Consider the following 57,191-nt stretch of genomic DNA (forward strand, 5'->3'; position numbering starts at 1 on the left):
AAACCATGCCCCCAGCCGCCGACGCCAGAACCCCTCGCATCACCCAGGTCCGCGCCGTCCCGGTCGCGGGCCGGGACAGCATGCTGCTGAATCTCAGCGGTGCCCACGGCCCCTATTTCACCCGCAACATCGTCCTGATCGAGGACGAGGCAGGCCACCAGGGCGTGGGCGAGGTACCGGGCGGCGAGGCCATCCGCAGCGAGATCCAGCGGCTGGGACAGTCGCTCATCGGCCAGCCCATCGGCCGGATGAACGAACTGTTGTCGCACTGCCGCCAGTCATCCCAAGGTGATGACGACCGGCGGGGCACGCAGACCTTCGACCTGCGCACGGGCGTTCATGTCCTCACGGCGCTGGAATCCGCATTGCTGGACCTGCTGGGCCAGCATCTGGGCGTCCCCGTTGCGGCGTTGCTGGCCGATGGCCAGCAACGCGATGCCGTCGAGGCCCTGGGCTATCTGTTCTACATCGGCGACGCCGGCAAGACCACGCTGGGCTACCGGCGGGAAGACGACGCCGACGAGGCCTGGTTCAGGCTGCGCAACCGCGAAGCCCTGACGCCGGAGGCCGTCGTGCGCCTGGCCCAGGCGGCGCGGGATCGGTACGGATTCCGGCACTTCAAGCTCAAAGGAGGCGTCCTGGCGGGCGATGCCGAAATCGAGGCCGTCACGGCGCTGGCGGCGCATTTTCCCGATGCGCACATCACGCTGGACCCGAACGGCGCCTGGTCCCTGCAAGAGGCCATCCGCCTGTGCCGCAACCAGCATCACGTCCTGGCCTATGCCGAAGACCCCTGCGGTGCGGAATCGGGCTACTCAGGTCGTGAAATCATGGCCGAATTCCGCCGTGCCACGGGGCTGCGGACCGCCACCAACATGATCGCCACCGATTGGCGCGAAATGCGGCATGCGATCCAGTTGCAGTCGGTCGACATCCCGTTGGCGGACCCGCATTTCTGGACGATGCGCGGTTCGGTCCGCGTCGCCCAGATGTGCCATGAATGGGGGCTGACCTGGGGATCGCACTCGAACAACCACTTCGATGTCTCGCTAGCCATGTTCACCCATGTCGCCGCCGCCGCGCCCGGCGAGATCACCGCCATCGACACGCACTGGATCTGGCAGGACGGCCAGCATCTGACGACCGATCCGCTGCGGATCATCGACGGCAGGATCTCCGTGCCGCAGACGCCCGGCCTGGGCGTGCGCATCGACCCAGAGCGGCTGGCGCGGGCGCATGCCCTGTACCAGGAAAAAGGCCTGGGCAGTCGGGACGATGCCATCGGCATGCAGTTCCTGGTCCCGGGCTGGAAATTCGACAACAAACGCCCCTGCCTGGTGCGCTGAAACGCGGCGGCCAGCGGGCCGGACGCCGCCCGTCGGGCGCTGTCCGCGATCGACGACCGGCGCGCCGCCCCTCGCTCAGTTCGCGTCCTCGAACGGCCCTCGGGCCGTGAAAACGCCGCCCTGATACACCCGCACCGGATCATCTGCGGCCGGCGCAGGCTGGGCCTCGATCCGTGCGCGGAAAGGCTCGGACGAATCCGCCGGCACGAACCCCAGGTGCGCCGCATAGCGGTTGTCCCACCAGACCTCCTTGTTGTCCGACATGCCGAACACCACGGTGTGTCCCACATCGGGCGTGAACAAACCGCACCGGATCAATTCGGTCAGATCGCCGAAACTCAGCCAGGTATGCAGCGCGCGCCGGTCGAGAGGTTCGGCCACTGACGTCCCGATCCGGATGCTGACGGTCTCGATGCCATACCGGTCGTAATAGAAACTGGCCATCTGTTCGCCATAGACCTTGGACAGGCCGTAATAGCCATCCGGGCGCGTGGGCGAGCGCGCATCCAGGCGATCGCTCTGGCGATAGAAGCCGACGGCATGATTGGAACTGGCGAACACGATCCGCCGCACCTGATGGCGGCGCGCCGCCTCATACAGATGGAAGACCCCCTTGATGTTGGCCTCCAGGATTTCGTCGAACGGCCGCTCCACCGAGACCCCTCCCATGTGCACGACGGCACCGCACCCCTGGACCAGCGCATCGACCGCCTGCTTGTCGGACAGATCGCAGACTTGCAGTTCTTCGTGCGGCTGCGCGTCCCCCAGAGGGTGCACATCCGACAGACGCAACACCTCCGCCATCGGCTTGAGCGTGCGCCTGAGCACCTGCCCCAGGCCGCCCGCCGCACCGGTCAACAGCAACCGTCCGATTCGTGTCTCTTCCATGGCGCGCTCCGTGAAATTCCAGTGATACGTCATCATATGACAAGTCGACTCATGATGCATGCCGGTTTGAACTCCTGACCTCCTCAGTCGTCCGGTGCCGATCCGGCCCCTGGGCAAGTTCCTGCGCAGGCGCGTACCGGGCCTGCCCGTCTTGTCCCCCGCCTCGATCGGCCAGCAAGATCGGCTGGTTTATATGTTCTCTAAATTACATATATAATCATGTCCTGTTCTATAAAACAGAACCATGGATATCAACCAGCTCAACTTCAAGCATCTGTTCTACTTCTGGCGCGTGGCCAGGCAGGGATCACTCACGCAGGCCGCCGAACAGATCCAGACCGCCCAGTCCGCGCTCTCCACGCAGATCCGCCAGTTGGAGACCTGCCTGGGCACGCCCCTGTTCGACCGCCAGGGCCGCCACCTGGAACTGACCGCGACCGGCCAGCAGATCTTTTCCTATGCCGAACGCATCTTCGGCCTGGGAGAGCAGATGCTCGGCTGGCTCGAAGGCCGCGATGAGGGCTCGACCCTCGTGCGTGTCGGCAGCGTCTCGACCATGTCGCGCAACTTCCAGGTGAACTGGCTGCGTCCCCTGCTGCGCGATCCCTCGGTCGTGCTGTCGGTGGACTCCGGCCCGCTGGAAACCCTGATCGAACGCCTGCTGCGCCACCAGCTGGACGTCGTGCTCGCCAACGAACCGGCGCCCGCCGATCCCTCGCGCCCGATGTCCTCGAGATTCCTCGGCAGCCAGATGATTTCCCTGGTCGGCCGGGCCGACCGCTGGTCGGGCACCGTCCTGCGGATCCCCGAAGACCTGGACGGCGTCGAGATCGCCATGCCGAGCGCGCGCCATGGCGTGCGCCTGCAATTCGACGCGCTGTGCTTTTCGGCTGGCGTACAGCCCAGGCTGCGCGCCGAGATCGACGACATGACGATGCTGCGACTGATCGCGCGCGACAGCGGCTGGATCACGGTACTGCCGGAAATCGTCGTGCAGGACGAACTGCAATCGGGCGAACTCGTGCACGTCGGCCAGTCCGACCAGTTGACCGAGCATTTCTACGCCATCACGGCCGGGCGCAGCCATCCGGCAGGACCGCTCGGCCCGTTGCTGTCACGCGAGGCCGCCGTGGACTTCTTCACCGACACCTCATCCGACCTCATCCAACCATAAGGATTTCATCGTGTTCCCTCAACGACTGACCGACGGTTACCGTTCCTTCCTGCAGGGACGCCTGGCCGCCGAGCGCACACGCTACCTCGAACTGGCCGAAAAGGGCCAGAATCCGGACATCATGGTGATCAGCTGCGGCGATTCGCGCGTGGCGCCCGAAACCATTTTCGATGCGGGCCCGGGGGAAATGTTCGTCGTGCGCAACATCGCCGGCATTGTCCCGCCCTGCGATTCAGACCCGGACACCGCCTACCACGGCACCAGCGCCTGCGTGGAATTCGGCGTCAATGCCCTGGAAGTCGGTCATATCGTGATCATGGGGCATGCGAGCTGCGGCGGCGTGGCAGCCTATGCCAATCAGGCCGCCCCCCTGTCCAAGCGCGATTTCATCGGCAAATGGATGTCCCAGATCAAACCCGTGGCCGATGCGGTCGGCCCCCGCACGGGCGACTACGCGGACTGGATCCGCCAGATGGAATGGGGCGTGGTGGAATACAGCATGCGGAACCTGATGACCTTTCCCTCCGTGCGCGAGCGCGTCGCGGCCGGCAAGCTCACCATTCACGGCGCGTATTTCGGTGTGGCGACGGGCGTGCTGTTCGTGCGCAACCCGGACACGGGCCGATTCGAGTCCTATACCGAGTCCTGATCCGGATTCCGGCGCCAGTCCAGCGCCCAGCGTCCGCTGCGCACATTCTGCAGCCACAGCAGGCAGGTCTGGGTCTTGGCGTCGGTCACCGCACCCTCGCGGCAGGCCTCGAACAGATCGGCATCCGAGATGGTGCGGACATCCAGAAACTCATCCGCATCCAGGTGCCGCTCGCCGGCGCTCAGGCCCCGGGCAAAGAACACATGGATGATCTCGGTGGAATAGGCAATCGCCAGATGCATGTCTCCGGCATGCGCCCATTCCCGCGCCGTATAGCCGGTTTCCTCCCGCAATTCACGCCGGGCGCAGCGCCCGGGGTCCTCGCCCGGATCAAGCTTGCCGGCCGGGAATTCCGTCATGACGCGACCCACCGGATAGCGGAACTGGCGTTCGACCAGCACGTGACGATCATCCAGCAGCGGAATCACCACCACCGCGCCCGGATGCACGATGTATTCGCGTGTCGACATCCCGCCATCCGGCATGCGCACGGTATCGCGGCGCGCCTTCAGAAAATCGCCCTCGCAGAGGGTCTCGCTCTGGATCAGGGTCTCGATCAGATGGATGTCGTTCGGTTCGGCCATGGCGCGGTTCCGGGTTACGGGACGGGCGGTCTCAGCCGGCCACGCCGACAATCACGCTGGATGCCTTGAAGATCGCCTGGACGGAACCGCCCACGGCCAGCCCCAGTTCCCGTGCGCTCTCGTTGGTGATGATCGCGGCCAGGGCCAGGCCATCGGCATCGAGCACGACCTCGGTATTGACCGCGCCGGTCTGCAACTGCGTGATCCGGCCCTGCAGACGGTTGCGCGCCGAAAGGCGGGCGGTGCCCGATTCGGCGACCAGGATGACGGACGACGACTTGACCAGGGCAAAGGCCTCGCTGCCGACCTTCAGATCGAGCGCCTTGGCACTGCCTGATGTGATGATGGCATGAATCGACTGGCCGCCCGCAAGGGCGATGCCGACCTCGTCGTTGACGGCGCCGGCCCGAAGCTCCGAAACCGTCCCGGTGAAGGTATTGCGTGCACTTGTTTTCATGTCGTTTTCCTCAAGAAAATACGGTTACCCAGCCTGGGCGCGCGGGCGCGACGCTGCCAACGCCCGCGTCTCCCATGTTCTGAGCCGGTCCATGTCGGCGGGCAACTCGGCGCTCATGCCGCCCGTGAACCGGCGCCAGTCCTCCAGAAACTCTTCGGCCACGATCGTCAGGACCGGGATTTCCTCGACCATCGACGCCAGGAACTCCTGCGCGAATCCACCGCCCTCGGACTCCTGGCGGCCATAACGATTGATCACCACCAGGTCGGGCCGCGCCTGGATCGCGGCGCGCAGCGTGCCGGCCGCGGCGGCCAGGCAGGACACATCCAGACAGCACGCCTGAGATCCCTCGCCCAGGTCCTGGAAAATCTCGAAGATCTCGCCTGTCTCGACATCCCGCAGACAGCGACCGCCCCTGAGGCGGCCGTCCGGGCGGCGGGCCATGAGCAGGCCCCGCACCGTATGCCCCCGCCCACGCAGGTCAGCCACGTAATCCCTCATCACGGCATCGGCGGCATCCTCATGCGCATGCACGATGGCGGCAATCGGCGGCGGACGGTCCATGGGCGATCTCCGGAAAACGGATCGGAAGCAAGGCGGATACAGGGCAGGCCGTGCGCAGTCCCGGTCGGCCGCGCACGAATCCATCGAAGGTCAGAGGATAGTACAGATGCGCGTCCGACGCTATGTACCCAAGTCAATAACGGCGCGCATGCGGCCCTGGGCCTGCGGAGCCGGCGCGTCCTACAATAGGCCCCCGCTTTTTTGTTTTCCCGGAATTCCCGATGTTCACATTCATCCCCCGAAACTACGCCGGCAAGGCGGAACATTACGCCGACCTGGCCGCCCAGGCGGGCGGCCTGATTGCGGGGGAACCCGATCTGATCGCCAATGCGGCCAATTTCGCGGCCCTGGTGTTCGACGGCCTGCCGGACCTGAACTGGGCCGGTTTCTATCTGTACGACGGCAAGGAGCTGGTCGTCGGCCCCTTCCAGGGCAAACCCGCCTGCATCCGCATCGCCCTGGGCGCGGGCGTATGCGGCACGGCGGCGCAGGCCCGCCAGACCCAGGTCGTGCGCGACGTCGGTCAGTTCCCCGGACACATCCCCTGCGATGCCGCCTCGCAATCAGAAATCGTCGTGCCACTGGTGCGCGCGGACGGCTCACTGCTGGGCGTCTGGGACGTCGACAGTCCCGTCACCGATCGCTTCAACGAGGACGACCGGCACGGCATGGAGGCGCTGTGCCGGGTCTTCATGGATCACCTGGACGGGCAGGTCATCAGGGCCCGGCGCTACCAATCCAGCGGCAGCGAAAACCGCGCACCCAGATCGTAGGCTCCCGAGGTCAGGTTCCGGTTCGTTTCCAGGCGGACCCTCAGATAAGGGCCATAGCGAAAGCCATGGGCCAGCCCGATCCGCTCATCCAGGCCATTGGACGCATCCACCCGCCGCTCGAACGAGCCACTGAACGCCCCCCAGCGACCTGCCGCCAGGTCCAGTTGCCACTGGTTGCTGAGGCAATCGCAGCCTCCGCCGCCGCCGTAGATCGCCAGGTCGGCATAGCCCATTCCTTGCCGCGCATTCACCCAGGACAGTCCCCAACCCGGATACAGGTCCAGGGCATAGCCGATCTGGCGACGCCAGCCCACGACCAGCGGCTGGCGCGACCCGGACACGCCGAATCGCCAAGCGCCCGCCTCACTCAGGTCATAGCCACCGCCCAGCCCCAACACCGTCAAGTCCCGGGCGCGCTGCACCCGCGAGGCCAGGGTCAGATTGCGGTCCAGCGCGTAGCGCGTCGTCGCGTCGACCGCAACGGGGCCATAGGCCAAATCGCCGGCGGCGGTCGCGCGGCCTGCCGACGCATCCAGCGCGCCGACCGCCACGGCGTAATCCCACCCCCCGACCGGCAAGCGCGCCTGGGCGGCGGCGCGAGACAGGCCTACTCCCGCCAGGCGCACGGAGCGCCCCCAGCTCGACGGGCCCGTGCCTGTCTTGCCCAGCGTCACGCGATAACCAGCGGAACTGCGATAACGCCAGTTCTGCGCGCCCAACGACCAGACATCCAGACCGACCGAAGGCAACGGGCCGAAGACATCCGGGGCGACACCCGACGCCGCCGCGCCATCCAGTCCGTCCGGCCCGCGCACATCGAGGCATCGCGCCGCCTCTTCGCTGGCAAGCAGCTCAAACGCGCCAGGCACGAAACAGTCCACGAGGATGGTTTCGTCTCCCGACGCATCCAGGAACAGCAGGTCATAACGGATGCCGGAGGCGACCTCGGGGGCCGGGCGGGAGGCATCGGCGTCCGTCTGCTCAGGCCCCCCGGGCGGCACATCGGCGGGTTCGTCACGCGGCACCTCGGGGACGGCATAGCGCTGGGGGGCAAGGTCGATGAGGGCCGGCTCCGGGTCAGCCTCCTGCCAGGCCTGGGCCGACGCCTGGCCGGTGCCGCACAGCAGAACCGCCGCAACCAGCGGCCGGAAAAACCTGTTCATGAAAGGACGCGCAAGGTTTCCGGGCCTGGCCGGCCCGGACGAGAAAGCCGAAGGTCGCCGAGCCGGAGAGATTCCGCCGTCCGACCTCCGAAGCGGCCAAGGGTATCACGATGGGGCGCCCTCTGAAACCCTCGAAATGTTTCAGCGAAAAAAGTTGAAACCGGGCTTGCCCACACCATATATTGTGCTTATCATTCGAAATCGCACTATATGTAGAAACACCGCACTCCACCGAGGATCCCCGGCCGTGATCAAGCACATCGTCAAGCGTGATGGACGCATCGAACCCTATATTCCCAGCAAACTCAACGGTTGGGGACGATGGGCCGCCGCCAATCTGGGCCAGAAAGTCGACTGGAGCAGCATCGTCCTGCAAGCCGTCAGCACCATGCCCGAAAAGGTCTCCACCGCCGACCTGCAGGAAAAACTGATCCAGAATTGCCTCGACAAGGACACCTGGTCCTACTACCTGATGGCGGGCCGGCTGTACGCATCCCACCTGCACAAGATCATCCATGGCCCCAGCATCCCCGGCGTCAAGGCGCTGCACGACCGCATGGTGGCCGACGGGGTGATGGTGCGCATGAACTACACCGACGCCGAATACGCCGAAATCGAGTCCTTCATCGACCACGAGCAGGACTACGACACACCGCATTTCTCGCTGCACTACATCCGCAAGAAATACAGCCTGCAGAACCGCGTCACCCGACAGGAATACGAGACACAGCAGTTCGTCTACATGCGCATGGCCATGGCCCTGTCCGAAAACGAACCCGCCGAGCGCCGGATCGACCTGGTGCGTCGCTTCTACACCGAATTCTCCGCCAAGCGGATCTCCGCCCCCACGCCCAATTACGTGAATCTGGGCACCAAACTGCGCGGCTTCGCCTCGTGCTGCCTGTACGTGGTGGACGACAACGAATCCTCCCTGGCCATCGGCGACCACATCGCCTACCGCATGACGGCGGCCTCGGCCGGGATCGGCAGCCACCTGATCACCCGCAGCAAGGGCGACCCGGTGCGCGGCGGCCTGATCCAGCACCAGGGCAAACTGCCCTATCTGGCCTCTCTGGGCAAGGCGGTACATGCCAACATGCAGGCCGGGCGCGGCGGCGCCTGCACCACCTACTACTCCGGCTTCGATCCCGAAGCCGAGGTCATCGCCTATCTGCGCAACCCGCGCAGCACCGAGGATCGCAAGAACCGCGACCTGCATTACGCGCTGGTCACCAACAAGCTCTTCGCCGAAAAAGTCGCCCGCAACGAGGAGGCCTTCTCGTTCAACGTGCGGACCGCCCCCGAGCTCACCCGGCTGTTCTTCGGCCCCGACTCGGCGGCCTTCAAGCGTGAATACGAGCGCCTGGAAAAAGACCCGTCCTTCAAAAAAGAACACTTCAGGCCGCGCGACCTGATCCTGACCTCGCTGAACGAGGCGCTCGAGACCGGCGTGGCCTATCTCGCCAACATCGACGAGATGAACCGCCATACGCCGTTCAAGGAACCCATCCATTCCAGCAACCTGTGCCTGGAGATCAGCGAGCCCAACCGTCCCTATCAGGACATGCAGGACCTCTATTCCGACACCGAGGTCGGCCAGATCATCGTCGAGCTGGATAACGGGACGACGCGCACCTTCAATTTCAACGCCGCGCTGACCGTCGCGGTCGCCGACTCCACGCTGCCGCGCATCATCTTCGCCGGCGAGCTCAAGGCGGGCGACGACATCCTGTCCGACGCACCGGATCAGGGCGGCCGGGTCGTGCGCGTCCTCGAAACCCACGAGGAGCCCGAGATCGCGCTGTGCTCCCTGGGGGCCATCGCCTACGACGCCATCGCCGAGGACGACGACGAGACCTACCAGGAGGCCATGTACCTGACGTTGAAGATGATCGATTACTGCATCCTCAACTCGCACTACGTGCTGCCCCACGTGGCCGTGACCGCCAAGGCCCGCATGAATGCCGGTGTGGGCCTGATGGGAGTGGCCACCCACATGGCCCGCAAAGGCCTGCGCTACGACACCGACGAGGGCCGCGAGGAGCTGCATCGCATCGCCGAGCGCCACATGTATCACGCCATCCGCGCCTCCCTGCGCATCAGCAAGGAACGCGGCGTCGCGCCCTGGATGCACAAGACCCGCTGGCCCGACGGCTGGCTGCCGATCGACACCTACAATCGCAACGTCGACGAACTGGGTGATTTCCATAACCGTTACGACTGGGAAGCCCTGCGCACCGAAATCATGCAGAACGGCGGCATCGGCCATTCCTGCCTCGTCGCGTACATGCCGGGCGAGTCCTCCTCCAAGGCGCTGGGCAAACCCAATTCGCTCTACCCCGTGCGCGACATCACGCTGAACAAGACCGACGGCTCGGTGACGATCCGCTGGGCCGCGCCCGACAGCGACAATCCGGCCTACTTCTACCAGTCGGCCTGGGACATCACCGAAGTCGACATGATCAAGGCCTATGCGGTCTTCCAGAAATTCACCGACCAGGGGATCTCCGCCGACCTGTGGCGCCGGATCAAGGACGACGACAAGGTCTCCAGCCGGGAACTGCTCACCCACTACTTCACCATGGTGAAGTACGGCATGAAGACCCGCTACTACTACAACTCGAACGTGGCCTCGGACAAGACGCTGGACAACGCCGGCAGCATCCACGACAACGTCGTGGAAGAAAAAATCGTCTGCGAAAGCTGCACGATGTAGGCCCCGATTACCTGAATCCCCCTCGCCCCCGGCCCCTGTGCCGGGGTCTCCGACCGCCTCCCTGGCACGATCTGAAAAATGACCCAACAAACCCTGCCCTCCAAGATCTTCAACACCGAGAAAACCGACTATTCCTTCCCGGAAATCATCCTGGGTCAGGATCTGGGCCTGTTCGACACGATCAACAAGTTCTACCCCGAAATCTGGAAGCTCTACAAGACGCTCAAGAACCAGGATTGGGACGAGAACGAATTCGACTATTCCACCTGCAACGTGCAGTTCAAGACCTGCGACCGTCACACCTACGACATGATGGTCAAGACCCTGGCCTGGCAATGGGAGGCCGACAGCGTCGCATCGCGCTCCATTGCCGCCGTGCTGGCCCCCGTCTGCACCAGCAGCGAGGCCTGGTCGGGCTGGGTGGAAATCACCAAGAACGAGATCGTCCACGCCGCGACCTATTCCGAGATCGTCCGCAACAGCTTCGACAACCCGGATGACATCCTCAACGAGATCCTCTCGGTCAAAGAGGCCATCAGCCGCCTGCGCGTCGTCAGCGGCGTCTTCAACCAGGCGTTCGAAGTCAGCTACGACTATGCCCGTGGCCAACGCGAGAACGATCAGGAGACCTACAACGCCATCTACCTGTTCATCGTCGCGATCCTGTGCATGGAACGCATCCAGTTCCTGGCCTCGTTCGCCGTGACCTTCGGCATTTGCGACGGCACGGGCCTGTTCCAGCCCATCGGCAAGGCGGTCCAGAAGATCGCCCAGGACGAGTTCGAGGTCCATGTCCAATACGGCAAGGAAATCCTGCGCGCGATGTTCAAGACCGAGCGCGGCCGCACCGCCTTTGAACAATGCCGCGAGAAAATCGTCCAGATCCTCGACGAGGTCACCGCCAGCGAGATCGAATGGACCGACTACGCCTTTTCCGAAGGCCGCGAACTGACCGGCGTGACCTGCCAGATGATGAAGGACTGGGTCCATTTCAGCGCCACCGACGTGGCCCGGTTCTTCAGCGTCGAGAACCAGGTGGCCTTTCCGATCATCACCGAGAACCCGCTGAAATACATGGAAAGCTGGCTGAACATGAGCAAGGTCCAGGCCTCCAACCAGGAAGAAGACACCGCGCAGTACAAGGTCGGCGTGATGCGACGCGACGACGAGAACGAAGTCTTCGACGTGGATTTCTGAGTCCGTCTTTCCTGCCGTTCCCCGATCAAACACCTTCCCGCAAAAAAGGATCCGACATGGCCATCACTGTCTATTCGAAGCCCAACTGCCCGCAATGCGACCTCACCAAGCGCGACATGGATATCCTGGGCATCAAGTACCAAACCGTGGATCTGACCCAGAGCCAGGATCAGCTCGAACGCCTGATCAGTCTCGGTCACCGCAGCGCTCCCGTGGTCGAGACGGCCCGGGAGACCTGGTCGGGCTACGACCAGGAAAAAATCAAGGGACTGGTGTCCTACGCCTGAGCGCAGTTCAGGGGCGCTCGCCCCGCGCCCGCCGCGCCTCGATGCGATCGAGGGCGGCCGGCAAATCGGCCACCGTGCGAATCACTTCGTGCGCACCAACGCCGCGCAGCTTGTCCTCGGCCGGACGGCAGCAGGCCTGCTGCTCATCCGGCGTCAGCGCAACCCACGCCTCCCAGCTCAGGCCCACCTCGTTGCCCGACGCCGACAGGCCCACGGTCCACATGCCGGCGGACAGGCCCTCGGTGATCCCGGGCGTCGTGTCATCGACCTTGACGCAGGCGGCCACATCGCAGCTGGCCAGTTCGATCATGTTGGCCAGGGCCATCCAGGGACCGGGCCGACCGCCGGCCTTCAGATCATCGGAAGCAATCACGCAATCCGGCGCATAACCGGCCTCTGCGGCCATCGGCACCACCGCATCCATCACCACGCGCGGATAGCCTGAGCAGGAGCCGATGCGGATACCGCGCGCGCGCAGATTTTCCACGGCTTGCAGCGCGCCCGGGATCAGCGCCGAATACCTGCCCACGCGTTCCACCTGCAGCGGCATGAAATTCTGGTACACCGCATCCACGTCCTCACGGCTCATGTCGCGCCCATGGCGCTCGCACCAGCGCGCGGCGATCTCCGGCGTCCGGCCCAGCGCCTGGATGTGATCCCATTTGGCCAGCCCCATGGGGCCGCGCGCCTCGTCGAGCGTGATTGCCACGCCCGCCTCGGCAAAGACATCGACCATGACCTGCGTCGGCGCGAAGGAGCCGAAATCGACAATGGTGCCGGCCCAGTCGAAGATGACCGTATCGATGGCGCTGCCGGACTGGCGGGAAGGGAATGAAATGGTGTTCATGGGACGTCTCTCGCGCGAGTTGATGAGTCGGTTCCAACACGGTTGAGACACGGGTCTCAACACAAAAGGGCAGGATCGATCAAACCTGAAGGGCCGGTTCCTCCCGCCAGACATGCTCGGCCAGCGCCGCCCGGACCGCGCCGACCGCCTGCCCGATTTCGGCCTGATCGATGGCGCCGATGCAGCCGACCCGGAACGTTTCGATCTCCGTCAGCTTGCCGGGGTACAGGATGAAACCCCGGGCGCGCACCCTTTCATAGAACAGCCTGAAGTCATAATCCGGATGGTCCGGCGCATACCAGGTCACGATGATGGGCGCCTGCCGATCCGCAGGCAGGAAACGGCGCAGCCCCAGTCCCTCGAGGCCGGCGCACAACAGGCGGCAGTTGGCCTCGTAGCGGGCCAATCGGGCGGACTGGCCGCCCTCGGCAAAATACTGGTCCAGGGCAGCGCCGAATGCAGCGACCACATGCGTCGGCGGCGTGAAACGCCACTGGCCGGTCGCCCGCAGATACTGATGCTGATCGAACAGATCCAGCGCCAGGGAATGGCCATTGCCTTCGGCCTCGTCCAGCACCTCGGTCCGGGCGATGACGAACCCCACGCCCGGCACGCCTTCCAGGCACTTGTTGCTCGAGGCAATCAGCGCATCGTAGGGCACTTTGCGCGCATCCAGCGGCAGCGCGCCGAAAGCGCTCATCGCGTCCACGATCAGACGCCGGCCCGCGCGGGCCACCACGGCAGCAATATCGGCGACCGGATTGAGAATGCCGGTGCTGGTTTCGCACTGGATCACACCGACATGCGTGATGGCCGGATCGGCTTGCAGCAGGGCGTCCACGGCGGAGGGGTCCGGCGCGACGTCATCGGGCGTTTCCAGCACCGCCACGCGGCGGCCGATCGCGCCCGCGATCCGGGCCATGCGCTTGCCGTAGGCGCCATTGATCAGCACCAGCAGCTTGCCCCCGCGCGGCACCAGCGTGCCGATTGCAGCCTCGACCGCGAATGTGCCCGAGCCTTGCAGAGGCACGCAGACATGGCGTTCATCGGCGCCCGCGATCCGCAACAGCTGCTGGCAGATCCGGGCGGTCAGCGCCTTGAACTCACCATCCCATGAACCCCAGTCGTTCAACATGGCGGTCTTGGTGGCCAGACTGGTGGTCAGCGGGCCGGGCGTCAGCAAAATGGGTTCTCTCATGAAAGAAAAGGCTCCGTCGAAATCAAGGTCAGGTCTGCCGCCAGCGCTGGGTGCGCTGCGCCAGCCATCGCGACAACAGGGTGAACAGCAGACAGACGCACGCCGAAGTCGTCACGATCAGCGTCGCCATCGCGGCGGCCGCCGCCGTGTCGCCGGCATCGTCCATGTTGAGCACGGTCACCGAGGCCAGCACCGTGTCCGGGGTATAGAGAAAGATCACGGCGGACACCGTGGTCATGGCGGCCACGAACAGGAACCGGGCGATCTCCAGAATGGCCGGCAGGCACACCGGCGCCGTCACGCGCCGCAGCGTGGTCCAGAACGGGACCTTCAGCGAGGCTGCCACGGCCTCGAATTCCCGGTCCATTTGCCGCAACGCCGTCGTCGCCGTCAGATGCGCCGTGGTGTAGAAATGCATGACCGTACACAGCACCAGGAGGGTCATCGTCCCGTACAGCGGCAACCAGTGGTTGCCGTTGAAAAAAAACACATACCCCAGACCCAGTACCAGGCCGGGGACCGCCATGGGCAGCATCGCCAGCAACCGGATCAGCGTCCGGGCCATCCCGGAGCCAGCCAGTTTTTCCTGCAGCCAGGCGCCGATGAACACCAGCGCCGTGCCGGCCAGCATGGTGAGCGCGGCCAAGCGCAGGCTGTTCCACCAGGCCAGCCAGCCACCTCCGTCCATATTGTCGAAATCGAAATGGGCCAGCGTGGGCGCCAACCGGTAAGGCCACAGCTGAATGAAGGCAGCAGCCACCGCCATGCCCAGAATCAGCGTCAGGCAGGCGCCGACGAGCCCGCAGAACAACAGGCCGGCGCCACATGCCCAGCGCGAGCCCGAGGGTTGCAGCGGCCGGGCCCGGGCGGTCAACAGCGCCTGCTGCTGCCGCTGCAAGCGGTGATCGACCACAAAGCTGAATACCGCCGGCAGCAACAGCAGCAACCCGATCACCGCGCCCCGGGGGAAATTCTGCTGCCCCACCACCTGCTTGTAGGCCTCGACGGCCAGCACCGGAAACTGGCCGCCGATCACTTTGGGCACCCCGAAATCGGTGATCGTCAGTGTGAACACGACCAGAGAGGACGACACCAGGCCGTGCCGCACCGCAGGCAGCGTCACCGTGAACCACCGCCGCAGCCGTCCCGCGCCCAGCGCGTTGGCAGCTTCATAGAGACGCCCATCGGCCAGGGACAGCGCGGTGACCAGGATCATCAGCGCATGCGGAAAGGTGTAGAACACCTCGCCCATCACGATTCCGGGCAGGCCGTAAATCCCGCCCTCGGGAAACCAGTGCTTGAACACCCCCTGGTTGCCGAACAGATAGATCAGGGAAATACCCGGCAACAGCGAGGGCGCCAACAGGGGAATCAACGCGAAGAGCCGGAACAGCGGCTTGCCGGGCATCCGGGTGCGGGTCAACGAGGCGGCAAAGCCGAAGGCCAGCGGCACCGTGAGGGCGGTCGTGACCGCCGCCACCGCGACACTGTTGCCCACCAGCGTCAGAAAACCGGGTGCCGAGGCAATCGCGGCAAAATGCCCCAGACTGGAACCGCCCCTGTCAGGCGCCGCCAGCGCCTGCCCCAGGATGGCGGCCAGCGGCAACCCCAGAAAGACCAGCAGCAGCGCCACAACGCCCCAGGCCAGCCCTCCTGCCAGCCGCTGGGCGGCATCCCGTGGCAGCGGCTGGCAATAGGCAATCACGAAACTCATGCCGCTGCCGCCGTGAACATGCGCATGCGGTCCGCCGGCAATGTGACGGGCACCAGCCGCCCGGGTTCCAGCCGCAACCGCGCCAGTTCATCCTGCGAAATGTCCGCCAGCAACGGCAGATCGCCCCACAGCGGCACGGTCAGGCTGACGCGGCAGAACCCGCCCAGATGTTCGATCTTGCCCGGCCGCGCCAGCGCGGTGTTCGGACCGCCGCACCAGGTCGGGTGCAAGCGGACATCCTCGGGACGCAGAAAAACCCGCCCTGTGACGCCGGGCGCCGGCAGCGCCTGCGCCATGGACAGCGTGGCGCGATCCACGGCGATCTCGCCACGGCGGCGCACCATCGCCTCGAACCAGTTGGCCCGGCCAATGAAATCGGCGACGAAGGCCGTGCGCGGCTGACCGTAGATCTCGCCGGGCGTGCCGACCTGTTCGATCCGGCCCCGGCTCATCACCACCACCCGGTCCGCCATGGCGAGCGCCTCTTCCTGGTCGTGGGTCACCATGACCGTCGTCACACCCAGGCGCGCCTGGAGGTCTTTGATTTCGCGGCGCAGGTGCTCGCGCACCCGGGCGTCCAGGGCCGACAACGGCTCATCGAGCAGCAGCAGACCCGGGTTGGTTGCCAGCGCCCGGGCCAGCGCCACCCGCTGCTGCTGTCCGCCGGACAACTGGGCCGGGAATTTGCGCTCGATGCCGTCCAGGCCGACCAGCGCCAGCAGATCAGCGGCCCGTCGCATTTTCTGCTCGCGGCGGCCCCTCAGTCCATAAGCAATATTGTCAGCCACGGACAGATTCGGGAACAACGCATAGTTCTGGAATACGATGCCATAGTCGCGCCGCATGGCCGGCAACCGCGTCACATCGCGCCCCCGCATCAGGACCCGGCCGCCGCTGGCGGCCTCTAGCCCCGCGACCAGCCGCAGCAACGTCGTCTTGCCGCAGCCCGAAGGGCCGAGCAGGCAGACGAATTCCCCCTGCGCAACCGTCAGATCGACCTGCGACAGCGCCGTGAAATCGCCATACCGCTTGTGCAGGCCGCTCACGGTCAGGGCCGGCTCCCGCGCGGCATCAGGCCGCGACGTTTCCATGACAGTGCTCACGGCGGTTACCTGGATTCGGACTTGCCGTCGTAGCGCTTCGTCCACTCGGACAAAATGGCCTCGCGATTGTTCGCCGACCAGCGCAGATCCTGCTTGACCAGTCGCGACTCATAATCGGCCGGGATGTGCGGATTCGGCTTGGCCACGCCCGGGTAGGCAACGACCGCGAAATTCTCTGCATACAGCTCGTTGGCGCTGCGGGAGGCTGCCCAGTCGGCCAGCCTGCGGGCCGCGTCCAGGTGCCTGGTGCCCTTCATGATGGCGGTGGCCTCCACGTCCCAGCCCAGGCCCTCGCTGGGGAACACCAGATCGATCGGCGCGCCGGCGGCCTTGCTCTTGGCCGCGCGATACTCAAACGAAATCCCGATCGGAAACTCGCCGGTGGCCGCCTGCTTGCAAGGTTTCGACCCGGAGTGGGTGTACTGGGCGATGTTGCGATGCAAAGCGTCCATGTAGGCCCACCCGCCCTGCTCGCCGAACAGCGTCAGCCAGGCCGTGACGTCGAAATAGCCCGTGCCGCTGGAGGCCGGGTTGGGCATCACGATCCGCCCCCGGTATTCGGGCCGGGTCAGGTCCTGCCAGGTCGCGGGTTTCTTCAGGCCCAGCTTTTCGGCCTCGATGGTGTTGAAGCAGATCGTCGCCCCCCAGACATCCATGCCGACCCAGGCCGGGGGATTCGCGTCATCAACATAGGTCTTGTCCAGTTTGTCCACGCCTTGCGGCGCATAGGGCTGGAGCATGCCTTCCTTGTCCAGCGCCAGCAGGGACGAAGCCGCCACGCCCATCACCACATCGGCCTGAGGCGCGGCCTTTTCCGCCAGCAGCTTGGCCGTGATGATGCCGGTGGAGTCCCGCACCCACTTGATCTTGATCCCTGGGACCTGCGCCTCGAACTGCCGCTGGTAAGCCTTGAGCTGATCGGCCTCCAGCGCGGTATACACGGTGAGGGTGGTGTCGGCGGCCCAGGCCTGTGTCGCGCACAGGACGGCGATGCCGGCGAAGATTCGGGACAGGGTCGGTGTCTGCATGGAAATCCTTCTCTCTCGTGAAGCTCATTGACGAACGAGAAGAATTCTAGGGATCGAATGTGACCGTCGTATGACTCAGACCGTGGCCCCCATCTGCCATGGCGCGAACTCGTTCTGGCCATAGCCATGCAATTCGCTCTTGCTGCGAGTGCCGGAAGCGGTTTCCAGGATCAGGCGATAGATTTTCTCTCCCAACCCGTCAATCGTTTCCTGTCCGGTGATGATCGTTCCGCAGTTCAGATCGATATCCTCACTTTGCCGCTCCCAACAGGCATTGTTGGTGCTGAGCTTGAGCGAAGGCGCCGGCATGCATCCATACGCTGATCCGCGGCCGGTCGTAAAACAGATGAGATTGGCCCCCGAAGCCACCTGCCCCGTCGCCGAAACCGGATCGAATCCTGGAGAATCCATGAACACGAGGCCTCGGGCACGGACCGGCTCGGCATAGCACAAGACATCGTTCAGATTGGTCGTGCCGGCCTTGGCAACCGCACCCAGGGATTTTTCCAGGATGGTCGTCAAGCCGCCAGCCTTATTGCCGGCCGACGGATTGTTGTTCATCTCGGCATGATTGCGCATGCAGTAGTCCTTCCACCATTCGATCCGGGCGACCAGTTTTGCGCCAACCTCGGGGCTGATCGCGCGCTGCGTCAGCAGATGCTCGGCGCCGTAGATTTCAGGCGTTTCGGACAGCATGGCCGTCCCCCCGGCCGCCACCAGGCGATCCACCGCCGCGCCCAGGGCAGGATTGGCCGTCACGCCCGAATAACCATCCGAGCCACCGCATTGAAGACCGATCACCAGGTGCGAAGCTGAAACCGGTTCTCGCTGTACCGCATTGGCAGCCGGCAGCATGTCCTGGATTCTGGCAATGCCCTGCGCAACCGCCTTGCCTGTGCCGCCGGCATCCTGAATTGAATAGGTATGCAGTTGCGGGCCCTCGCGCAGGTCTCCAGCCTCCATGACGCCGGAAATCTGGTTCGTCTCACAGCCCAGGCCAATCAGCAAAATGGAATAGAAGTTCACATGACGCGCATAGCCGGCCAGCGTCCTGCGCAGCGTATCGATGGCTTCGCCCTGAGGCGCCATGCCGCATCCAGTGGTGTGCGTCAGCGCCACGACACCGTCGACCCGAGGGTAGTCCCGCAAAGCGGCAGGATGGATATCCCGGCGAAAATGATCCGCCACGGCGCGCGCCACCGTCGCGGAACAGTTCACCGTCGTCAGGATACCGATGTAATTGCGGGTCGCCACGCGTCCGTCCGCCCGCCTCAAACCCATGAACCGATCCCGCGCGGGATCGACAGGCGAGTCCTTGGTTCGTTGGCTGAATTCATATTCACGACGCAGGTCAGCCATATGCAGGTTATGGACATGCACATGCTGACCGGCCTCTATATCACAGCTGGCCATGCCGATCACCTGGCCATACCGGTAAACGGGACTGCCCGCGAGAATGGCCCGGGCGGCCAGCTTGTGTCCCGCTGGCACGAGTCCCCGGACCTCGACCTCCTGGACCTTGTCGCCACTCATGAGCTGCTCGGAGGCAATCAGGACGTTGTCCATCTCGTTCAGGCGGATGACATTCTTCTGCATAGAGGCCTCACAGGAACACAGCGCCGGGCACAGCCGGCACAGTCGGAATGACCGGCATCAACCGATGACAGCCATCAGGCGCGCATGCGCCCGCATCAGATGTCGATACATGGCGGCTTGTGCCTGCAGCGGGTCGCGTGTTGCAACCGCATCGTAGATTTCCTGGTGCTCCCGCACGGCATCCAGCCAGACGGACTCCGTATCGAACAGACGGTGCATGGAATCGCCAATCGGGGTGTAGCGTTGATCGAACAGTTCTTCGAGCGTCTGGATCAGCAGCCGGTTGCGGGTCGTGGAAGAAAGGGTGACGTGAAACAGCCGGTCGGCGTTGGCCAGTGGTTTGTCCCCGGTGCGATCCCGCATGCTGACCGCTTGCCGCATGGCATCGACACTGTCGCCCAGTACCTTGAGCTGCTCGCGCGTGATGAACCGGGCGGCATGCGCGGCCACCCCGCCTTCCAGAAAATACCGGGTCTGGTTCACGTCTTTGGGGCTGTGTCCCATCAGGGCAATGCCATGTTCGGCATCCGCATCAGGCGTCCCGGCGTCGGCCCCCTCATCGACGGCATCCCGCTTCAGGTAGATTCCCGACCCGACCCGGATCTCGATCTCACCCTGCAACTCCAGCACGATCAGCGCCTCGCGCAGGCTGGGCCGGGAGATCCTGAGCTGCTGCGCAAGCTCCCGCTCGGAAGGCAGCCGCGCGCCCTTGGGCAGATCCAATCGGTGAATTTCACGACGCAGCGCATCGGCCACCTGCATATAGCCCCGTGTGCGATCCACGACATGAATCGAAACATCCACCGTCTTTTCCATGAAACCTCTCCAATGCCTCGGCAAGATCCACCGACATGTCATTTTATCTGGTCTGACCGGTATGACACAAATAAGGGAAATCCACAACTGGTTTTACCGGTCAGTCCTTTTAGACTATCACCCGTCATCGAAATCTTTTCACGGCTGGATGCCGGTCAGCGAGACCCGGAGCATGACTTATCAATTCGATTTCGGCGCAGTGTTGCAATACTGGCCGATGTTCCTCCAAGGGGTGGAAACCACACTCCTGATGTCGTTCTGGTCCACCCTGGCCGGCTTCATCATGGGGGTGGGCTGCGCCATCACCCGCAGTTCCGGCGGCCCGCTACTGAGGCGCATCGTGGGCACCTATGTCGAAATCATCCGCAACACCCCGCTCATCATTCAAAGCTATTTCCTGATCTTCGGCCTGTCCAGCGTCGGGATCACCTTGTCGATCCTGACGGGCGCCATTCTGGCCCTGGTCATCAACATCACGGCCTATACCTGCGAGATCGTGCGCGCCGGAATCGAATCCGTCCCCCGCAGCCAGCGTGAGGCCGGCGAGTGCCTGGGTCTGTCTCCCCTCCAGGTTTACTGGCACATCATCCTCGTGCCCGCCCTGGAGCGCGTCTACCCCGCCCTGACCAGTCAGTTCGTGCTGCTCATGCTGGTCACCAGCCTGCTGTCCGCCGTGGGCACGGAAGATCTGTTCGGCATTTCAGGCAACATCCAGGCACTGACCTTTCGTAATTTTGAGGTTTTCCTTGTGCTGTGGGTGGTGTATCTGGCCATGTCGGCCCTGGTCCGCGGCGCCTTCGCGCTGGCTGGCAAGTTCCTGTTCATCCGCAAGCGCAAGCTTGGCACTTCGCTCTAGGTCCTCCCATGAATCACGAACAAATCCTGTATCTGCTGGCCGGCGCCGGGGGAACCGTGCTGCTCTCCGTCCTGACCTTTGTCTGCTCGGCGCTGCTTGGTCTGGGCGTCGCCCTGATGCGCATCTCTGACAACCGGACCATCAAGGGTGCCGCCTTCGGTTATATCAACATGATCCAGGGCACCCCGCTGCTGGTGATCATGGGCATCTGCTTTTACGGCCCCTCCATCCTGGGAGCCACCGAAACACCACCACTGTTTGCCGCCGTCCTGGCACTGACCATCCACGCCGCCGCGTTTCTCGGCGAAATCTGGCGAGGCTGCATCCAATCCGTGCCCCGCAATCAATGGGAGGCTGCGGAATGTCTTGGCCTGAACCGGGTTCAGCGCATGTTCAAGGTCGTTCTTCCTCAAGCGCTGCGCATCGCCACGCCCCCGACTGTGGGTTTCATGGTGCAGATCGTCAAAAACACCTCATTCGCCTCTCTGGTCATCGGATTTGCCGAGCTCTCCTATAACGCCAAGATCCTCAACAACTCGACCTTCAAGCCCTTCCTCTACTTTGGCGCAGCGGCGGTTCTGTATTTCTTTATCTGCTATCCCCTGTCCTGGTTCAGTCTCCGGCTCGAACGCAAGCTGACCATCGCGCAAGACTGAGACGAGCCCTGGATCATCGAAGGAGTTCTCCATGACCGAAATCGTCCGTCTGAGCAATGTCCACAAAAGATTCGGCAACAACCATGTCCTGAAAGGCATCGACCTCAGCATCCAGAAGGGCGAGATCGTGGCCATCATCGGCCAGAGCGGCTCTGGCAAAAGCACCGCCCTGCGCTGCATGGACCACCTGGAAATCATCGATCTGGGAGAAATCACCGTCTGCGGGCACGCCTTCGGCACGGGCATCTCCAGCACCAACCTCAAGCAACTGCGCCAGGACGTGGGGATCGTGTTCCAGAGCTACAACCTGTTCCCGCACCTGACCGTCGAGCAGAACATCACACTGGCGCCGCGTTCCGTGCGCAAACTTCCGATCGAACAGGCCCGCAAGATCGCCGCGGACGTCCTTGCCCAGGTCGGGCTGAGCGACAAGACGCATTTCTATCCCGAGCAGCTTTCGGGCGGGCAGCAGCAGCGCGTCGCGATCGCCCGGTCTCTGGCCATGGACCCACAGCTGATGCTGTTCGATGAAGTGACATCGGCACTGGATCCGCAGTTGACCGGTGAAGTTCTCCGGGTGATCGAAAAACTGGCCGCAGGCGGCATGACCATGGTTCTGGTCACCCACGAAATGGCTTTCGCGATGAAAGTCGCCCATCGGGTGATCTTCATGCACGAAGGCCGGATTCACGAACAGGGGAGCGCCGAAATCCTGCGCCACCCCAAAACCTCCGAACTGCAGCAGTTCGTCAGCAACGGACTCTGACCAGCCCGGCGCCCGCAAGGCGCCGACCCTAACCACAGGAGACATCATCATGACCTCTGCATTTCATCTGCGGCGCGGCGTGGCCGCTCTGGCCCTCGGCGCCGCCACATTGCTGGCCGCTGCAACGCCTGCGCAGGCCAACACACTGGAACAGATCCAGAAGAACAAGACCCTGCGTGTGGCCATCGACCTCAACGCGCCCCCTTATGGCATGAAAGACGCCAATCTGAAGGAAGTCGGCTCAGACGTCGAAACCGCGAACCTGCTGGCCAAAGAACTCGGTGTCCAGCTGAAAATCGTCCCCACCACGCAAGCCAACCGCATTCCGTTCCTGCTGACGAACAAGGCCGACGTGGTGATTTCCAGCCTGACGATCACGCCACAACGTCAAGAAGTGATCGATTTCACCATCCCCTATGCCGCCATTCAGTCGATCATCGCCGCCCCCGAAAGCGAATCGATCTCCTCGATCAAAGATCTGGCCGGAAAAACGGTCATGACCGCGCGCGGCACGACCAATGATGCCAACGTCACCAAACTGGCTCCCGCCGGCACGGATATCGTGCGATTCGAAAACGACGCCACCGCCATGACCGCCGTCACCAGTGGCCGGGGCAACATCTATTCAGGCGCGCCGGCGATCATCAAATCGCTGAACAAGCAACTTGCAGAAAGCGGCAAGCCGCCCCTGGTCACCAAGGTCGTCATGGCCACTTCCATGCTGGGTCTGGGCGTCGCCAAGAAAAACCCCGAACTGCTCGAAAAGCTCAACGAACTGATCCGCAAGACGCTCAAGAGCGGCGAACTCAATACCATCTACAAAAAATACCACGGTGCCGATCTGCCGTCTGACGTCATGGCCGAAGGCAAATAGGCGGATTGGACATGACCCTCATTCAATCCATTGAAGCACTGGATATCCGCTTTCCGACATCCGAGCATCTGGACGGCTCGGATGCCATGAACCCGGACCCGGACTATTCCGCCGCCTACGCTATCCTGCACACGGATGTTGATGGACTGGAAGGCCATGGCCTGACCTTCACGATCGGACGCGGCACGGAAATCTGCTGCGCCGCGATCGATGCCCTGAAATCAAGGCTGATTGGCCTGGATCTGGCATGGATCACTGAGGACATGGGGCGGTTCTGGCGCCATATGACCTCGGACAGTCAGTTGCGCTGGATCGGACCCGACAAGGGGGCCATCCATATGGCCACAGCGGCGCTGGTCAATGCCGTCTGGGACCTCTGGGCCAAAGCAGAAGGCAAGCCTGTCTGGCGACTCGTCGCCGACATGTCACCGGAACAGCTCGTCCGGGTGATCGATTTCCGCTACATCACCGATTGCATCACACCGGACGAGGCGCTCCAGCTGCTGCAACAGAGGGCCGTCGGCAAGGCCGAGCGGCTGCAATCGCTCGAACGCGAAGGCTATCCCTGCTATACAACCTCCGCGGGATGGCTGGGCTATGACGACGAAAAACTGCGGCGTCTTGCAACCGAGGCCGTGCAGGCGGGCTTCTCGCACATCAAGCTCAAGGTAGGGCGCGATCTGCAAGACGACATCCGCCGGGTGCGGATCGCACGCGAGGTCCTGGGCGACGACCGTCACCTGATGATCGACGCCAATCAGGTCTGGGAAGTCGATCAGGCCATCCCATGGCTGGAACAACTGGCCTTCGCCAGACCCTGGTTCATCGAGGAGCCGACCAGTCCCGATGATGTCGCAGGCCATCGGCGTATCCGCCAGGCCATGCGGGGGCGCATGCAGGTCGCCACCGGCGAAATGTGCCAGAACCGCGTCCTGTTCAAGCAGTTCATGATGGAATCGGCCGTGGATGTGGTGCAGATCGATGCCTGCCGGCTCGGTGGCGTCAATGAAGTGCTGGCTGTCATGCTGATGGCGGCCAAACTGGGGCTGAAGGTCTGCCCTCATGCGGGCGGTGTGGGCTTGTGCGAATACGTCCAGCACCTGTCGATGATCGACTATCTGTGCTTTGCCGCCACCAAGGAGGGGCGTGTCATCGAATACGTCGATCACCTGCACGAGCACTTTGTCGACCCTTGCCGGATTCAACGGGCGGCCTACATGCCGCCAACCCGCCCCGGCTATTCGATCGAGATGAAGCGTGAATCGCTCGAACGCTACCGGTTCCGCCCCGGTCAGTGACTCAGGATCTGCCCGAGGAACGCCTGGGCCTTGGGGTGCCGGGGCGCGCCAAAGAACCGGTCGGGCGATGCCTGCTCGAGGATCTGGCCGTCCGCCATGAAAATGACGCGATCGGCCACGCTGCGCGCGAAGCCCATCTCGTGCGTGACGCACAGCATGGTGATGCCGTCAGAGGCCAGTTCGATCATCGTGTCCAGCACCTCCTTGACCATCTCAGGGTCCAGGGCCGAGGTCGGCTCGTCGAACAGCATGATCTCGGGCTTCATGCACAGGGCGCGCGCAATCGCCACACGCTGCTGCTGACCGCCCGAGAGCTGGCTGGGATACTTGCCGGCCTGATCAGGAATGCGTACACGCGACAGATAGTGCATGGCGACCTCGCGCGCCGCAGCCTTGTCCAGCCCCTGCGACTTCATCGGCGAGAGCACACAATTCTCCAGCACCGTCAGGTGCGGGAACAGATTGAACTGCTGGAACACCATGCCGACATGACGCCGGATCTTCTCGGCGTTGTGACGGTCGCCGGTGATGTCGATCCCGGCCACGGTGATGTGCCCCTGCTGGATCGTCTCCAGACCATTGATGCAGCGGATCAGGGTTGACTTGCCGGAACCGGACGGCCCGCAGATGACGATACGCTCACCGGCGGCCACATCGAGATTGATGTCCTGGAGCACCTTGAACTGGCCGTACCATTTCTCGACACCGGCGAACTGGACGATGGGCTGATTGTCTTTCATGAGCGGCAATCCGGAGGCGGCGCGCGAACGATCACGCGCCGCGACAAGAGGTTATTGATCAGGTTGGGTGACCGATTTCGGCAACGGGGTATGCAGCCACTGCTCGAACAGCGCGTTCAGCTTGCCGTTGGCCATATCGGCGGCGATGAATTCGTTCATCGCCTTCAGCAGCTCGGGCCGGTCCTTGCGCATGGCGATGGCCATGCGCTGCTCGTTGATCACATACAGAACCTTGTATTTGCCCGGAAAACGCTTCTGCACATCGGCAGCGATCACCGACGAAGTGCCGACCGCATCGATCTGCCCGACCAGCATGGCCTGCAACGCCGATGCATCGTCGTCGAAACGATGCAGCTTCGTACCCTCTGGCGCAACCTTGGTCACGCCAATGTCCGTTGTGCTGGCGCGGGGCACGCCGATCTTGTATTTGGGAAAGTCCGCCGGCGTCGAAATCCCCACGCTGCTGGGGCCCAGCAGCACCATGCTGGCCGCCGAATAGGGTTTGGAGAACTGGACCTGCTTTTCACGCTCGGGCGTGATCGCCAGCGAAGCCACCAGGACATCCGCCTTGTCGGTCAGCAGGAACGGAATGCGGTTGGGGCCCGTCATGACCACGTATTCCAGCTTGAGGCCGAAATAGTCGGCCAGCAACTTGGCCACCCCGCCATCGTAGCCGCTGGGCTGATTGTTGGCGTCGGCCGCCGCGTAGGGCGGCCAGTCGACCAGCACGCCGACCTTGATCGTGCCTCGGTCCTTGACCTGCTGCCAATAGCTGTCGGCCGCGACGGCCGAACCTGCCGAAACCGCGAGCAAAGATCCCAGGACAGGCACCAGCAGCCTTTTCAGGATTTTCGATAGAACCAGACCTTGCATGACATCTCTCCTTTGGTGATTGTTGTATGCGACAACACGATCAGCGCGACGAAACCGACAGCCGATACTCCAGACGCCGTGACAGCCGGGACAATGGCCAGCACATGCAGAAATACAGGAAAGCGACAAATGCGAACACGGACACGGGCGCGAACGTGGCGTTGTTGATGATCTGACCGGTACGGGTCAATTCGGTGAAACCGATGATGGCCGTCAGCGAGGTGCCCTTGATGATCTGCACCATGAACCCCACCGTGGGCGGCACCGCGATCTTGAAGGCCTGGGGCAGCACCACGTGGCGCAGCCGGTTGAAGTCGCTCAGGTTCAATGCGAAGGCCGCTTCGGTCTGCCCCCTGGGCACAGCCTCGATGCAGCCGCGCCAGATGTCGCCCAGAAAGGCGCTGGTATTGAGGATCAGCGCCACCCCGGCCGCCAGCCAGGGATCGACGTTCAACCCCAGGATCGGAAAGCCGAAAAAGATCAGGAACAGCTGCATCAGCAGCGGCGTGCCCTGGAACAGGATGATGAACCCGCGCGCCGGGTGGACGAGCCAGCGGCTGCGGGCCGTTCTGGCCAGCGCGACCGCCAATCCCCCCAGGCTGCCGCCGATCAGCGCGATCGCCGCCAGCGCCAGCGTCCAGCGCGCCGACATCAGGATCGACTGGAAATCCAGGCTGGAAAGCTCCCGCATGTCAGCGCCCCTCCGGGTAGTAGAGGAAACGGCGCCAGACCACCCTGAACAGGCCCATGAACATCAGCGACAGGACAAAGTAGATGATGGTGACCGTAATGTAGATCTCAAAGCTGCGAAACGTCACGGACTGGATATTGGCCGCCACGGAGGCCAGATCGTCGGCGGACACCGCCGACACGATGCTGGACGTCAGCATCAACAGGATGAACTGGCTGGACAACGCCGGAAAGATCGTTTTCAGGGCGGGCCGCAGCACCACATGCAGGAACACCTGGTAGCGCTTCAGATTCAAGGCCAGGCCGGCCTCGACCTGGCCTTTCGGGATGGCCTCGATCCCCGCGCGCAGGATTTCCGTGGCGAACGCGCCGAGATTGACGAACATGGTGACCAGGGCGGCCATCGTGGCCGTCATCTGGACACCCAGGGAGGGCAGCGCGAAAAAGAAAAAAAACAGTTGCACCAGAAACGGCGTGTTGCGAATCACCTCGATATAGGTATCGATGACCAGTCTCAGCAGACGTCCGCCATGACTTTTGCCCCAGGAGCAGAAGATGGCGATCAGCAGCCCGATGACCATCGCGCCCATGGAAAGCTGGATGGTTTTCAGCGTCCCTTGCAGCAGCAACGGCCACGACTCGAAGATGGCGTCGAACTGGAACTGGTAATGCACAATGGAACTCAGTCGAGCAGCGACGCATCCCAGGCCATCACCTGCTGGCACTGCTCGCCCAGCCCCTCGATGCCGAGCCGGACCGTGTCGCCCTGCTTCAGATAGACCGGCGGCTTTTGTCCAAGCCCGACGCCCGGCGGCGTGCCCGTGGAGATGATGTCGCCCGGATACAGCGTCGTGAAGCGGCTGATGTAATGCACCAGGGTGGTCACATCGAAGATCATGGTCTTGCTGTTGCCGTTCTGATAGCGCTTGCCGTTGACCTCGAGCCACATGGCAAGATTCTGCGGATCGGCCACTTCGTCGGCCGTCACCAGCCAGGGACCGATGGGGCCGAACGTATCGCAGCCCTTGCCCTTGTCCCACGTCCCGCTGCGCTCGATCTGGTACTCGCGCTCGGATACGTCGTTGATGACGCAATAGCCGGCCACATGGGCCAGCGCGTCCTCCTTGGAGACATAGCGGGCCTTGCTGCCGATGATCACGCCCAGCTCGACTTCCCAATCGGTCTTGACCGAACCCTGGGGCAGCACGATCGGATCTTGGGCGCCCGACGGCCGGGACCACTTGTTGAACAGCACGGGCTCGGCCGGAATGTCGGCGCCGGTTTCGGCCGCATGGTCGCTGTAGTTCAGGCCCACGCAAAGGAACTTGCCCGGATTGCGCAGCGGCACGCCGATCCGCCCGGGCTGCGCGATCAGCGGCAGCGATTGCGGATCGACCGCCCGCAAGGCCGCCAGCGCGGCGGGCCGCAGGGATCCGGCCGTGATGTCGTCGATGACACCGGACAGATCACGAATGCCGCCCTGATCGTCGACCAGCGCCGGTTTTTCCTGGCCCACCGGGCCGTGACGCAACAGTTTCATGAGAATTCTCCTGGAGGACGAAGATCAGTTGACCCAACCGCCGTCGATGATGTGAATGGCGCCGGTCGTATAGCCGGATTCATCGCCGGCCAGGTAGACGGCCAACGCGGCGATTTCTTCGGGTGTGCCCAGACGGCCGATGGGTTGACGCGCCACAAAGGCATCTCGCACCTGATCGAGGGACGCCGTCTGCACCTGCGCCTGGGCCTGCATGCGGTCGCGCAGCGACGGCGATTCGACCGTCCCCGGGCAGATGGCATTGCAGCGGATCCCCCGGCCGACGAAGTCGGCCGCGATGGCCTTGCTCAGGCCGATGACCGCCGCCTTGGTCGTGCCGTACACGAACCGGTTGGGCACCCCCTTGATGCTGGAAGCCACCGACGAGACATTGACGATGGAGCCCGCGCCCTTGTCGAGCATGCCCGGCAGCACGGCGCGGCACATTTCGTACATGGACGTGACGTTCAGGCCGAACGAAAAATCCCAGGCCTCACGGCTGCAATCGAGAATGGAACCGCTGTCCACGTAGCCGGCGCAATTGAAGAGCACATCGACCGGACCGACCTCGGCCACCAGCGCTGCGATGGCGGCGGGCTTAGTGACGTCGAGCCCGCGGGTCTCGCAGCCCGTCAGCGCGCGCAGCGCCTCCTCGTTGATGTCGGTGGCGATGACCCGGGCGCCTTCGCGCTGAAAATGCAGGGCCGTGGCCTTGCCAATACCATTGCCCGCCGCGGTGACGAGCGCAGTTTTCCCGGAAAGACGACCTGCCATGATGGATGCTCCTGGTCTTGCGAACCCGAGGATCGATCCAGCAATGGCTGCGGATTGCCCTACCCGGGTGGTGAGTGATGAAATCCATTCCTTATATGAAAATGAATTTCTTATTTGAACCAAGACACATCTTATCCATCAAAACATTGATAAACAAATGGATAGAGAGGATTATCGGTAAGTATTTACCCTGTAATCCATGATTTTCTTGTAATATCCTGCTTTTTTATTTTTTATATGAATTTATAATTTTCCTAATAAAATAAAATTGCTGGATCACCCTTCGCCAGATCCCCCCGGATGATTTCATCCTCAATGAAAATATCGCGTCCACCGAACATGCCCTCTCTCCCTGCCGCTCCACGCCTCGCCCCCACTGAGGAAACCGTGCGCTACAGCGCCCCCGCCCTGGACAAGGGACTCGACATTCTGGAGGTTCTGAGCAGGACCGCCGAAGGCTGCACACTCAAGCAGCTGGCCGACGCTCTGGACCGCAACACCAGCCAGATTTTCCGCATGGTGGTGGCACTGCACCGCAGGGGCTACATCCAGGCCGACGCCAACGACCGCTACACCCTCACGCTGAAGATGTTCTGTCTGGCACACCGCCAGCCGCCCCTCAAACGCATGATCCAGACGGCCTTGCCGCTGCTCAATGAGCTGGCCGAACGCGCGCGGCAGTCATGCCATCTGGCGGTCTATGAACAAGGATGCAGCGTGGTCATCGCCCAGGCAGACGGCCCCGACCGCTGGTCCTTCGGACTGAAGACCGGTTCATTCATGGGGCTGACGGACACGTCCTCGGGCCACATTCTGCTGGCCTACCAGGACGAAACCGGCCGGGCCCGCATGCTGCGCAACCACAGCAAGGTCGAAGGGGAGCTCGACATGGACCCCGGCCATCTGCTGTCGCTGCTGGCCGATGTGCGGCGCGCGGGCCATTCACTGATGCCCAGCAAGCAGATCCAGGGCGTCACCAATATCGCCTTCCCCGTGTACGGCCTGAACCACAAAGTGGTGGCGGCCATCAATGTGCCGTACATCGCGCGCATCGATGCGGCCGCCACGCCCTCCATCGAGGACGTCAGGCACATCCAGGCCGACATCTGCGCGCGGCTCTCGCGAAACCTGGGCGCAGACGAGGACGCCTGACGTGCCGGGGATCAGATCCCCACGGCCGACACGGCCTTGAGGTTGAGGTAGGCCTCGAGCGCCTCGGGGCCGCCTTCCGTGCCATATCCGGAATCCTTGATTCCGCCGAACGGCAGCTCTGCCGACGGCGAAGCCGGCTGGTTGATCCACAGCATGCCGGCCTCGACCCGGCGCATCAGTTCCTGCGCATTGCGCAGCGAACGGGTGAAGGCATATGCCGACAGTCCGTAGGACAGGCGATTGGCCTCGGCAATGGCCTCGTCCAGACGGTCGAACGTGCGGATTCCCGCCACCGGGCCGAAAGGCTCGTTATTGAACAGATCGGCCTCGGCGGTAAGACCGGAAATGATGGTGGGCGCAAAGAAATTGCCCGCCTCGCCGACCCGCGAACCGCCCGTCAGGATCTCGGCGCCGCGCTTGCGGGCATCCTCGACCACCTGGGTCATGGCGGCGATGCGGCGCGCATTGGCCAGCGGCCCGAGTGTCGTGTCCGCGGCCAGACCGTCGCCCAGTTTCAGGGATTCGGCACAGCGTACGAAAGCCTGGGTGAACTCATCGACCAGACTGCTGTGCACCAGAAAACGCGTGGGCGAAATGCAGACCTGACCAGCATTGCGGAATTTGCCGGCCGCGGAAATCTTGACCGCCAGCTCGACATCGGCATCCTCGGCGACGATCACCGGCGCATGGCCGCCCAGTTCCATGGAAACCCGTTTCATATGAGCCCCCGCCAGCGCGGCCAGCTGCTTGCCGACCGGCGTGGAGCCCGTGAACGTGACCTTGCGGATAACGGGATGCGGGATCAGGTAGCCGGAGATTTCCGCCGGATCGCCGTAGACCAGACCCACCACGCCCGGCGGCAGACCGGCATCGACAAAGACCTGCAACAGCGCGGCCGGCGAGGCCGGGGTTTCTTCCGGGGCCTTGCACAGGAACGAGCAGCCCGTCGCCAGCGCGGCGCCCAATTTGCGCACCACCTGGTTGATGGGAAAGTTCCAGGGCGTGAAGGCCGCCACCGGCCCCACGGGGTCCTTGATGACCAGTTGCAGCGCCGACGGATTGCGCGACGGTACGATGCGGCCGTACACGCGCAGCCCCTCATCGGCGAACCACTCGATGATGGTGGCACCGGCCAGGGTCTCGGCGCGCGCCTCGGCCAGCGGCTTGCCTTGTTCGCGGGTCAGCAGGCGGGCGATGTCCTCCGCCCGTTCGCGCAACAGCCCGGCCGCGCGGCGCATCAGGGCGGCACGGTCGTGCGCCGTGGTGTCGCGCCAGGTCTCGAAACCCCGCTGGGCGGCCGCCAGCGCGCGGTCGAGATCGGGGATGCCGGCATGGGCCACCCGGCCGATCACCCGACCGTCGGCCGGGTTGAGGACATCGATCGTTCTGCCGTCGGCGGCATCGACCCATCGGTTATCGATCAGAAGCCGGGTATCGGGATAGGCAACAGTATTCATCGCAGAAGTCGTCATGGCTCGAAGTCGGAAAATGAAGGGAGAAAGAAACTGGATAGCGCCTGAGGCCCGGGGGGGCCTGTTCACATGGATCCATTCAGTATAGACCCGGCCGTTCCTCTTGATACCGCCGCGCGCGCCGACTATAAACTCAGCATGGACCCCTGATCGGGTGCCATCCCGAAAGGCTCTGAAATGATGAACCGCGCCACCTTGCCCGCCGCCGTCGTGCTGACGGCCCTGTTTTGCCTGGCGCCGGCAGCCACTCTGTCCGCCGCCCCGGCCGCCCTGTCGAAAAATGTCGGCGAGACGCCGGCGCGCGACGGCACGCCGTTCAACGTACAGCGCATCGCTGCCTTCGATTACCCCTGGGCGATGACTTTCCTGCCCGACGGACGCCTGGTGCTCACCGAAAAGGCCGGCCGCATGTACCTGGTCACGCCGACCGGGACCAGGACCGCCATCGAAGGCGTCCCGGCGGCTTACACCTGGGGCCAGAACGGTCTGCTGGATGTCGCGCCCTCGCCGGACTTTACCCGCGACAAGCGCCTCTATTTCACCCGCGTGGCATCCGAGAACGGCGGCGGTGCCCTGATCCTGGCACGCGCCCGGCTCGAGGAATCCGGCGGCCGGGCGCGGCTGCGGGATCTGAGCGTCCTGTGGCGCCAGCGACCCGCTGGCAGCGGCGGCCAGCCCGGCGGCATCATCGCGTTCGCGCCCGATGGCACGCATCTTTTCCTCTCGGTCGGCGACCGGATGGAACCCGAAACAGCCCAGGCCCCGGATGCGGCCAGGGGCAAGATCCTGCGCCTGAACCTGGATGGCTCCGCGCCGGCCGACAACCCCATGGCCGGCCAGGCCGGCATCCGGGCGCTGACCTGGAGCACAGGCCACCGCAACCCCTACGGGCTGGCCTTCGCGCCGGACGGTACGCTCTGGGCCCACGAAATGGGGCCACGCGGCGGCGACGAACTGAACCGGATCCGGCCCGGCGGGAACTACGGCTGGCCAGAGGTTTCGAATGGCGACCAGTACAGCGGCTGGCCCATCCCCCGGCACGCCACCCGGCCCGAATTCGATGCCCCCGCGTTGTACTGGACGCCGGTGATCGCGCCGGCGGGCCTGGCGTTCTACCAGGGGCCGGTGTTCCCCGCATGGCAGGGTTCGGCGCTGATCGGCGGCCTGAGAGCCCAGGGTCTGGTGCGCATTGCCTTCAATGCCGACGGCACGCCCCATCAGGCCGATCGGTGGACGCTGGGTCGGCGCATCCGCGATGTGGCCGTGGCGGCCGACGGCGCGATCTGGGTGATCGAGGACGGCGCCGAGGCGGGGCTGCTGCGTCTGACGCAAAAATGACCGGAACCCGCTGAGCCAAACAAAAACGCACGACCGACAAGCCGTGCGTTCTGCGAAAAAAATGGTCGGGGTGACATGATTCGAACATGCGACTCCTACGTCCCGAACGTAGTACTCTACCAGGCTGAGCTACACCCCGACGGTGCTGCCTGGCAGGTCGATGGTCAGGCAAAAAACGCCTGCCAGCCCCTGCCAGTGGGATTTTCAACGGTCGCGCTCGACCGCGAAAGCACAAAATTTTAGCAGAGTTTTCCGATAAACGGAATCTGGAAAGACCGACAGCGCCGCGCGCGCCAGATCGGCCTCGGCGAGGGCGGCGGTGCGCGTGTAATCCAGCGCATCCGTGGCATGAATGGCATGCGCCACGGCCGCAAAATCGGCGTCACCCGTCTCGATGGCGCCGCGAATCAGATCGCGTTGTTCGGGGGTGCCGGTTTCCAGGACCCGGATCAGTGGCAGGGTGGGCTTGCCTTCGCGCAGGTCGTCGCCGACGTTCTTGCCCAGCGACTGAACATCCCCGCTGTAGTCCAGCACATCGTCAATCAGCTGGAAGGCCGTGCCAATGTGCCGGCCATAGGCGGCCGCAGCGGACTCCTGTTCGGGCGTGGCGCCGGAAATGATGGCCCCCACCTGGGCGGCGGCCTCGAACAGCTTGGCGGTCTTGTAGCGCACGACCTGCAGATAGCGGTCCAGGGACACGTCCGGGTCGTGCACGTTCAGCAGTTGCAGGACCTCGCCCTCGGCGATGATGGTGGTGGCCGCCGACAGCACCGCCATGGCGGCCATGGAGTCGGTCTCGACCATCATCTCGAACGACCGGGAATACAGATAGTCGCCCACCAGCACGCTGGCGGCGTTGCCGAACACGGCATTGGCCGTCTGGCGGCCCCGGCGCAGGTCGGACTCATCCACCACATCATCATGCAGCAACGTCGCGGTATGAATGAATTCCACCACGGCGGCAAGGCGATGATGGTGGTCGCCCCGATAACCCAGCGCCCCCGCCACCAGCAGCACCATGGCAGGACGCATGCGCTTGCCGCCGGCGCCGACAATGTAATCGCCGATCGTGCGGATCAGAACGACCTCGGAATCCAGACGGGCGCGGATGACCGCGTCGACGGACCGCATATCGGACACAATGGGAGCGAACAATTCGGAGAAGTTCAAGACAGACCCGGCTACTGATGGGCGGCCGCCGATGGCGACCGCAAAGAGCCAGATTATACTTTCCGCAGAATTCAAGTACACCAATCGCCCCGACAGGACACATGGAGACCCCCGTGGCAGACGATCAATTGCAGGCGCTGATGAGCCGGGCGATGGGCGTGCTGGCCCAGCTGGAGGCCTGGCTGCCGCCCGCGCCGCCCGCCATCGACTGGACGGCCCACGCCTACCGCTGGCAGCGCCGCGGCGCGCGCGGCTGGCTGGAGGCCGTGCGCCGCATCGCGCCCATCCACCTGGACGATCTGCAGCATGTCGACCGCCAGAAAGCCGTCCTCGAACGCAACACGCGCGCCTTCCTGGACGGCAAGCCGGCCAACAACGTCCTGATGACCGGCGCGCGCGGCACGGGCAAGAGCTCGCTGGTGCGCGCCCTGCTCGATGCCCATGCGGACCGGGGCCTGCGCCTGATCGAGATCGACAAGTCCGACCTCGGCGACCTGGGCCAGATCATCGAGCTCATCCACGACCGGCCGGAACGCTATATCGTGTTCTGCGACGACCTGTCGTTCGAGGAGGGCGAGGCCGGCTACAAGGCGCTCAAATCCGCCCTGGACGGCTCGGTCGCCTCTCCGGGCGACAACCTGCTGATCTATGCCACCTCGAACCGGCGCCACCTGATGCCGGAATACATGCACGAAAACCTCGAGGCCAAGCACCAGCCCGACGGCGAGATCCATCCGGGCGAAACCGTCGAGGAAAAGATCTCCCTGTCGGAACGCTTCGGCCTGTGGCTGTCGTTCTATCCCTTTGCCCAGGACGATTACCTGGACATCGTCGGCCACTGGCTGCGAGCGCACGGCTGCAATGAGGACCAGATCCAGGCCGCGCGCACCGAGGCCCTGCAATGGACCCTGGAGCGCGGCTCCCGGTCCGGACGCGTGGCCCGCCAGTTCGCGCGCGACTGGGCCGCCCGCCATGTCTGACACCGTCCCCGCCCTCTTTCCAATCCCTCATGACTGACACCAAACCTTACATCCGCGTGGCCGCCGGACTGATCATCGATGCCCGGGGCCGGCTGCTGCTGGGCCAGCGCCCGGAAGGCAAGGCCTGGCCCGGCTGGTGGGAATTCCCCGGCGGCAAGATCGAGGCCGGCGAGACCGTGGAACAGGCCCTGGTGCGCGAACTGGACGAGGAACTGGGCATCCGCGCCACATGCGTCTATCCCTGGGTCGTGCATGTGCACGAATACCCCAAGACCATCGTCGAGCTGGCGTTCTGTCAGGTGACCGCCTGGGAAGGCCTGCCCCATGGCCGTGAAAACCAGGCGATCGACTGGGTGGACCCCTGGGAAATCCGCCTGGACGAATCCGAACACCCCATCGGCCCGGGTGGCGGCTCGCTGCTGCCGGCCGCCGCCCCGCCGCTGCGCTGGCTGCGGCTGCCCACACGCTATCGCATCAGCCGGATCGGTCGGCCCGACCGGCTGGCCGGATGGCTGGCCGGGCTGCGCCAGGAACTGCTGCGCGGACTGCGGCTGGTTCAATTCCGCGAACCCGACTGGCAGGCGGACGAGGCTTCGCTGCACGCGGCCCTTCGGGCAACGCTGGCCCTGTGCCGCCAACATGGCGCCCGCTGCCTGGTCAACAGCCTCCATCCTTCCGCCTGGTGGTCCGAAGCCGACGGCATCCAGCTGCGGGCGGCCGACGCCGCGCGCGTCCTGCACAATGACACGCGGCCGCCGGGCTGGCTGGGAGTCTCGGCCCATACAGCCGAGGACATTGAATGCGCGCGCCAGCTTCAGGCCGATTTCGTGGTCCTGGGACATGTGCTGGAGACGGACAGCCACCCCGGCACCCCCGCCCTGGGCTGGGACCGGTTCCGCGCGCTGGCCGACACTGCGGGCCGGCCGGTCTTCGCCATCGGCGGCCAGTCACTGTCCACGCTCGACAGCGCACGCCGGCATGGCGCGCACGGCATTGCGGCGATCCGGGGTCAGTTGACCGCGTAATCCCCGACGACATACCCTCCGCCCAGGGCGGCGATGAGTTGCGCCGAAGCCGTCAGCCGCTGGGCGCGCACATCCAGCGCCGTCTGCTCGGCGCTCAATGCGCTGGTCTGTGCCTGGACCACGCTCAGATAATCCACCAGGCCCGCCTGATACTGATTGGTGACCTGGCGCAGCGTCTCGCGGGCCGCAGCCAACGCCCGGTCGCGGGCTGCCTGCTCCTGGACCAGGGCCTGGGACTGAACCAACGCGTCCTCGACTTCACGCAAGGCGTCCAGCACAGTCTTGCGGTAGGCCGCAGCCTGCGCATCATAGGCGGCGCGTGCAGAGGCCACGGCAGCGGCCCGCGCGCCGCCATCGAACAGGCTCAGCGCCAGCGCCGGCCCCAGCGTCCAGAATCGGGCCGGCGTCATGATCCACGAGGTGAACTCCATCGCGCGATAGCCGCCCTGCGCGCTCAAGGTCAGGTCGGGAAACCAGGCGGCCTGCGCCACGCCGATCCGGGCATTGGCCTGCGCGGCACGGCGCTCGGCCCCCGCCACATCGGGGCGCCGCAACAACAGGGTCGAAGGCACCCCGGCCGGCACATCGGGCACCTTGGGCAGCGTCGCCCCCTGCGTCAGACGGAACCCGGCCGGCACCTGACCCAGCAGTACGGAAATAGCATGAATCTGCTGCTCGCGCTGCCAGCCCAGGCGGATGCGCTGGGCACGGGCCTGATCCAGCTGCACGGAGGCAGCCGCCACATCGGCCGGAGACGCCACCCCGGCCGCCAGCCGGTTGCGGGTCATCTCCAGTGCGCGGGCATACTCATCCAGCGTGCGCGCCAGCAGGGCATCCTGCAACTGGCTGGCCCGCACCCCGAAATAGGCTTGCGCCAGCGTGGATTGCAGACTCAGACGCATGGCATCCAGGTCCGCGGCGCTGGCCTGCTCGCCCGCCCGGGCCGACTCCACATCGCGCCGCACGCGCCCCCACAGATCGACTTCCCAGCTGGCAGTGGCCGACAGGCCATAGGTCGTCGAAGGATTGCCCGCCTGGGACACGCCCTGCCCCGCCCGCGACACGGAACTCGACACGCCCAGTGTCGGAAACAGGCCCGCGCGCGCCGAATCCAGCGAGGCGCGCGCTTGCCGGAACTGCGCCTCGGCCTGGGCCAGATCCAGATTCCCCGGCGGCATGCGCCGCATCAGATCGTCCAGAACGGCATCGCCGAACAGCGTCCACCAGTCGGTGGGCAGCGCGCGCGGCGGCGTATCGGCCGGGACCCAGCTTCCTTCGGGCGCGGGTGCGTGCGCATAGGCCGCGCCGACATCCTGGGCCGGGCGCACATAGTCGGGGCCCACCGTACAGGCCGACAAGGCCAGGGCGACGACCGCAATCGACAGCGGCCGCATGGCGCGCCGCCAGGGACCTCCTTGCGATTGCCACACAAAAGCGTCCTCGGCAGGATGCGGACACACGCGATCAGCCATGAGGGGCAGGCTCCTGTTGCGACGAAGGGGAAACACGGCGGCGGGAACCACGCAAACGATCCAGACTCAGGTAAACGACGGGCGTAGTGTAGAGCGTGAGCACCTGGCTGACCAACAACCCGCCGAAGATCGTCAGTCCCAGGGGCTGACGCATCTCCACCCCCGCGCCCGTGGCGAGCAGCAACGGCAACGCGCCCAACATGGCCGACAGGGTCGTCATCAGGATCGGACGCAAACGCGCCAGGCAGGCGCGGTAAATGGCCTCGCGCGGATCCAGACCCTCGCGGCGCTGCGCCTGCAAGGCAAAGTCCACCATCATGATGGCGTTCTTCTTGACGATGCCGATCAGCAGGAACACGCCGATCAGCGCGATCAAGGTGAACTCCATCCCTACTAGCCGCAAGGCCAGCAAGGCCCCCACACCGGCCGAGGGCAGCGTGGACAGAATGGTGATCGGATGGAGCGTGCTTTCGTACAACATGCCCAGCACCAGATACATGGCCACCAGCGCCGCCACCAGCATCCAGGGTTGCTGCGCCACGGCATCGCGCATCATGCTGGCGCTCTGGTCCAGGCCGGACTGCAATTCCTGCGTCGGCAGGCCGATGCGCGCCACGGCCTGGTCGATGGCCGCCAGCGCCTGTGCCAGAGAAACGTCCGGCGCCAGGCCGAAAGACACTGAATCGGCCGCCAGCAGCCCTTCGTGATTGACCGAGCGCGGCGCCGTGCCTTCGGTGATCCGGGTAAAGGCCGTCAAGGGCACTCGCTCACCCTCGGCGTTGATGACCTGCAGCGCCTGCAGGGAATGCAGATCCCGGGCGTACTGAGGCTGCACCGCCATGACGACGTGGTACTGGTTCAGGGCGCCGTACAGCACCGCCGCCTGACGCTGGCTGAAGGCATTGTTCAACACCCCCGCCAGATCCGCCATCTGCACCCCCAGGCGCCGGGCGGCATCCCGGTCGACAACCAGTTCGACCCGGCGGCCCTTGTCCTCGACATCATCGTCCACGTCCACCAGCTCGGGCAGCCCGGCGAGGACGTTGCGCACCCGCGGCAACCACTGGCTGAGCAAGGCCAGGTCGCTGCCCATCAGCATGTAGGAATAGGAGCCTGCCCGTGAGGAATGACCGACAAAAATATCCTGCTGCGGCACCAGAAACAAACGCGCCCCGGGCGTGTGCTCGAAGCGGGGCCGCAGCCGGTTGACGACATCGCTGGCGCTGGCCGTACGCTCGGCCAGCGGCTTGAGCTGCACCTGGATGAAGCTGGAATTGCTGCCGCCCCGGCCGCCGGCATAGGCCGTCACGGTGTCCACCGCCGGATCGGACAGCAGCACCCGGCGGAATGCGTTCAGCCGGACCTGCGTCTCATCGAAGGACGTCCCGGTATCGACGCGAAAGAAACCCAGCAACTGGCCTGTGTCCTGCTGCGGAAAGAACCCCTTGGGGATGCTGGCATACAGATACACATTCAGCCCCACCGTGGCCAGGAGCAGCAGCAACACGATGCGTCCGTGATCCAGCGACCAGCGCAGGGATCGCTGATAGGCCGCCTCGCCAGCCTGGCCGCCGCGACGCAGCCACCGCCGCAGTGCGCCTTCGGGCGGCGGCTCACGCCGGGTCGGCGCGCGCAACAGGCGAGCCGCCATGACCGGCGTCAACGTCACCGACACCAGCAGCGACACGGCAATGGTCACCGACAGGGTCACGGCGAACTCCTTGAACAGCCGCCCCACCAGACCGCCCACCAGCCACAGGGGAATGAACACAGCGATCAGCGACAGACTCATGGCCAGCACGGTGAACCCCACCTCGGTCACGCCCCGCAAGGCGGCGCGTGCCGGCCGCATGCCGCGCTCCACGTGGCGCATGATGTTTTCCAGCACCACGATGGCGTCATCCACGACGAACCCCGTGGCGACGATCAGGGCCATCAGGGAAATCATGTTCAGGGTGAAATCGAACCACCACATCAATCCAAAGGCACTGATCAGCGAAACCGGCACCGCGACGGCGGGGATCAGCGCGGCACGCCAGTTACCCAGGAACGCCAGCACCACGGCCACCACCAGGATGACCGACAGCACCAGGGTCAGCTCGGCCTCGAACAGCGAGGCCCGGATGCTGGGCGTGCGATCCTGGGCCACGGTCAGGCGGACCTGTTCGGGCAGCAACGCCTGGAACGCCGGCAGCAGCGCGCGAATGGAGTCCACCGTCTCGATGATATTGGCGTCCGCCTGCCTGCGGATGATCAGCAGCACCGCCGAGCGGTCGTTGAAATAGCCGACCTGGTTGATGTCCTCGACCGAATCCTCGATCCGCGCCACGTCGCTCAGGCGCACCGGCTGGCCGTCGCGCCATTCCACGATCAGGGGGGCATAGTCGGCCGCCTTGCGCAGCTGTCCATCAGAGCGGATCTGCCATTGGGTCTGGCTGCGGCGCACCACCCCGCCCGGGCGCAGCGAATTCACATCCTGCAGGACCTGACGCACACGATCCAGCGGGATCCCCATGGATTCCAGGGCGCGCGGATCCACCAGCACCCGCACGGCCGGCAACGAGCTGCCGCCCAGCGTCACCTGCCCCACGCCGCTGACCTGCGCCAGTTTCTGCGCCAGCACGGTGGACGCCAGGTCATAGAGCTCGCCTTGCGTGGCGGTGTCCGACGTCAGCGCCAGCGTCATCACGGGCGAGGACGAGGAATTCACCTTGTGATAGGTCGGATTGTTGCGCATGCCCGAGGGCAGCATGGGCTGCGCGGCGTTGATCGCCGCCTGGACATCACGCGCGGCGCTGTTGATGTCGCGATCCAGTTCAAACATCAGCGTGATGTTGGTCTGCCCCTCGCTGCTGCGCGAACTCATGCTGCTCAGCCCCGCGATCGCCCCCAGGGACTGCTCCAGCGGCATGGCCACGCTCGAAGCCATGGTCTCGGGGCTGGCGCCAGGCAGCGCGGCCGAGACCGAGATCATCGGGAAGTCCACTTGCGGCAGCGGCGCCACCGACAGGAAACGCAATGCCAGCGCCCCGGCCAGCGCCAGCGCCAGGCACAACAGGGAAGTGCCGACGGGCCGATGCAGGAAAAGGGCGAAGAACCGCATGTCAGCCGTCCGCAGCCCGGCGACGGGCCAGCCGCTCGAACAACAGGTAGATCACCGGGGTGGTGAACAGAGTCAGCACCTGACTGCACAGCAGCCCGCCCACCATGGCCAGGCCCAGCGGCTGGCGCAGTTCCGCCCCCGACCCGGACGCCAGCATCAGCGGAATCGCGCTGAAAAAGGCTGCCAGCGTCGTCATCAGGATGGGCCGGAAACGCAGCAGGGCCGCCTCATGAATCGCCGCTTGCGGCCCCAGGCCGCGCTCGCGCTGCGCGTCCAGGGCGAAATCGATCATCAGGATCGCGTTCTTTTTCACGATCCCGATCAGGAGAATGATGCCGATCACACCGATCATGTCCAGCTCCACGCCGCCCAGCCACAGAGCCAGCAGCGCGCCGATGGCGGCCGAAGGCAGCGTGGACAGGATGGTGACCGGATGGATCAGGCTCTCGTACAGCACCCCCAGGACGATGTACATGGTGATCACGGCGGCCAGCAGCAGCCACAACGTGCTCGACAGCGAAGCCTGGAAAGCCTGGGCCGCCCCCTGGAAGCGGATCTCGATGGAATCCGGTACGCCCAGCCTGTCGCGCGTCGACTCCATGGCCCTGACGGCATCGGACAGGGCCGTGTCCGACGCCAGGCTGAACGACACGGTGACCGCCGGGAACTGATCCAGCCGCTGCACGGCCAGGCGCGCCAGTCCGGGCTCGAAGCGCGCCACGCTGGACAGGGGGGTGACGTCGCCCGAGGCCGTCGGCACGTGCAGGTGTTCCAGCGCGGCGGGGCCGCCGTCGAGCAGCGTCGCGTCAGCCTCCAGCACCACCCGGTACTGGGCCGACTGCGTGTAAATCGTGGAAATCAGCCGCTGGCCAAAAGCATCATAGATGGCGTCATCGATCGACGCCTGGGTGACGCCCAGCCGCGCCGCCGCGTCCCGGTCCACCGTCACGGCCAGCGCCAGGCCCCGATCCTGCAGATCCCCGGCCACATCGCGCAACTCGGGCAGCGCACGCAGCGCATCGAGCATCCGCGGCGTCCACTGCGTCAGCACGGCCTCGTCCGGGCTGGACAGAGTCATCTGGAACTGCGCACGGCTGACCTGATCCTCGACAGACAGTTCCTGCACCGGCTGCAGCCAGACCTGCAGCCCCACGACCGGTCGCAGCGCCGCCTGCAGGCGCTCGATCACGGCATCGGCCCGGTCGCTGCGTTCGGCCAGCGGCTTGAGCGTGATCCGCAGGCGCCCGGTATTCAGCGTGGTGTTGTCGCCATCGATGCCGATGAAGGAGGCCACCGATTCCACGGCCGGATCGGCCAGCACCCGTTCGACCGCCTCTTGCTGCAACCGGCTCATGACCGCGAACGAGGCCGACTGCGGCCCCTGGGTGATGACCTGCACCGCCCCGGTGTCCTGCTGCGGAAAAAAGCCCTTGGGAATACCGGCGTACAGGCCCGCCGTGACGAGCAGCGTCGCCACGACGGCCCACAGGGTCGCCCGCTGATGCGCCAGGACCCAGCGCAACCCCCGGTCGTAGGCGGCGATCAGCTGGTCCATCCACCTCCCGGCCCGCTGCCAGACGCCTGCCTCGCGCCCCGGGGACGACGCCGGTCCGCTGCCGGCCTCCAGACCTGCGGCACGGCCGGGCTCCGGGCGCAGCATGCGGGCGCACATCATGGGCGTGAGCGTCAGGGAAATCAGCAGCGACAGCAGGATGGCCACTGCCAGGGTGACGGCGAACTCACGAAACAGCCGGCCGACCACATCGCCCATGAACAGCAACGGAATCAGCACCGCGATCAGCGACAGCGTCAGCGACACCAGCGTGAAGCCGATCTGCCTGGCCCCGCGCAGCGCCGCCTCCATCGGAGACTCGCCCTCCTCGATGTGACGGGCGATGTTCTCGATCATGACGATGGCGTCGTCCACCACGAAGCCAGTGGCGATGGTCAGGGCCATCAGGGTCAGGTTGTTGATGCTGAACCCCAGCATGGCCATCAGGCCGAAGGTCCCGACCAGGGACAGGGGCACGACGACCCCGGGAATCAGCGTCGCCCGCCAGGTGCGCAGGAACACAAAGGTCACCGCCACGACCAGCACGATGGCCAGCAACATCTCGATCTGCACATGAGACACCGAATCGCGGATCGTCAGTGTCCGGTCCGACGCCACCTGCAAATCCACGCCCGTCGGCAGCGTGGCCCGCAACCCGGGCAGCAGCGCCTGGACACGGTCCACCACCTCAATCACGTTGGCCGCCGGTTGTCGCTGGATGTTCAGCAGAATCGCCGGCGTGCGCCCGAACCAGGCCGCCTGGTCGCGGTTTTCCGCCGCGCGGCGCACCTGAGCCACATCGCCCAGGCGCAGCGGCGCGCCGTTCTCGTAGGCCAGGATCAGGCGCTCGTATTCGGCCGGATCCTTGAGCTGGTCATTGACGCTGATGGTGATCGAACGCTGCGGTCCGTCCAGATTGCCCTTGGGCTGATTGACGTTGGACCGGGTCACGGCAGTGCGCACGTCGGCCAGCGTCAGGTTGTGGGCGGCCAGCGCCTGCGGATCGACCTGGATGCGCACAGCCGGGCGCTGGCCCCCGGCCACGCTGACCAGCCCGACACCGCTGATCTGGGACAGCTTCTGCGCCACGCGCACCTCGATCAGGTCGCGCACCCGGGACAGCGGCAGCGTGGGTGACGTCACCGCCAGCGTCATCACCGGGGCATCGGCCGGATTGATCTTGTTGTAGATCGGCGGCGAGGGCATGTCCGGCGGCAGCAGGTTCGACGCAGCATTGATGGCCGCCTGCACCTCCTGCTCGGCCACATCCAGCGGCAGACCCAGGTCGAAACGCAGCGTGATGCGCGACGAGCCGCCCGAACTGGTGGACAGCATCTGCGACAGACCGGGCATCTGGCCGAACTGACGCTCCAGCGGCGACGTCACCAGCGCGGTCATGACGTCCGGCCCGGCACCCGGATAGAGGGTGGTGACCTGGATGGTGGGGAAATCGACCTGAGGCAGTGCCGACACCGGCAATTCTCGATAGGCCAGCAGACCCGCCAGCGCCAGCGCCACCATGGCCAGCGTCGTGGCGACGGGCCGCAGAATGAACAGACGCGACAGATTCACGAAGCAGCGCCCTGGACCGCACTCCGGCGCGGCCCTGCCGGACCGGAGCGGGCCTGCCCGCCCGTGGCGGCGCCGGACGCAGGCGGAGCCCCGGCGTCTGTGGCACCGACGGCATCCGTGGCGGTCCCGGCGCCTGCTGAAGCAGTCCCGGCCCCCGGGCCGGTCGCGGCATCCGGCGGCGCAATGATCTCGACACTGCTGCCGTCGCGCAGCCGATCCGTGCCTTCGATCACCACCGTATCGTCCGCCTGCAGGCCGGATTCGATCACGACCCGCTCACCGTCGTCCACGCCGGTGACGACCAGCACGACCCGGGCCTTGCCATCGGCATCCAGCCGGTAGACGTATTCGCCCTGCGAGCCGCGCTGCACCGCCCGCAGGGGCAACGTGACCCCCTGCTCGGCGCCCAGTCGCAGACTGACCTGGACGAACTGATTGGGAAACAGGGACTCGTCGGCATTGTCGAAGCGGGCCTTGAGCTGGACGGTACCTGTCGCCACATCGATCTGATTGTCGACCGCCACCAGCGTGCCGGTGGCCAGTGCCGCTCCGGCGGCGGCATCGCTGAACAGGCGCGTCTGCAGACCTGGTTCGAGGCGGCGCGCATCCAGAAGCGCCTGCAGACGCGCCTGGGGAATGGAAAAGACCACATCGATCGGCCGGCTCTGCGTCAATACCACCAGGCCATCCGTGTCCGAGGCCCGGATCATGTTGCCCACATCGACCTTGCGCAGGCCCAGACGGCCATCGACAGGCGCCCGGATCTCGGTATAGCTCAATTGCAGGCGCGCATCGTCCACCGCCGCCTGGTCGGATTTGGCCTGCCCCTGGAGCTCGCGCAGTTGGGCGCGAGCGGCATCCAGCTGCTGGCGGGCCACCGAATTCTGCTTGAACAACCGCTCGTAGCGGGCCAGATCGAGACGCGCCTGTCCCAGTTTGGCCGCGTTCTGCATCTGCTGGCCCAATGCCTGGTCCAGCTGAACACGGAAGGGCTCGGGATCGATCACGGCCAGCACGTCACCGGCCCGCACGGTCTGGCCATCGGTGAAACTCAACGATTGCAACGGGCCATCCACGCGCGCACGGATAGTGACGGTCGCCAGCGATGTGACCGTCCCCAGCGCCCGCACGGTCCGGTCGATCCGGCCCGACTCGGCCCGCGCGACGGCCACCGGCGTCACCTGCCCGCCCATCCGGAACCCGCGACTGCCCGGTCCGCCGGGACCTCCCGGGCCACCAGGCCCCCCTGCATCGTCGGGCCAGAAGCGCCACAAGGCGAATGCCATCGACCCGCAGATGACCGCCCACATCAGCATCCTGCGGCGCGCCCCTGAGGGCGACGTCGTTGTGTTGGTCATGACGGGATCCTACAGATTGCAGCGGGCCAGACGAAAAGCGACGTCGCGGCTGACCGGCTGAGGCTTGAGTTCATTGTCCTGGGCGGAAAACCGCACCCAGATAACGTATTTGTTCGCACTGATTTCAGGGAATACGCCCAGGACGGGATCGACCCAGACGCGCAAGAGTTGAAAGGATTTGCCGCCCAGCATTTCCTGGTAGGCCCCCTGGCCGGCCAACTGATCCCGGGCATCCCCGGCATCGCGCAGCAACTGCAGGATCAGGGCCATGGCCCGATGCAGCGGCATCAAGGGCTCGATCCAGCCGTGCAGGTCGGCGGTCCGCAGATCGAGCGGCTTGAGCTGCCAGGAATAGTAGGAAGGCATGTCGACGGGCGAAGACCCTCCCGGCACCGTGATCCGCCCGCGCAGACTGGCAAGCCATTCATTGTCGCGCAGATTCTGACCGATGCGGCCCTGACCGGCGAGCGTCGCGGAGACCCGCTGGATCTCCGCCAGCAGGCCGTCCAGCATGACGTCGTCGACGCCAGGATGGCCACGCAGGGCCGACAGCGCGGAGCGATGCCGGTCCATGTCCTGAAGCACGGCTGTCCGCACATCGGCCCGCTCACAGATGTCCAGCAGATCGAACAGCGTCGCCATGGCGATCTGATGGCAATGGGGGTCCTCGTCCTGGGCGAAGAAATGCAGGCGGTCGAACAGATATTCGACCCTCAGCAGGGTACGTACACGTTCATTGCAGGGATACTCGTACAAAATCACACGCGAAAAACCCTATCCGTGAGTGGTGCGCCCATCCGCCAGTCCGGAAGCGTGGTCGCTCCAGGCCTGGTGAAGCCGAAACACGCGCCGACGCAATGTCTCCAGACCGGTCGCATCGTCATTGACGATGACATCATCGGCCACCGCCAGACGATCTTCCCTGGACGCCTGAGCGGACATGATACGCTCAATGGTATCGTGCGTCAGCCCGCTGCGTGCCTGGACCCGGCGCATCTGGGTCTCGGGATCGCAGTCGACCACGCAAATGCGATCCACCCGATCGCGCCATTTGCCGGCGGACTCGACCAGCAGCGGCACGACGAACACCAGATAGCGCCCCCGGGCCTGTCCTGCCTCGTCGCGCACCGCCCGATCGATCAGGGGATGCAGCACGGATTCGAGCTGCTGGCGCGCCGCGGGATCCGCAAAAGCGCGTTCGCGCATCCAGCCCCGGTCCAGGGCGCCGTCCGGGCCGATTGCCGCCGCGCCAAAAGCCGTCCGCAGCGGCGCGACCGCACCGCCTCCCGGCGCCGTCAGCGCGTGGGCGATCCGGTCGGTATCGACGACCGACGCCCCCCATTCAGCCAGCCAGTCGGCCACCTTGGACTTGCCCGAGCCGATGCCCCCGGTCAGGCCGATGGAAAACATGACATCCCCGCATGATGATTCAAAATCATGACTGTACCGCAAGAGCCTGCATCATGAGTGGCGCCAGCATCCACACACAGGCCGCCAGCGCGATGCAGGGGCCGAAGGGATAGGGCTGCCGCCAGCCCCCCCGCCGGCCCAGGCACCCCGCCAGTCCGGCCACGCAGGCCAGCCAGAGGATGGCCACGGTCGCCGCCAGCCCGACCCAGCCGGCCAGCGCAGCCAGGCACTTGACGTCACCGCCCCCCAGACCGTCCCGGCCACGCACCCGACGGTACAACCAGGCCAGTCCGGTCAGCCCCGTCCAGACCAGCAGGGATGCGCCGACGGCGGACAGGCCGTCCCTGGGGCTCAGCAGCCAGCCGGCCACCATCAACGGCCCGGTCAAGGCATCGGGCAGGAGGCCGCTGCGCGCATCGATCCAGGCCAACGCGGCCAATACAAGAGCCAACGGCACGAAACGAAAGCCGCCATCGAGCGCCAGCGCCCCCGCCACCAACCCCAGCAAGGCGGCCATCGTCCCGTCACGGACCGGTCGCCAGGCGGCCGACGGTGCGGCGGTCGCCGCCGCCCAAAGCGTACGCGCGATCGCCGCCGCACCGGCCCTCAGGCGGTCCGCATATCCCTGGGACCAGCGTCCCAGCAGCGCCCCCATGCAGCCCCCCGCCGCCACCGCCAGCATGACCAGCGTCCAGCTGCTCTGGACAGCCGGATCAGGCTCCCTGATCAGCGGCGCCGCCCATCCCGAAAACACATCGGTCAGCCACACGGTCCGCACCGCGCATCCCATCGCCAAGCCCTCCGCAAATGCGTAGAATGAGGGCATCACGATCCTGTCTGTCTCGAATCCTGCCCGTCACAACCATGCCGCGCCCTCTTTCTCATACGATGTCCCGTCTGTCCTGCCTGTCCCTGCTGGTGCTGCTGACCGCCTGCGCTCAACAACCACGCAAGATCGACGCCCCGAGCCCCGACGTCCCGGTCGAATCCACCGTGTCCGATGCCCGGCATCGTGCCCAGGGCGATACCCGCGCGATCGCCCCCACGCAGCTGCAATTCGGATTCGGCGCCGACAACCAAAGCGAGCCGGCCTCGACGCGCCGCGCCCCCGACGGCGCAAAGGAGGCCTCCACACCGGCCGACACCGGAAACATGCCCCAGGAACTGACCGAAACCCGGACCTATCTGGGCACCATCGCATGCCCCGCCGGACAACAGAACTGCGCGCCTCGTCGCATGACCCTGACCCTGGCCCCCGATGAGCAATGGCGCGCGCGCAGCGCCCCCTTGTCGGGCAAGGCCGTGACCGCCTCGATGGGCTGCTGGCACCTGGTTTCGACCGCGCCGGCCCGCATCGTCTTGCAAACCGGCGACAAGACCCACGCCACGCTCGAATTCATCCAGTCGAACGTTTTGCGCCTGACATGGCTGGACGGTCAGGTTCCCCTGCTGGAATCGCGGCTGACCCGGCAAGCGGATATCGACCCCATCCAGGAGATGGCCGCAAAGCCGGCTCAAGCCTGCACCGCGCGCTGAGCCCGGGCGTCGGCTCCGCTCCCTCTGCGAAGGAGGCCGGGGGACTTGCAGGAGCGCCCGGCCCGTCCGGTCGGGCAGTCAGGCAATAGCGGGTCAACTCGACCACGTTGCGTACCCGCAGTTTCTGGAAAATCCGTGCCCGATGGGCTTCGATCGTACGTTGCGTGACCCCGAGCTCGACGGCGATGTATTTGTTGGAACGCCCCCGTGTGAGGTACCCCGTGACCTCGCGTTCGCGCATCGTCAGGCGGCTCAGCGGCTCATCCGGGCCGTCCGGATACTCTGGAATCGAATCGTTTTCCCGCATGATGGCTCCCCTTCCATTCATGATTGAATGCAGGGAAATTTTGCCCGCGCCGCCTGGAAAGCACACCTGTCAGATCTGACAGCTTGCGCCAGTCCGGAATCCCGGGTATGGATTCACCGGAAATCCCTGGTTGCAACTTCACGTGGGATTTCAGGCGATCAGCCCGCCCGGAACCCCCGGCGATCGAGCCACCCGGAACCTCGGACTATCGACCCACCTGGAATTCCAGGTTGTCGATCAGCCGTGTCGCCCCCAGGCGGGCGGCCGTCAGCACGACCAGCGGTTCGCCCTCGTGGATCTCCTGGGCAGTGGGCGGTTGCAAATCGCGCTGTCGGCGCACCGAGACATAGTCCGGATCCCAGCCATGATCGCGCAGGAACTGCATGGCCCGCCCCTGTGCCGTCTCGGCATCCGCGCGGCTCGACTGGATCTCGTCGCGCACCCGTTGCAGCAGGCCATACAGATTGGGCGCCTCGGCCCGCTCCTGGGCGCTGAGGAACCGGTTGCGCGAAGAAAGCGCCAGGCCGTCGGCATCGCGCACGGTCTCGTGGGCGAGGATTTCCACCGGCAGCTGGAACTGGCGACACATGGCGCGCACCACCATCAACTGCTGGTAGTCCTTCTTGCCGAACACGGCCACGCGGGGCTGGACACAGGAGAACAGTTTCAACACCACGGTACAGACGCCCATGAAGAAGTCCGGCCGGAACGCGCCCTCCAGGATATTGCCCAGGGATTCGCCTGGCTGAATGCGGAAATTCTGCGGCTCGGCGTACATTTCCCGCTCGTCGGGCGCGAACAGCACGTACACGTCGCGGGCGGCCTCGAGTTTTTCGATGTCTTCGGCCATGGTGCGGGGATAGCGATCGAAATCCTCGTTCGGCCCGAACTGCAGCCGGTTGACGAAGATGCTGGCCACCACCGGATCGCCATGCTGACGCGCCAGCCGCATGAGGGACAGGTGCGCAGCATGCAGATTGCCCATGGTGGGCACGAACGCCACGCGCAGTTGGCCGCGCAGCTGATCGCGCAATGCCTCGATGGAATGAACGACTTTCACAGGGATTCTCCGGCGCTCGGCCTCAGGCCGAGCGCGTATAGGACAGCCTGACGTACAGCGGCGCGTAGGGCGCCGCCTGAGTGATTTCCAGCAGGGACTCACGCGCCAGTTCGAGCAGCGCCAGAAAATGGACCACGATGACGGCGGCAGGCTCGCCCATGCGCACGCGCTCCAGGAACAGTTCGGTAAATTCCATGAAGCGCACGTCCGACAGACGGCGCAGGATATGGCTCATATGGTCGCGCACGGACAGTTGCTCGCGGGTGATGCGGTGGCTGGCATTCAATTGCGCCCGGCGCAGGATCGCCAGCCAGGCCTCGCGCAAATCGTCCGCCGAGACCTCCGGCAGCAGGCGCGCCACCTCGAAATCGGCCGTGGCATGCGCCACCAGAAAATCCCGCCCCACCCGCGGCATCTCATCCAGCCGCTGGGCCGCCAGTTTCATGCGTTCATATTCCAGCAGGCGACGCACCAGTTCGGCGCGCGGATCCTCGACCTCCTGACCATCATCGGATTTGCGCACCGGCAGCAGCATGCGCGACTTGATCTCGATGAGCAGCGCCGCCATCAGCAGGTATTCGCCCGCCAACTCCAGATTCGACCGGCGCACCTGTTCGACATAGGCCAGGTACTGGGTGGTGACCTCGGCCATGGGAATGTCGAGGACGTTGAAATTCTGTTTACGGATCAGATAGAGCAGCAGATCCAGCGGCCCCTCGAACGCCTCCAGGAAGACCTCGAGCGCATCGGGCGGGATATAGAGATCCTGCGGGATGGAGAACAACGGCTCGCCATACAGACGCGCCAGCGCGACGTGGTCGACCACGTCGGGCGTGCTGTCTTCGGCGGGCGCCATCAGGGCATCCAGCCCGGGATCGGGCGGCATGGGGCCGGATCAGTCGTTCTGGTAATAGACGTAGGGGGCCTGGGGCACGCGCGCCGCCCGGAAGCCCTCCTGCTGCTCCGAGTCCAGGTCCTTGTCCCAGAGGCGGGCGCGGCCGGCGACCTGACGCGATTCAGCGTCGGGATGATCCGATTTGTACTGGCTCAGGAACTGAGTCAGTTCAGAGGTGAAGTTGTTTGCCATAATAGTGCCGTAGACGATCTCCATGACCGTTGGGCCTCAAGTTTACTGCACTTGGCCCGTCCCTAGCCTATCCATGTCCGAATCTCAGTCTCAAGCCCCCGCCGCCTCCGCCCCCCCACCGGCCGCCTCGTCGCGCGAAATCCGGATGATTCCCTTCATTGTCGGCTGCGCGCTGTTCATGCAGATGCTGGACTCGACCGTCGTGGCCACCGCGCTGCCCGCGATGGCCCTGGATTTCGGCACCACGGTGGTGCGCATGAACGTCACCATCACGGCCTATCTGCTGGCCACCGCCGTGTTCGTGCCCATCAGCGGCTGGGCGGCCGACCGGTTTGGCGCGCGCGCCGTGTTCCTGACGGCCATCGCGCTGTTCACCCTGGGGTCGATTGCCTGCGCGGCCAGCAGCACCCTGGGTCAGCTGGTGGCCGCCCGGGTCGCTCAGGGAGCCGCCGGCGCCATGATGGTGCCGGTCGGCCGCATCATCCTGCTGCGCCGCATCCCCAAGGCCGACCTGCTCAAGGCCATGGCCTTTCTGACCATCCCAGCCTTGCTGGGGCCGGTCATCGGCCCGCCGGTCGGCGGCTTTCTGGTCACCTACGCGTCCTGGCACTGGATTTTCCTGATCAACATCCCCGTGGGCGTGCTGGGCATCGCCATGGTGCGGCGCTGGATCGTGCGCGACGTCCCCGACGGCCGTCCCCGTCTGGATACCGTGGGCTTCCTGCTCAGTGGCATCGCCATGGCGGCCCTGATGACCTGTCTCGAAGCCGCCGGCCACGGCAGCCTGGGGCTCGGGCCGATCCTGGGACTGCTGGCCCTGGGGCTGGGGTGCGGCGTCCTGTATGTCCGCCATGCCCGTCATGCCGCCTATCCCATCATCGACCTGAGCCTGCTACGCACCCAGACCTTCTCCGTCTCGGTACTGGGCGGCAATCTGTGCCGGTTCTCGGTCGGCGCCTCGCCCTTTCTGCTCGCCATCCTGCTGCAAGTCGGCTTCGGCCTGTCGGCGTTCTCGGCCGGCATGATCACTTTTACCTCGGCGGCGGGCGCAATGCTCATGAAGCTGGTCGCCACACCCATCGTGCGCCGCTTCGGCTTTCGCCTCGTGCTGATCGGCAACGCCCTGATCGCGGCGGCCCTCATTGCCGCCTGTGCCCTGTTCCGGGCCGACACGCCGGTCTGGGTCATGGTGACGGTGCTGCTGATCGGCGGTTTTTTCCGTTCGTTGCAGTTCACCGCCATCAATGCCCTGACCTATGCCGACCTGGATGCCGCCCAGATGAGCCGCGCCAGCAGTTTTGCCGCCACGGCCCAGCAGCTGGGCATCAGCCTTGGAGTGGCCTGCGCCGCGATGACGCTGAACCTCAGCATGACGCTGCGCGGCGGCGTCGAAGCCGACCGCATCGATGTGATGTGGGGATTCGCGATCATCGCCCTGATCGTGGCCGCCTCGGCCCTGTCCTTCAGACGCCTGCCGGCCCTCGCAGGCAATCAGCTACGCGCACGGGGATGAGTCCGGGCACAGGGCAGTCCCTGCGGACTGCCCTGTGCCCGACGAATCGGAGCGCCTTGCAAGGCGCCACGTGGAGAGATGCCTCCATCCGATAATGACCTCGGCCTAACAATATTGAATCGCCCACAGAGGCGATCGGCATTGAATCGCCCTCGCGGGCGATTCAATGCCCGGACTCATTCAACAGCATCACGAGCTTGCAGTCCGGCCGGATTGCAAGCCGGAAGGTGAACTGCCGGAAGCGCAGCCGCCCATCGGCGGGATGCTGAAACTCGCGCAACCCGCCTTCCCGGTCCACCACGACCTGACGCGTCCAGGCCCGGGCGAACAACGGACTGCCGGCCTGCAACTCGGCCACCAGATCGCCAAGACCGGGTTCGCCTGCCAGCGCCGCCACGTCGGCGCGGAATTCGGCCACCACCCGGCTGGCGCGTTCTTCCCAGTCCACCACCAACGTGCGCGCGGCGGGATCCAGAAAAATGTAGCGCAGCAGATTGGGCTGGTCGCGCGCGGGCCAGCCATCGAACACCCGCAGCAAGGCCGCGTTGCTGGCCAGCACGTTCCAGGACTGATCCAGCACATACGCCGGACAGCGGATGCTGTCGACGCAATCCTGCAGCCCATCGGGCAAGGCGATCGAGTCCAGGCGGCCCGCCTGCGGATCGGTGCATTCAGCCAGGCTGAACAGATAGTGCCGCTCGGCGCGCGCCAGCCGCAGCGCATCGGCCAGACGACACCAGACGTCCACGGACACGGAGACCTCTCGGCCCTGCTCGATCCAGGTATACCAAGTGGTGCTGATGCCGCAGATCTGGGCGATTTCCTCGCGCCGCAGGCCCGGCGTGCGGCGCCGGACACCAGGGGGCAGGCCATGATCGGCCGGCAAGATGCGCGCCCGGGCGCTGCGCAGGAACGCGCCCAGCTCCCGGCGACGGGCCGCGTCATCGCGCGACACGGCCATCCCCTTGGGCGGTGCGGTGCTGGGCGTCCATCAGCGCAACGTGCTGGCCAGGGTGCGGCGTACGTCTTCCTCGTCGCGGCCCGTGCGGCGGACATAATCGGCCACCTGATCATCGCCGATATTGCCCACGTTGAAATACTTGGCCTGGGGATGGCTGAAGTAAAAGCCGCAGACGCTGGAAGCCGGCATCATGGCGAACCCCTCGGTCAGCCGCATGCCGATTTCATCGCAGGCCAGCACCTCGAACATCTCGCGTTTGACGATATGCTCCGGGCAGGCGGGATAGCCGGGCGCCGGGCGGATGCCCTGGTATTGTTCGTCGATGATGGCCTCGTTGGACAAGGACTCGTCGGGCACATAGCCCCACAGGTCCCGGCGCACCCGGGCATGCAGGGTCTCGGCGAACCCTTCGGCCAGGCGGTCGGCCAGGGCCTTGAGCATGATCACGGAATAGTCGTCGCCCGCGTCCTGGAATTGCTTTTCGTATTTCTCGATGCCGATGCCCCCTGTGACCGCGAACATCCCGATGTAGTCGACGACCCCTGAATCCTTGGGCGCGACGAAATCGGCCAGGCACTTGTTGTCCACCCCGTGGCGTTTCTGAGTCTGCTGGCGCACGCCGCGCCAGGTCAGCAGCACCTCGCTGCGGGTCTCGTCGCGATAGATCTCGATGTCGTCATCGTTGATGCTGTTGGCCGGATAAAAGGCGACAATGCCGTTGGCCGTCAACCAGCGTCCCTCGACGATGCGTTTCATCATGGCCTGACCTTCTTCGTAGAGCTTGCTGGCCTCCTCACCCACGACCTTGTCGGTCAGAATGGCCGGGAACTGCGCCATCAGCCCCCAGGACTGGAAAAACGGCGTCCAGTCCAGGAATTTCAGGATCTCGTGCAGATCGTAGTGCTTGAACACCCGCCGGCCAATGAATTTCGGCCGGGGCGGGGCATAGCGGGCCCAGTCGATCGCCGGCTTGGCCGCCCGCGCCTGCTCGAGCGTCAGCATCGGCGTGGCCTGCCGGTTGGCATGGCGCCGACGCACCAGCTCGTACTCGGCGGCGATTTCTTTCAGGTAGGTCTCGGCCTGCTCGGACATCAGGCTGGTGGCCACCCCCACGGAGCGGCTGGCGTCGGGCACATAAATCACCGGCCCCTCGTAGTTCGGGGCGATCTTGACGGCCGTATGGACGCGGCTGGTGGTGGCGCCGCCCACCAGCAGGGGGATATTGCGTTCGCGGAAATAGGGATCCCGCTGCATTTCCGAGGCCACATAGGCCATTTCTTCGAGGCTGGGCGTGATCAGGCCAGACAGGCCCACCATGTCGGCGCCGACCTCCTTGGCTCTCTCGAGGATCTTGGCGCAGGGCACCATCACGCCCATGTTCTCGACCTCGAAATTATTGCATTGCAGGACGACGGTGACGATGTTCTTGCCGATGTCGTGGACGTCACCCTTGACGGTCGCGATCACCATCTTGCCCTTGGAGCGCACATCACCACCCGCCTCGGCGAGCTGGCGCTTTTCCTCCTCGATGTAGGGCAGCAGATGCGCCACGGCCTGCTTCATCACGCGGGCGGATTTCACCACCTGCGGCAGAAACATCTTGCCGGACCCGAACAGGTCGCCCACGACATTCATGCCGTCCATCAGGGGGCCTTCGATGACCTCGATCGGCCGCCCGCCCGCCGACATGATCTCCTGGCGGACCTCCTCGGTATCCTCAACGATGAAGGCGGTGATGCCGTGCACCAGAGAATGCGTCAGACGCGCCCGCACAGGGTTCTCCCGCCATGTCAGGTCTTCTTCTTTTTTGGTGCCGGAACCCTTGATGGTCTCGGCCAGCTCCACCAGGCGCTCGGTGGATGTGCGCTCGTCGGCCGGATCGGTCTTGCCGACCGGTTCGGGCCGGTCCAGCACCACGTCCTCGACCAGGTCGCGCACAGGCTCGTCCAGATCGGAATACACCCCCAGCTGACCGGCATTGACGATGCCCATGGTCAGGCCACGCTGCACGGCGTAATACAGGAAGACCGCGTGGATGGCCTCGCGCATGGCCTCATTGCCGCGGAAAGAAAAGCTGACGTTGGAAATCCCTCCCGAGACGCGCGCGTGCGGCAGGTTTTCCGTGATCCAGCCGGTCGCCTCGATGAAATCGACCGCATAGTGGTTGTGCTCGTCGATCCCGGTGGCGATGGCAAAGACGTTGGGATCGAAAATAATGTCCTCGGGCGGGAATCCCACCTGATTCACCAGAATGTCATACGCCTTGGCGCAGATGTCGATACGGCGTTGCAGGGAATCGGCCTGGCCCTCGGTGTCGAAGGCCATGACCACCACGGCCGCACCGTATTTGCGGCACAGCCGGGCCTGCTCGATGAAGGGTCCCTCGCCCTCTTTCATGGAAATCGAATTGACCACGCACTTGCCCTGCACACAGCGCAGCCCGGCCTCGATCACCGGCCACTTGGAGCTGTCGATCATCACCGGTACGCGCGAGATGTCGGGTTCGGACGCCAGCAGGTTGAGAAACCGCGGCATGATGGACAGGGCATCGAGCATGCCCTCATCCATGTTCACATCGATGACCTGGGCGCCGTTTTCTACTTGCTGACGCGCCACGGAAAGCGCCTCGTCGAATTTTTCCTCGCGAATCAGGCGCAGGAACATCTTGCTGCCGGTGACATTGGTGCGCTCGCCCACATTGACGAACAGCGTGTCGCGGTCGAAATTGAGCGGCTCCAGGCCCGACAGGCGGGTCTTGACCGGCACGGCCGGCGGCTGGCGGTGCGGCAGGGCGCGCACCTTGCGGGCGATCTCGCGGATGTGATCGGGGGTGGTGCCGCAGCAGCCGCCCACCACGTTCACCAGCCCGGCCCGGGCGAATTCCTCGAGCAGGCCGGAGGTATCCGAAGGTGTTTCGTCGAATCCCGTCTCTGCCATCGGATTGGGCAGACCGGCATTGGGGTAGACACAGACGTAGGTGTCGCAGATCTTGGACAGCTCCGCCACGTAGGGGCGCATCAGCGCCGCGCCCAGCGCGCAGTTCAGGCCGATGGTCACGGGGCGCGCATGACGCACGGAATTCCAGAAGGCCTCGACCGTCTGCCCCGACAGAATGCGTCCGGAGGCATCGGTGACCGTGCCCGAGATCATGACCGGCAGACGGATGCCGCGTTCCTCGAAGAGCGTCTCGATGGCGAAGATGGCGGCCTTGGCGTTGAGCGTATCGAAGATGGTCTCGATCAACAGCAGATCCGCGCCGCCATCGATCAGTCCCTCGACCTGCTCGGTATAAGCCAGGCGCAGTTCCTCGAAGGTGACATTGCGCGCCCCCGGATCGTTCACATCCGGCGACAGGGACGCCGTCTTGGGCTGCGGCCCGATGGCCCCGGCCACGAACCGGGGATGGTCGGGCGTGGCGACGGCATCGCAGGCCTCCCGCGCCAGCCGCGCCGAAGCCACGTTCAGCTCGTAGGCCAGGTCCGGCAGGCCATAGTCGCCCTGGGCCACCCGTGTGGCGCCGAAGGTATTGGTCTCGACCACATCGGCCCCGGCTTCCAGGTAGGCTTGGTGGATCTCGCGGATGACGTCGGGCCGCACCAGCGACAGCAGCTCGTTGTCGCCCTTGAGATCCCGGTCATGACCGGCGAATCGCTCGCCCCGGAAATCGATCTCGGTCAGCTTGTGGCGCTGGATCATGGTGCCCATGGCCCCGTCCAGCACCGCGATGCGCCGGCCCAACAGGCGCACGAATTCGCCCCCGCGCGTATAGGATTCGACGGGATAGGGCAAGGCGGGATAGGTCACGGGGCGATCCAGGCAAGACAGGGGAAAGCGTTCATTGTATCGTCGCGAGAAGCGCCAGGCCCGGACCGCCATGCTAGAATGCGCCGCGAAACAGGTATGTCCCCGCCGCCCCGGCTGCGAGGCATTCAAATGGGAAACAAAGGGTTCGACCGGAC

At 65.0% G+C, this 57,191-nt stretch carries 50 protein-coding genes, 1 tRNA gene and 1 pseudogene; 18 read left to right on the top strand and 34 right to left on the bottom strand.

Annotation, left to right across the window (positions count from 1 at the left end; all coding sequences use genetic code 11):
* Positions 1 to 5: 5 nt before the first annotated feature.
* The gene (locus ACK5JE_RS02565) at positions 6 to 1,346 is read left to right on the top strand and encodes an enolase C-terminal domain-like protein (protein ID WP_416800273.1); all 1,341 of its coding nucleotides are present in this window, start codon (positions 6 to 8) and stop codon (positions 1,344 to 1,346) included.
* A gap of 75 nt (positions 1,347 to 1,421) precedes the next feature.
* Here the strand turns inward: ACK5JE_RS02565 and ACK5JE_RS02570 are convergent, their stop codons facing one another.
* Positions 1,422 to 2,234: an NAD-dependent epimerase/dehydratase family protein gene (locus ACK5JE_RS02570; protein WP_416800152.1), complete on the bottom strand. Its 813-nt coding sequence runs from the start codon at positions 2,232 to 2,234 to the stop codon at positions 1,422 to 1,424.
* A 244-nt stretch (positions 2,235 to 2,478) separates the two neighbouring features.
* Between ACK5JE_RS02570 and ACK5JE_RS02575 the strand changes: the two genes are divergently transcribed.
* Positions 2,479 to 3,408: a LysR substrate-binding domain-containing protein gene (locus ACK5JE_RS02575; protein ID WP_416800153.1), complete on the top strand. Its 930-nt coding sequence runs from the start codon at positions 2,479 to 2,481 to the stop codon at positions 3,406 to 3,408.
* A 10-nt stretch (positions 3,409 to 3,418) separates the two neighbouring features.
* The gene (locus ACK5JE_RS02580) at positions 3,419 to 4,057 is read left to right on the top strand and encodes a carbonic anhydrase (RefSeq protein ID WP_416800154.1); all 639 of its coding nucleotides are present in this window, start codon (positions 3,419 to 3,421) and stop codon (positions 4,055 to 4,057) included.
* On the opposite strand, the gene ACK5JE_RS02585 is transcribed toward ACK5JE_RS02580, so the two are convergent.
* Genes ACK5JE_RS02585 through ACK5JE_RS02595 form a run of 3 tightly spaced genes read right to left on the bottom strand, consistent with a single transcriptional unit; the run spans position 4,042 to position 5,662 of the window.
* Positions 4,042 to 4,641: an NUDIX domain-containing protein gene (locus ACK5JE_RS02585; RefSeq protein WP_416800155.1), complete on the bottom strand. Its 600-nt coding sequence runs from the start codon at positions 4,639 to 4,641 to the stop codon at positions 4,042 to 4,044. The two genes, ACK5JE_RS02580 and ACK5JE_RS02585, sit on opposite strands and share 16 nt — an antisense overlap.
* Before the next feature lie 31 nt (positions 4,642 to 4,672).
* Positions 4,673 to 5,098: a TOBE domain-containing protein gene (locus tag ACK5JE_RS02590; protein WP_416800156.1), complete on the bottom strand. Its 426-nt coding sequence runs from the start codon at positions 5,096 to 5,098 to the stop codon at positions 4,673 to 4,675.
* 24 nt (positions 5,099 to 5,122) lie between these two features.
* Positions 5,123 to 5,662, bottom strand: a complete 540-nt coding sequence (locus ACK5JE_RS02595; protein WP_416800157.1) for a DUF2478 domain-containing protein — start codon at positions 5,660 to 5,662, stop codon at positions 5,123 to 5,125.
* A gap of 221 nt (positions 5,663 to 5,883) precedes the next feature.
* On the opposite strand from ACK5JE_RS02595, the gene ACK5JE_RS02600 reads away from it, so the two are divergent.
* Positions 5,884 to 6,435 (top strand): GAF domain-containing protein, encoded by a 552-nt coding sequence (locus ACK5JE_RS02600; RefSeq protein ID WP_416800158.1) that lies wholly within the window; start codon positions 5,884 to 5,886, stop codon positions 6,433 to 6,435.
* Here ACK5JE_RS02600 and ACK5JE_RS02605 read toward each other — a convergent pair.
* Positions 6,393 to 7,598 (bottom strand): hypothetical protein, encoded by a 1,206-nt coding sequence (locus ACK5JE_RS02605; protein WP_416800159.1) that lies wholly within the window; start codon positions 7,596 to 7,598, stop codon positions 6,393 to 6,395. The genes ACK5JE_RS02600 and ACK5JE_RS02605 overlap by 43 nt on opposite strands.
* 247 nt (positions 7,599 to 7,845) lie before the next feature.
* Between ACK5JE_RS02605 and ACK5JE_RS02610 the strand changes: the two genes are divergently transcribed.
* From ACK5JE_RS02610 to ACK5JE_RS02620, 3 genes are all read left to right on the top strand, one after another.
* A complete protein-coding gene (locus tag ACK5JE_RS02610; protein WP_416800160.1) occupies positions 7,846 to 10,314 on the top strand; it encodes a ribonucleoside-diphosphate reductase subunit alpha in 2,469 nt (822 codons plus the stop codon).
* A gap of 78 nt (positions 10,315 to 10,392) precedes the next feature.
* Positions 10,393 to 11,511 carry a ribonucleotide-diphosphate reductase subunit beta gene (locus ACK5JE_RS02615; protein WP_416800161.1) on the top strand — a complete coding sequence of 373 codons (1,119 nt, stop codon included), beginning with the start codon at positions 10,393 to 10,395 and terminating at the stop codon, positions 11,509 to 11,511.
* A 56-nt stretch (positions 11,512 to 11,567) separates the two neighbouring features.
* Positions 11,568 to 11,798, top strand: a complete 231-nt coding sequence (locus ACK5JE_RS02620) for a glutaredoxin family protein (RefSeq protein WP_416800162.1) — start codon at positions 11,568 to 11,570, stop codon at positions 11,796 to 11,798.
* Between the two features lie 7 nt (positions 11,799 to 11,805).
* On the opposite strand, the gene phnX is transcribed toward ACK5JE_RS02620, so the two are convergent.
* The 7 genes from phnX to ACK5JE_RS02655 form a co-directional block, all read right to left on the bottom strand.
* Entirely contained in the window at positions 11,806 to 12,645 is an 840-nt protein-coding gene (gene phnX, locus ACK5JE_RS02625) for a phosphonoacetaldehyde hydrolase (RefSeq protein ID WP_416800163.1), read from the bottom strand.
* A gap of 79 nt (positions 12,646 to 12,724) precedes the next feature.
* On the bottom strand, positions 12,725 to 13,843 hold the full coding sequence (locus tag ACK5JE_RS02630) for a 2-aminoethylphosphonate--pyruvate transaminase (protein WP_416800164.1): 1,119 nt from the start codon (positions 13,841 to 13,843) through the stop codon (positions 12,725 to 12,727).
* 28 nt (positions 13,844 to 13,871) lie between these two features.
* Positions 13,872 to 15,557, bottom strand: a complete 1,686-nt coding sequence (locus tag ACK5JE_RS02635) for a putative 2-aminoethylphosphonate ABC transporter permease subunit (protein ID WP_416800165.1) — start codon at positions 15,555 to 15,557, stop codon at positions 13,872 to 13,874.
* The gene (locus ACK5JE_RS02640) at positions 15,554 to 16,648 is read right to left on the bottom strand and encodes a putative 2-aminoethylphosphonate ABC transporter ATP-binding protein (protein WP_416800274.1); all 1,095 of its coding nucleotides are present in this window, start codon (positions 16,646 to 16,648) and stop codon (positions 15,554 to 15,556) included. The genes ACK5JE_RS02635 and ACK5JE_RS02640 overlap by 4 nt, the downstream gene beginning before the upstream one ends.
* A 17-nt stretch (positions 16,649 to 16,665) precedes the next feature.
* Entirely contained in the window at positions 16,666 to 17,688 is a 1,023-nt protein-coding gene (locus ACK5JE_RS02645) for a putative 2-aminoethylphosphonate ABC transporter substrate-binding protein (protein WP_416800166.1), read from the bottom strand.
* A gap of 75 nt (positions 17,689 to 17,763) precedes the next feature.
* Positions 17,764 to 19,284: a UxaA family hydrolase gene (locus tag ACK5JE_RS02650; protein ID WP_416800167.1), complete on the bottom strand. Its 1,521-nt coding sequence runs from the start codon at positions 19,282 to 19,284 to the stop codon at positions 17,764 to 17,766.
* Positions 19,285 to 19,341: 57 nt separating this feature from the next.
* Entirely contained in the window at positions 19,342 to 20,100 is a 759-nt protein-coding gene (locus ACK5JE_RS02655; protein WP_416800168.1) for a FadR/GntR family transcriptional regulator, read from the bottom strand.
* A 172-nt stretch (positions 20,101 to 20,272) separates the two neighbouring features.
* Here ACK5JE_RS02655 and ACK5JE_RS02660 point away from each other — a divergent pair, with 172 nt between their 5' ends.
* The 5 genes from ACK5JE_RS02660 to ACK5JE_RS02680 are packed head-to-tail and all read left to right on the top strand — an operon-like array spanning position 20,273 to position 24,550.
* Complete coding sequence (locus ACK5JE_RS02660) at positions 20,273 to 20,956, top strand: amino acid ABC transporter permease (protein WP_416800169.1); 684 nt, start codon at positions 20,273 to 20,275, stop codon at positions 20,954 to 20,956.
* 8 nt (positions 20,957 to 20,964) lie between these two features.
* On the top strand, positions 20,965 to 21,612 hold the full coding sequence (locus tag ACK5JE_RS02665) for an amino acid ABC transporter permease (protein WP_416800170.1): 648 nt from the start codon (positions 20,965 to 20,967) through the stop codon (positions 21,610 to 21,612).
* Positions 21,613 to 21,643: 31 nt separating this feature from the next.
* A complete protein-coding gene (locus ACK5JE_RS02670; protein ID WP_416800171.1) occupies positions 21,644 to 22,378 on the top strand; it encodes an amino acid ABC transporter ATP-binding protein in 735 nt (244 codons plus the stop codon).
* 49 nt (positions 22,379 to 22,427) lie between these two features.
* Complete coding sequence (locus ACK5JE_RS02675) at positions 22,428 to 23,252, top strand: transporter substrate-binding domain-containing protein (protein WP_416800172.1); 825 nt, start codon at positions 22,428 to 22,430, stop codon at positions 23,250 to 23,252.
* Positions 23,253 to 23,263: 11 nt separating this feature from the next.
* On the top strand, positions 23,264 to 24,550 hold the full coding sequence (locus ACK5JE_RS02680) for an L-fuconate dehydratase (protein ID WP_416800173.1): 1,287 nt from the start codon (positions 23,264 to 23,266) through the stop codon (positions 24,548 to 24,550).
* Here the strand turns inward: ACK5JE_RS02680 and ACK5JE_RS02685 are convergent.
* The 6 genes from ACK5JE_RS02685 to ACK5JE_RS02710 are packed head-to-tail and all read right to left on the bottom strand — an operon-like array spanning position 24,544 to position 29,164.
* Positions 24,544 to 25,290 carry an amino acid ABC transporter ATP-binding protein gene (locus ACK5JE_RS02685; protein WP_416800174.1) on the bottom strand — a complete coding sequence of 249 codons (747 nt, stop codon included), beginning with the start codon at positions 25,288 to 25,290 and terminating at the stop codon, positions 24,544 to 24,546. The two genes, ACK5JE_RS02680 and ACK5JE_RS02685, sit on opposite strands and share 7 nt — an antisense overlap.
* A gap of 51 nt (positions 25,291 to 25,341) precedes the next feature.
* Positions 25,342 to 26,163, bottom strand: a complete 822-nt coding sequence (locus ACK5JE_RS02690) for a transporter substrate-binding domain-containing protein (protein ID WP_416800175.1) — start codon at positions 26,161 to 26,163, stop codon at positions 25,342 to 25,344.
* A gap of 40 nt (positions 26,164 to 26,203) precedes the next feature.
* Positions 26,204 to 26,854, bottom strand: coding sequence for an amino acid ABC transporter permease (locus tag ACK5JE_RS02695; protein WP_416800176.1), 651 nt, complete (start codon positions 26,852 to 26,854; stop codon positions 26,204 to 26,206).
* Position 26,855: 1 nt separating this feature from the next.
* Entirely contained in the window at positions 26,856 to 27,527 is a 672-nt protein-coding gene (locus ACK5JE_RS02700) for an amino acid ABC transporter permease (protein WP_416800177.1), read from the bottom strand.
* Between the two features lie 8 nt (positions 27,528 to 27,535).
* On the bottom strand, positions 27,536 to 28,393 hold the full coding sequence (locus ACK5JE_RS02705) for a fumarylacetoacetate hydrolase family protein (protein ID WP_416800178.1): 858 nt from the start codon (positions 28,391 to 28,393) through the stop codon (positions 27,536 to 27,538).
* 24 nt (positions 28,394 to 28,417) lie between these two features.
* The gene (locus ACK5JE_RS02710) at positions 28,418 to 29,164 is read right to left on the bottom strand and encodes an SDR family oxidoreductase (protein WP_416800179.1); all 747 of its coding nucleotides are present in this window, start codon (positions 29,162 to 29,164) and stop codon (positions 28,418 to 28,420) included.
* A gap of 339 nt (positions 29,165 to 29,503) precedes the next feature.
* On the opposite strand from ACK5JE_RS02710, the gene ACK5JE_RS02715 reads away from it, so the two are divergent.
* On the top strand, positions 29,504 to 30,316 hold the full coding sequence (locus ACK5JE_RS02715; protein ID WP_416800180.1) for an IclR family transcriptional regulator: 813 nt from the start codon (positions 29,504 to 29,506) through the stop codon (positions 30,314 to 30,316).
* 11 nt (positions 30,317 to 30,327) lie between these two features.
* On the opposite strand, the gene ACK5JE_RS02720 is transcribed toward ACK5JE_RS02715, so the two are convergent.
* On the bottom strand, positions 30,328 to 31,773 hold the full coding sequence (locus ACK5JE_RS02720) for an NAD-dependent succinate-semialdehyde dehydrogenase (protein WP_416800181.1): 1,446 nt from the start codon (positions 31,771 to 31,773) through the stop codon (positions 30,328 to 30,330).
* A 192-nt stretch (positions 31,774 to 31,965) separates the two neighbouring features.
* Here ACK5JE_RS02720 and ACK5JE_RS02725 point away from each other — a divergent pair, with 192 nt between their 5' ends.
* Complete coding sequence (locus ACK5JE_RS02725) at positions 31,966 to 33,126, top strand: PQQ-dependent sugar dehydrogenase (protein ID WP_416800182.1); 1,161 nt, start codon at positions 31,966 to 31,968, stop codon at positions 33,124 to 33,126.
* 62 nt (positions 33,127 to 33,188) lie between these two features.
* On the opposite strand, the gene ACK5JE_RS02730 is transcribed toward ACK5JE_RS02725, so the two are convergent.
* Both ACK5JE_RS02730 and ispB read right to left on the bottom strand, forming a co-directional pair.
* Positions 33,189 to 33,265, bottom strand: a tRNA-Pro gene (locus tag ACK5JE_RS02730).
* 65 nt (positions 33,266 to 33,330) lie between these two features.
* Positions 33,331 to 34,296, bottom strand: a complete 966-nt coding sequence (gene ispB / locus ACK5JE_RS02735) for an octaprenyl diphosphate synthase (protein ID WP_416800183.1) — start codon at positions 34,294 to 34,296, stop codon at positions 33,331 to 33,333.
* Positions 34,297 to 34,397: 101 nt separating this feature from the next.
* Here ispB and ACK5JE_RS02740 point away from each other — a divergent pair, with 101 nt between their 5' ends.
* Both ACK5JE_RS02740 and ACK5JE_RS02745 read left to right on the top strand, forming a co-directional pair.
* On the top strand, positions 34,398 to 35,276 hold the full coding sequence (locus ACK5JE_RS02740) for an ATP-binding protein (protein ID WP_416800184.1): 879 nt from the start codon (positions 34,398 to 34,400) through the stop codon (positions 35,274 to 35,276).
* Between the two features lie 29 nt (positions 35,277 to 35,305).
* Positions 35,306 to 36,301, top strand: a complete 996-nt coding sequence (locus ACK5JE_RS02745; RefSeq protein ID WP_416800185.1) for a Nudix family hydrolase — start codon at positions 35,306 to 35,308, stop codon at positions 36,299 to 36,301.
* Here ACK5JE_RS02745 and ACK5JE_RS02750 read toward each other — a convergent pair.
* From ACK5JE_RS02750 to ACK5JE_RS02780, 7 genes are read right to left on the bottom strand one after another with little or no spacing between them, the layout of a single operon-like run.
* Positions 36,286 to 37,773, bottom strand: a complete 1,488-nt coding sequence (locus ACK5JE_RS02750) for an efflux transporter outer membrane subunit (protein WP_416800186.1) — start codon at positions 37,771 to 37,773, stop codon at positions 36,286 to 36,288. The genes ACK5JE_RS02745 and ACK5JE_RS02750 overlap by 16 nt on opposite strands.
* The gene (locus ACK5JE_RS02755) at positions 37,766 to 40,876 is read right to left on the bottom strand and encodes an efflux RND transporter permease subunit (protein ID WP_416800187.1); all 3,111 of its coding nucleotides are present in this window, start codon (positions 40,874 to 40,876) and stop codon (positions 37,766 to 37,768) included. Before ACK5JE_RS02755 ends, ACK5JE_RS02750 begins: the two co-directional genes overlap by 8 nt.
* Before the next feature lies 1 nt (position 40,877).
* A complete protein-coding gene (locus ACK5JE_RS02760) occupies positions 40,878 to 44,000 on the bottom strand; it encodes a multidrug efflux RND transporter permease subunit (protein WP_416800188.1) in 3,123 nt (1,040 codons plus the stop codon).
* Complete coding sequence (locus ACK5JE_RS02765; RefSeq protein WP_416800189.1) at positions 43,997 to 45,358, bottom strand: efflux RND transporter periplasmic adaptor subunit; 1,362 nt, start codon at positions 45,356 to 45,358, stop codon at positions 43,997 to 43,999. The genes ACK5JE_RS02760 and ACK5JE_RS02765 overlap by 4 nt, the downstream gene beginning before the upstream one ends.
* A gap of 9 nt (positions 45,359 to 45,367) precedes the next feature.
* A complete protein-coding gene (gene zapD / locus ACK5JE_RS02770; RefSeq protein WP_416800190.1) occupies positions 45,368 to 46,120 on the bottom strand; it encodes a cell division protein ZapD in 753 nt (250 codons plus the stop codon).
* A gap of 12 nt (positions 46,121 to 46,132) precedes the next feature.
* Positions 46,133 to 46,768, bottom strand: a complete 636-nt coding sequence (coaE, locus tag ACK5JE_RS02775) for a dephospho-CoA kinase (protein WP_416800191.1) — start codon at positions 46,766 to 46,768, stop codon at positions 46,133 to 46,135.
* Positions 46,769 to 46,793: 25 nt separating this feature from the next.
* Entirely contained in the window at positions 46,794 to 47,594 is an 801-nt protein-coding gene (locus ACK5JE_RS02780) for a prepilin peptidase (RefSeq protein ID WP_416800192.1), read from the bottom strand.
* Between the two features lie 62 nt (positions 47,595 to 47,656).
* Here ACK5JE_RS02780 and ACK5JE_RS02785 point away from each other — a divergent pair, with 62 nt between their 5' ends.
* On the top strand, positions 47,657 to 48,304 hold the full coding sequence (locus ACK5JE_RS02785) for a hypothetical protein (protein WP_416800193.1): 648 nt from the start codon (positions 47,657 to 47,659) through the stop codon (positions 48,302 to 48,304).
* Positions 48,305 to 48,401: 97 nt separating this feature from the next.
* Here ACK5JE_RS02785 and ACK5JE_RS02790 read toward each other — a convergent pair.
* From ACK5JE_RS02790 to ACK5JE_RS02805, 4 genes and pseudogenes are all read right to left on the bottom strand, one after another.
* Positions 48,402 to 48,632 (bottom strand): annotated as a pseudogene (locus ACK5JE_RS02790) (LuxR C-terminal-related transcriptional regulator); the annotation flags it as partial.
* A gap of 184 nt (positions 48,633 to 48,816) precedes the next feature.
* The gene (gene panC / locus ACK5JE_RS02795; RefSeq protein WP_416800194.1) at positions 48,817 to 49,773 is read right to left on the bottom strand and encodes a pantoate--beta-alanine ligase; all 957 of its coding nucleotides are present in this window, start codon (positions 49,771 to 49,773) and stop codon (positions 48,817 to 48,819) included.
* Positions 49,694 to 50,557, bottom strand: a complete 864-nt coding sequence (locus tag ACK5JE_RS02800; protein ID WP_416800195.1) for a segregation and condensation protein A — start codon at positions 50,555 to 50,557, stop codon at positions 49,694 to 49,696. Before ACK5JE_RS02800 ends, panC begins: the two co-directional genes overlap by 80 nt.
* A gap of 9 nt (positions 50,558 to 50,566) precedes the next feature.
* Positions 50,567 to 50,758 (bottom strand): DUF3460 family protein, encoded by a 192-nt coding sequence (locus ACK5JE_RS02805; RefSeq protein WP_416800196.1) that lies wholly within the window; start codon positions 50,756 to 50,758, stop codon positions 50,567 to 50,569.
* 145 nt (positions 50,759 to 50,903) lie between these two features.
* Here ACK5JE_RS02805 and ACK5JE_RS02810 point away from each other — a divergent pair, with 145 nt between their 5' ends.
* Complete coding sequence (locus tag ACK5JE_RS02810) at positions 50,904 to 52,271, top strand: DHA2 family efflux MFS transporter permease subunit (RefSeq protein ID WP_416800275.1); 1,368 nt, start codon at positions 50,904 to 50,906, stop codon at positions 52,269 to 52,271.
* Positions 52,272 to 52,434: 163 nt separating this feature from the next.
* On the opposite strand, the gene ACK5JE_RS02815 is transcribed toward ACK5JE_RS02810, so the two are convergent.
* Complete coding sequence (locus ACK5JE_RS02815; protein WP_416800197.1) at positions 52,435 to 53,232, bottom strand: helix-turn-helix transcriptional regulator; 798 nt, start codon at positions 53,230 to 53,232, stop codon at positions 52,435 to 52,437.
* Positions 53,233 to 53,262: 30 nt separating this feature from the next.
* Positions 53,263 to 57,036 carry a methionine synthase gene (gene metH, locus ACK5JE_RS02820; protein ID WP_416800198.1) on the bottom strand — a complete coding sequence of 1,258 codons (3,774 nt, stop codon included), beginning with the start codon at positions 57,034 to 57,036 and terminating at the stop codon, positions 53,263 to 53,265.
* Positions 57,037 to 57,191 lie beyond the last annotated feature (155 nt).

Origin of the sequence: Castellaniella sp., assembly GCF_047971665.1 — a bacterium.
In the GTDB taxonomy this organism is placed as follows: domain Bacteria; phylum Pseudomonadota; class Gammaproteobacteria; order Burkholderiales; family Burkholderiaceae_B; genus Castellaniella.

Excerpts from the sequence above, each read along its gene's own strand:
- ACK5JE_RS02565 (WP_416800273.1), top strand. The coding sequence starts at position 6 with ATGCCCCCAGCCGCCGACGCCAGAACCCCTCGCATCACCCAGGTCCGC.
- ACK5JE_RS02570 (WP_416800152.1), bottom strand. The coding sequence starts at position 2,234 with ATGGAAGAGACACGAATCGGACGGTTGCTGTTGACCGGTGCGGCGGGC.
- ACK5JE_RS02575 (WP_416800153.1), top strand. The coding sequence starts at position 2,479 with ATGGATATCAACCAGCTCAACTTCAAGCATCTGTTCTACTTCTGGCGC.
- ACK5JE_RS02585 (WP_416800155.1), bottom strand. The coding sequence starts at position 4,641 with ATGGCCGAACCGAACGACATCCATCTGATCGAGACCCTGATCCAGAGC.
- ACK5JE_RS02590 (WP_416800156.1), bottom strand. The coding sequence starts at position 5,098 with ATGAAAACAAGTGCACGCAATACCTTCACCGGGACGGTTTCGGAGCTT.
- ACK5JE_RS02595 (WP_416800157.1), bottom strand. The coding sequence starts at position 5,662 with ATGGACCGTCCGCCGCCGATTGCCGCCATCGTGCATGCGCATGAGGAT.
- ACK5JE_RS02600 (WP_416800158.1), top strand. The coding sequence starts at position 5,884 with ATGTTCACATTCATCCCCCGAAACTACGCCGGCAAGGCGGAACATTAC.
- ACK5JE_RS02605 (WP_416800159.1), bottom strand. The coding sequence starts at position 7,598 with ATGAACAGGTTTTTCCGGCCGCTGGTTGCGGCGGTTCTGCTGTGCGGC.
- ACK5JE_RS02615 (WP_416800161.1), top strand. The coding sequence starts at position 10,393 with ATGACCCAACAAACCCTGCCCTCCAAGATCTTCAACACCGAGAAAACC.
- ACK5JE_RS02620 (WP_416800162.1), top strand. The coding sequence starts at position 11,568 with ATGGCCATCACTGTCTATTCGAAGCCCAACTGCCCGCAATGCGACCTC.
- phnX (WP_416800163.1), bottom strand. The coding sequence starts at position 12,645 with ATGAACACCATTTCATTCCCTTCCCGCCAGTCCGGCAGCGCCATCGAT.
- ACK5JE_RS02630 (WP_416800164.1), bottom strand. The coding sequence starts at position 13,843 with ATGAGAGAACCCATTTTGCTGACGCCCGGCCCGCTGACCACCAGTCTG.
- ACK5JE_RS02635 (WP_416800165.1), bottom strand. The coding sequence starts at position 15,557 with ATGAGTTTCGTGATTGCCTATTGCCAGCCGCTGCCACGGGATGCCGCC.
- ACK5JE_RS02640 (WP_416800274.1), bottom strand. The coding sequence starts at position 16,648 with ATGGAAACGTCGCGGCCTGATGCCGCGCGGGAGCCGGCCCTGACCGTG.
- ACK5JE_RS02645 (WP_416800166.1), bottom strand. The coding sequence starts at position 17,688 with ATGCAGACACCGACCCTGTCCCGAATCTTCGCCGGCATCGCCGTCCTG.
- ACK5JE_RS02650 (WP_416800167.1), bottom strand. The coding sequence starts at position 19,284 with ATGCAGAAGAATGTCATCCGCCTGAACGAGATGGACAACGTCCTGATT.
- ACK5JE_RS02655 (WP_416800168.1), bottom strand. The coding sequence starts at position 20,100 with ATGGAAAAGACGGTGGATGTTTCGATTCATGTCGTGGATCGCACACGG.
- ACK5JE_RS02660 (WP_416800169.1), top strand. The coding sequence starts at position 20,273 with ATGACTTATCAATTCGATTTCGGCGCAGTGTTGCAATACTGGCCGATG.
- ACK5JE_RS02665 (WP_416800170.1), top strand. The coding sequence starts at position 20,965 with ATGAATCACGAACAAATCCTGTATCTGCTGGCCGGCGCCGGGGGAACC.
- ACK5JE_RS02670 (WP_416800171.1), top strand. The coding sequence starts at position 21,644 with ATGACCGAAATCGTCCGTCTGAGCAATGTCCACAAAAGATTCGGCAAC.
- ACK5JE_RS02675 (WP_416800172.1), top strand. The coding sequence starts at position 22,428 with ATGACCTCTGCATTTCATCTGCGGCGCGGCGTGGCCGCTCTGGCCCTC.
- ACK5JE_RS02680 (WP_416800173.1), top strand. The coding sequence starts at position 23,264 with ATGACCCTCATTCAATCCATTGAAGCACTGGATATCCGCTTTCCGACA.
- ACK5JE_RS02685 (WP_416800174.1), bottom strand. The coding sequence starts at position 25,290 with ATGAAAGACAATCAGCCCATCGTCCAGTTCGCCGGTGTCGAGAAATGG.
- ACK5JE_RS02690 (WP_416800175.1), bottom strand. The coding sequence starts at position 26,163 with ATGCAAGGTCTGGTTCTATCGAAAATCCTGAAAAGGCTGCTGGTGCCT.
- ACK5JE_RS02695 (WP_416800176.1), bottom strand. The coding sequence starts at position 26,854 with ATGCGGGAGCTTTCCAGCCTGGATTTCCAGTCGATCCTGATGTCGGCG.
- ACK5JE_RS02705 (WP_416800178.1), bottom strand. The coding sequence starts at position 28,393 with ATGAAACTGTTGCGTCACGGCCCGGTGGGCCAGGAAAAACCGGCGCTG.
- ACK5JE_RS02710 (WP_416800179.1), bottom strand. The coding sequence starts at position 29,164 with ATGGCAGGTCGTCTTTCCGGGAAAACTGCGCTCGTCACCGCGGCGGGC.
- ACK5JE_RS02715 (WP_416800180.1), top strand. The coding sequence starts at position 29,504 with ATGCCCTCTCTCCCTGCCGCTCCACGCCTCGCCCCCACTGAGGAAACC.
- ACK5JE_RS02720 (WP_416800181.1), bottom strand. The coding sequence starts at position 31,773 with ATGAATACTGTTGCCTATCCCGATACCCGGCTTCTGATCGATAACCGA.
- ACK5JE_RS02725 (WP_416800182.1), top strand. The coding sequence starts at position 31,966 with ATGATGAACCGCGCCACCTTGCCCGCCGCCGTCGTGCTGACGGCCCTG.
- ACK5JE_RS02740 (WP_416800184.1), top strand. The coding sequence starts at position 34,398 with ATGGAGACCCCCGTGGCAGACGATCAATTGCAGGCGCTGATGAGCCGG.
- ACK5JE_RS02745 (WP_416800185.1), top strand. The coding sequence starts at position 35,306 with ATGACTGACACCAAACCTTACATCCGCGTGGCCGCCGGACTGATCATC.
- ACK5JE_RS02750 (WP_416800186.1), bottom strand. The coding sequence starts at position 37,773 with ATGGCTGATCGCGTGTGTCCGCATCCTGCCGAGGACGCTTTTGTGTGG.
- ACK5JE_RS02755 (WP_416800187.1), bottom strand. The coding sequence starts at position 40,876 with ATGCGGTTCTTCGCCCTTTTCCTGCATCGGCCCGTCGGCACTTCCCTG.
- ACK5JE_RS02765 (WP_416800189.1), bottom strand. The coding sequence starts at position 45,358 with ATGACCAACACAACGACGTCGCCCTCAGGGGCGCGCCGCAGGATGCTG.
- coaE (WP_416800191.1), bottom strand. The coding sequence starts at position 46,768 with ATGTTTTCCATCGGCCTGACCGGGGGCATCGGCTCGGGCAAGTCCAAG.
- ACK5JE_RS02780 (WP_416800192.1), bottom strand. The coding sequence starts at position 47,594 with ATGCCCTCATTCTACGCATTTGCGGAGGGCTTGGCGATGGGATGCGCG.
- ACK5JE_RS02785 (WP_416800193.1), top strand. The coding sequence starts at position 47,657 with ATGTCCCGTCTGTCCTGCCTGTCCCTGCTGGTGCTGCTGACCGCCTGC.
- ACK5JE_RS02800 (WP_416800195.1), bottom strand. The coding sequence starts at position 50,557 with ATGCCGCCCGATCCCGGGCTGGATGCCCTGATGGCGCCCGCCGAAGAC.
- ACK5JE_RS02805 (WP_416800196.1), bottom strand. The coding sequence starts at position 50,758 with ATGGCAAACAACTTCACCTCTGAACTGACTCAGTTCCTGAGCCAGTAC.
- ACK5JE_RS02810 (WP_416800275.1), top strand. The coding sequence starts at position 50,904 with ATGATTCCCTTCATTGTCGGCTGCGCGCTGTTCATGCAGATGCTGGAC.
- ACK5JE_RS02815 (WP_416800197.1), bottom strand. The coding sequence starts at position 53,232 with ATGGCCGTGTCGCGCGATGACGCGGCCCGTCGCCGGGAGCTGGGCGCG.